Source organism: Mycolicibacterium rhodesiae (genome assembly GCF_002086695.1).
GTDB classification, from domain to species: domain Bacteria; phylum Actinomycetota; class Actinomycetes; order Mycobacteriales; family Mycobacteriaceae; genus Mycobacterium; species Mycobacterium rhodesiae.
In genome coordinates, this window is sequence record NZ_MVIH01000004.1 from 1 (window position 1) to 57032 (window position 57032).

The 57032-nt window shown below is 67.2% G+C and carries 52 protein-coding genes and 2 pseudogenes; 22 read left to right on the forward strand and 32 right to left on the reverse strand.

Features of this window, described 5'->3' with window-relative positions; genetic code table 11:
- Nucleotides 1-187, reverse strand: a pseudogene (locus BST42_RS09760) (DUF6777 domain-containing protein); the annotation flags it as partial.
- Between the two features lie 109 nt (nt 188-296).
- Here BST42_RS09760 and mscL point away from each other — a divergent pair.
- On the forward strand, nt 297-752 hold the full coding sequence (gene mscL / locus BST42_RS09765; protein ID WP_083118406.1) for a large-conductance mechanosensitive channel protein MscL: 456 nt from the start codon (nt 297-299) through the stop codon (nt 750-752).
- Between the two features lie 68 nt (nt 753-820).
- Here the strand turns inward: mscL and mspA are convergent, their stop codons facing one another.
- The 7 genes from mspA to rpmF form a co-directional block, all read right to left on the reverse strand.
- A complete protein-coding gene (gene mspA / locus BST42_RS09770) occupies nt 821-1459 on the reverse strand; it encodes a porin MspA (protein WP_036341019.1) in 639 nt (212 codons plus the stop codon).
- 368 nt (nt 1460-1827) lie between these two features.
- On the reverse strand, nt 1828-1986 hold the full coding sequence (locus tag BST42_RS29585) for a hypothetical protein (protein ID WP_165760823.1): 159 nt from the start codon (nt 1984-1986) through the stop codon (nt 1828-1830).
- 153 nt (nt 1987-2139) lie between these two features.
- Nucleotides 2140-2694, reverse strand: coding sequence for a MogA/MoaB family molybdenum cofactor biosynthesis protein (locus tag BST42_RS09775; RefSeq protein WP_083118827.1), 555 nt, complete (start codon nt 2692-2694; stop codon nt 2140-2142).
- A gap of 23 nt (nt 2695-2717) precedes the next feature.
- Nucleotides 2718-4157 carry a S1C family serine protease gene (locus BST42_RS09780; protein ID WP_083118407.1) on the reverse strand — a complete coding sequence of 480 codons (1440 nt, stop codon included), beginning with the start codon at nt 4155-4157 and terminating at the stop codon, nt 2718-2720.
- A gap of 63 nt (nt 4158-4220) precedes the next feature.
- Nucleotides 4221-5765 carry a HAMP domain-containing sensor histidine kinase gene (locus BST42_RS09785; protein WP_083118408.1) on the reverse strand — a complete coding sequence of 515 codons (1545 nt, stop codon included), beginning with the start codon at nt 5763-5765 and terminating at the stop codon, nt 4221-4223.
- Entirely contained in the window at nt 5765-6451 is a 687-nt protein-coding gene (locus BST42_RS09790; protein ID WP_036346178.1) for a response regulator transcription factor, read from the reverse strand. The genes BST42_RS09785 and BST42_RS09790 overlap by 1 nt, the downstream gene beginning before the upstream one ends.
- An 81-nt stretch (nt 6452-6532) precedes the next feature.
- A complete protein-coding gene (rpmF, locus tag BST42_RS09795; protein WP_005139771.1) occupies nt 6533-6706 on the reverse strand; it encodes a 50S ribosomal protein L32 in 174 nt (57 codons plus the stop codon).
- Nucleotides 6707-6951: 245 nt separating this feature from the next.
- Here rpmF and BST42_RS09800 point away from each other — a divergent pair, with 245 nt between their 5' ends.
- The 7 genes from BST42_RS09800 to BST42_RS09830 all read left to right on the forward strand — a co-directional run bounded on the left by BST42_RS09800 (nt 6952) and on the right by BST42_RS09830 (nt 15970).
- The gene (locus tag BST42_RS09800; protein ID WP_083118828.1) at nt 6952-8634 is read left to right on the forward strand and encodes an acyclic terpene utilization AtuA family protein; all 1683 of its coding nucleotides are present in this window, start codon (nt 6952-6954) and stop codon (nt 8632-8634) included.
- Complete coding sequence (locus tag BST42_RS09805; protein WP_083118409.1) at nt 8631-9788, forward strand: acyl-CoA dehydrogenase family protein; 1158 nt, start codon at nt 8631-8633, stop codon at nt 9786-9788. The genes BST42_RS09800 and BST42_RS09805 overlap by 4 nt, the downstream gene beginning before the upstream one ends.
- The gene (locus BST42_RS09810) at nt 9785-11380 is read left to right on the forward strand and encodes an acyl-CoA carboxylase subunit beta (protein ID WP_083118410.1); all 1596 of its coding nucleotides are present in this window, start codon (nt 9785-9787) and stop codon (nt 11378-11380) included. Before BST42_RS09805 ends, BST42_RS09810 begins: the two co-directional genes overlap by 4 nt.
- Nucleotides 11381-11390: 10 nt before the next feature.
- Entirely contained in the window at nt 11391-13367 is a 1977-nt protein-coding gene (locus BST42_RS09815; RefSeq protein ID WP_083118411.1) for an acetyl/propionyl/methylcrotonyl-CoA carboxylase subunit alpha, read from the forward strand.
- Between the two features lie 5 nt (nt 13368-13372).
- A complete protein-coding gene (locus BST42_RS09820; protein WP_264048384.1) occupies nt 13373-14542 on the forward strand; it encodes an acyl-CoA dehydrogenase family protein in 1170 nt (389 codons plus the stop codon).
- Nucleotides 14542-15309, forward strand: a complete 768-nt coding sequence (locus BST42_RS09825) for an enoyl-CoA hydratase family protein (protein WP_083118413.1) — start codon at nt 14542-14544, stop codon at nt 15307-15309. Before BST42_RS09820 ends, BST42_RS09825 begins: the two co-directional genes overlap by 1 nt.
- Before the next feature lie 64 nt (nt 15310-15373).
- Nucleotides 15374-15970: a DUF1707 SHOCT-like domain-containing protein gene (locus tag BST42_RS09830; protein WP_083118414.1), complete on the forward strand. Its 597-nt coding sequence runs from the start codon at nt 15374-15376 to the stop codon at nt 15968-15970.
- Nucleotides 15971-16033: 63 nt separating this feature from the next.
- On the opposite strand, the gene BST42_RS09835 is transcribed toward BST42_RS09830, so the two are convergent.
- The 5 genes from BST42_RS09835 to purN form a co-directional block, all read right to left on the reverse strand.
- Nucleotides 16034-17239, reverse strand: coding sequence for a hypothetical protein (locus tag BST42_RS09835; protein ID WP_083118415.1), 1206 nt, complete (start codon nt 17237-17239; stop codon nt 16034-16036).
- Between the two features lie 402 nt (nt 17240-17641).
- Nucleotides 17642-19630, reverse strand: coding sequence for a vWA domain-containing protein (locus tag BST42_RS09840; RefSeq protein WP_083118416.1), 1989 nt, complete (start codon nt 19628-19630; stop codon nt 17642-17644).
- Nucleotides 19623-21005 carry a sigma 54-interacting transcriptional regulator gene (locus tag BST42_RS09845; protein WP_083118417.1) on the reverse strand — a complete coding sequence of 461 codons (1383 nt, stop codon included), beginning with the start codon at nt 21003-21005 and terminating at the stop codon, nt 19623-19625. The genes BST42_RS09840 and BST42_RS09845 overlap by 8 nt, the downstream gene beginning before the upstream one ends.
- 84 nt (nt 21006-21089) lie before the next feature.
- Entirely contained in the window at nt 21090-22667 is a 1578-nt protein-coding gene (gene purH, locus BST42_RS09850) for a bifunctional phosphoribosylaminoimidazolecarboxamide formyltransferase/IMP cyclohydrolase (RefSeq protein ID WP_083118418.1), read from the reverse strand.
- Nucleotides 22664-23293, reverse strand: coding sequence for a phosphoribosylglycinamide formyltransferase (purN, locus tag BST42_RS09855; RefSeq protein ID WP_083118419.1), 630 nt, complete (start codon nt 23291-23293; stop codon nt 22664-22666). The genes purH and purN overlap by 4 nt, the downstream gene beginning before the upstream one ends.
- A gap of 84 nt (nt 23294-23377) precedes the next feature.
- Between purN and BST42_RS09860 the strand changes: the two genes are divergently transcribed.
- Nucleotides 23378-23632, forward strand: coding sequence for a metallothionein (locus BST42_RS09860; protein WP_083118420.1), 255 nt, complete (start codon nt 23378-23380; stop codon nt 23630-23632).
- Here BST42_RS09860 and BST42_RS09865 read toward each other — a convergent pair.
- From BST42_RS09865 to sfnG, 3 genes are all read right to left on the reverse strand, one after another.
- Nucleotides 23629-25026, reverse strand: a complete 1398-nt coding sequence (locus BST42_RS09865; RefSeq protein WP_083118421.1) for a cell division protein PerM — start codon at nt 25024-25026, stop codon at nt 23629-23631. The two genes, BST42_RS09860 and BST42_RS09865, sit on opposite strands and share 4 nt — an antisense overlap.
- 49 nt (nt 25027-25075) lie before the next feature.
- Nucleotides 25076-25885, reverse strand: a complete 810-nt coding sequence (locus BST42_RS09870; protein WP_083118830.1) for a DUF5336 domain-containing protein — start codon at nt 25883-25885, stop codon at nt 25076-25078.
- Between the two features lie 169 nt (nt 25886-26054).
- A complete protein-coding gene (gene sfnG / locus BST42_RS09875) occupies nt 26055-27185 on the reverse strand; it encodes a dimethylsulfone monooxygenase SfnG (RefSeq protein ID WP_083118831.1) in 1131 nt (376 codons plus the stop codon).
- Between the two features lie 119 nt (nt 27186-27304).
- Between sfnG and BST42_RS09880 the strand changes: the two genes are divergently transcribed.
- Nucleotides 27305-28156: an LLM class F420-dependent oxidoreductase gene (locus BST42_RS09880; protein WP_083118422.1), complete on the forward strand. Its 852-nt coding sequence runs from the start codon at nt 27305-27307 to the stop codon at nt 28154-28156.
- Here the strand turns inward: BST42_RS09880 and BST42_RS09885 are convergent.
- The 3 genes from BST42_RS09885 to sucC all read right to left on the reverse strand — a co-directional run bounded on the left by BST42_RS09885 (nt 28153) and on the right by sucC (nt 31875).
- Complete coding sequence (locus BST42_RS09885; RefSeq protein WP_083118423.1) at nt 28153-29685, reverse strand: acetyl-CoA acetyltransferase; 1533 nt, start codon at nt 29683-29685, stop codon at nt 28153-28155. The two genes, BST42_RS09880 and BST42_RS09885, sit on opposite strands and share 4 nt — an antisense overlap.
- Nucleotides 29686-29794: 109 nt before the next feature.
- Nucleotides 29795-30697 carry a succinate--CoA ligase subunit alpha gene (gene sucD / locus BST42_RS09890; protein ID WP_083118424.1) on the reverse strand — a complete coding sequence of 301 codons (903 nt, stop codon included), beginning with the start codon at nt 30695-30697 and terminating at the stop codon, nt 29795-29797.
- 14 nt (nt 30698-30711) lie between these two features.
- The gene (gene sucC, locus BST42_RS09895) at nt 30712-31875 is read right to left on the reverse strand and encodes an ADP-forming succinate--CoA ligase subunit beta (RefSeq protein ID WP_083118425.1); all 1164 of its coding nucleotides are present in this window, start codon (nt 31873-31875) and stop codon (nt 30712-30714) included.
- A gap of 261 nt (nt 31876-32136) precedes the next feature.
- Between sucC and BST42_RS09900 the strand changes: the two genes are divergently transcribed.
- Both BST42_RS09900 and BST42_RS09905 read left to right on the forward strand, forming a co-directional pair.
- Nucleotides 32137-33195 (forward strand): M23 family metallopeptidase, encoded by a 1059-nt coding sequence (locus BST42_RS09900; protein ID WP_083118426.1) that lies wholly within the window; start codon nt 32137-32139, stop codon nt 33193-33195.
- A gap of 4 nt (nt 33196-33199) precedes the next feature.
- The gene (locus tag BST42_RS09905) at nt 33200-33808 is read left to right on the forward strand and encodes a CvpA family protein (RefSeq protein WP_083118427.1); all 609 of its coding nucleotides are present in this window, start codon (nt 33200-33202) and stop codon (nt 33806-33808) included.
- Here BST42_RS09905 and BST42_RS09910 read toward each other — a convergent pair.
- Both BST42_RS09910 and pcrA read right to left on the reverse strand, forming a co-directional pair.
- Nucleotides 33779-34642, reverse strand: a complete 864-nt coding sequence (locus BST42_RS09910) for a phosphatase PAP2 family protein (RefSeq protein WP_083118428.1) — start codon at nt 34640-34642, stop codon at nt 33779-33781. The genes BST42_RS09905 and BST42_RS09910 overlap by 30 nt on opposite strands.
- A 16-nt stretch (nt 34643-34658) precedes the next feature.
- A complete protein-coding gene (gene pcrA / locus BST42_RS09915; protein WP_083118429.1) occupies nt 34659-37013 on the reverse strand; it encodes a DNA helicase PcrA in 2355 nt (784 codons plus the stop codon).
- A 210-nt stretch (nt 37014-37223) separates the two neighbouring features.
- Here pcrA and BST42_RS09920 point away from each other — a divergent pair.
- A pseudogene (locus tag BST42_RS09920) lies at nt 37224-37531 on the forward strand (chorismate mutase).
- 9 nt (nt 37532-37540) lie between these two features.
- On the opposite strand, the gene BST42_RS09925 reads toward BST42_RS09920, so the two are convergent.
- On the reverse strand, nt 37541-39565 hold the full coding sequence (locus BST42_RS09925) for a DUF459 domain-containing protein (protein WP_435406019.1): 2025 nt from the start codon (nt 39563-39565) through the stop codon (nt 37541-37543).
- A 126-nt stretch (nt 39566-39691) separates the two neighbouring features.
- Between BST42_RS09925 and BST42_RS09930 the strand changes: the two genes are divergently transcribed.
- Nucleotides 39692-41251 (forward strand): acyl-CoA synthetase, encoded by a 1560-nt coding sequence (locus BST42_RS09930; RefSeq protein ID WP_083118432.1) that lies wholly within the window; start codon nt 39692-39694, stop codon nt 41249-41251.
- A 3-nt stretch (nt 41252-41254) separates the two neighbouring features.
- Here BST42_RS09930 and BST42_RS29590 read toward each other — a convergent pair whose 3' ends face one another.
- Together BST42_RS29590 and BST42_RS09935 are read right to left on the reverse strand one after the other, a co-directional pair.
- Nucleotides 41255-41419: a hypothetical protein gene (locus BST42_RS29590; RefSeq protein WP_165760824.1), complete on the reverse strand. Its 165-nt coding sequence runs from the start codon at nt 41417-41419 to the stop codon at nt 41255-41257.
- A gap of 56 nt (nt 41420-41475) precedes the next feature.
- A complete protein-coding gene (locus BST42_RS09935) occupies nt 41476-42933 on the reverse strand; it encodes an NAD-dependent succinate-semialdehyde dehydrogenase (protein ID WP_083118833.1) in 1458 nt (485 codons plus the stop codon).
- Nucleotides 42934-42984: 51 nt separating this feature from the next.
- Between BST42_RS09935 and pgi the strand changes: the two genes are divergently transcribed.
- Nucleotides 42985-44634, forward strand: coding sequence for a glucose-6-phosphate isomerase (pgi, locus tag BST42_RS09940; protein ID WP_083118433.1), 1650 nt, complete (start codon nt 42985-42987; stop codon nt 44632-44634).
- Here pgi and BST42_RS09945 read toward each other — a convergent pair.
- From BST42_RS09945 to BST42_RS09965, 5 genes are read right to left on the reverse strand one after another with little or no spacing between them, the layout of a single operon-like run.
- Nucleotides 44631-45380, reverse strand: a complete 750-nt coding sequence (locus tag BST42_RS09945; protein WP_083118434.1) for an SDR family oxidoreductase — start codon at nt 45378-45380, stop codon at nt 44631-44633. The genes pgi and BST42_RS09945 overlap by 4 nt on opposite strands.
- A 9-nt stretch (nt 45381-45389) precedes the next feature.
- On the reverse strand, nt 45390-46253 hold the full coding sequence (locus tag BST42_RS09950; protein ID WP_083118435.1) for an Fpg/Nei family DNA glycosylase: 864 nt from the start codon (nt 46251-46253) through the stop codon (nt 45390-45392).
- A gap of 9 nt (nt 46254-46262) precedes the next feature.
- Nucleotides 46263-46655 (reverse strand): phage holin family protein, encoded by a 393-nt coding sequence (locus tag BST42_RS09955; RefSeq protein ID WP_083118436.1) that lies wholly within the window; start codon nt 46653-46655, stop codon nt 46263-46265.
- A gap of 27 nt (nt 46656-46682) precedes the next feature.
- Nucleotides 46683-47417: a precorrin-6A synthase (deacetylating) gene (gene cobF / locus BST42_RS09960; RefSeq protein WP_083118437.1), complete on the reverse strand. Its 735-nt coding sequence runs from the start codon at nt 47415-47417 to the stop codon at nt 46683-46685.
- Nucleotides 47418-47426: 9 nt separating this feature from the next.
- Complete coding sequence (locus BST42_RS09965) at nt 47427-48590, reverse strand: MFS transporter (RefSeq protein WP_083118438.1); 1164 nt, start codon at nt 48588-48590, stop codon at nt 47427-47429.
- 40 nt (nt 48591-48630) lie between these two features.
- Here BST42_RS09965 and BST42_RS09970 point away from each other — a divergent pair, with 40 nt between their 5' ends.
- Nucleotides 48631-49089, forward strand: coding sequence for a DUF2231 domain-containing protein (locus tag BST42_RS09970; protein ID WP_083118439.1), 459 nt, complete (start codon nt 48631-48633; stop codon nt 49087-49089).
- A 12-nt stretch (nt 49090-49101) separates the two neighbouring features.
- On the opposite strand, the gene BST42_RS29005 is transcribed toward BST42_RS09970, so the two are convergent.
- Together BST42_RS29005 and BST42_RS30075 are read right to left on the reverse strand one after the other, a co-directional pair.
- A complete protein-coding gene (locus BST42_RS29005) occupies nt 49102-49590 on the reverse strand; it encodes a helix-turn-helix transcriptional regulator (RefSeq protein WP_237159349.1) in 489 nt (162 codons plus the stop codon).
- Complete coding sequence (locus BST42_RS30075) at nt 49554-50090, reverse strand: hypothetical protein (protein WP_083118440.1); 537 nt, start codon at nt 50088-50090, stop codon at nt 49554-49556. Before BST42_RS30075 ends, BST42_RS29005 begins: the two co-directional genes overlap by 37 nt.
- Before the next feature lie 188 nt (nt 50091-50278).
- Between BST42_RS30075 and BST42_RS09985 the strand changes: the two genes are divergently transcribed.
- On the forward strand, nt 50279-51151 hold the full coding sequence (locus BST42_RS09985; protein WP_083118441.1) for an LLM class flavin-dependent oxidoreductase: 873 nt from the start codon (nt 50279-50281) through the stop codon (nt 51149-51151).
- Here BST42_RS09985 and BST42_RS09990 read toward each other — a convergent pair.
- Nucleotides 51148-51939 carry an enoyl-CoA hydratase/isomerase family protein gene (locus BST42_RS09990; protein WP_207569481.1) on the reverse strand — a complete coding sequence of 264 codons (792 nt, stop codon included), beginning with the start codon at nt 51937-51939 and terminating at the stop codon, nt 51148-51150. The two genes, BST42_RS09985 and BST42_RS09990, sit on opposite strands and share 4 nt — an antisense overlap.
- Nucleotides 51940-51992: 53 nt before the next feature.
- On the opposite strand from BST42_RS09990, the gene BST42_RS09995 reads away from it, so the two are divergent.
- The 5 genes from BST42_RS09995 (at nt 51993) to BST42_RS10015 (ending at nt 56966) form a co-directional block, all read left to right on the forward strand.
- Nucleotides 51993-52421, forward strand: a complete 429-nt coding sequence (locus BST42_RS09995; RefSeq protein WP_083118443.1) for a type II toxin-antitoxin system Rv0910 family toxin — start codon at nt 51993-51995, stop codon at nt 52419-52421.
- A gap of 115 nt (nt 52422-52536) precedes the next feature.
- Nucleotides 52537-54405 carry a propionyl-CoA synthetase gene (locus tag BST42_RS10000; protein WP_083118444.1) on the forward strand — a complete coding sequence of 623 codons (1869 nt, stop codon included), beginning with the start codon at nt 52537-52539 and terminating at the stop codon, nt 54403-54405.
- Between the two features lie 7 nt (nt 54406-54412).
- On the forward strand, nt 54413-55039 hold the full coding sequence (locus BST42_RS10005; protein ID WP_083118445.1) for a VOC family protein: 627 nt from the start codon (nt 54413-54415) through the stop codon (nt 55037-55039).
- Nucleotides 55036-55524, forward strand: a complete 489-nt coding sequence (gene rnhA, locus BST42_RS10010; protein ID WP_083118446.1) for a ribonuclease HI — start codon at nt 55036-55038, stop codon at nt 55522-55524. The genes BST42_RS10005 and rnhA overlap by 4 nt, the downstream gene beginning before the upstream one ends.
- A gap of 80 nt (nt 55525-55604) precedes the next feature.
- A complete protein-coding gene (locus tag BST42_RS10015) occupies nt 55605-56966 on the forward strand; it encodes an HNH endonuclease signature motif containing protein (RefSeq protein WP_083118447.1) in 1362 nt (453 codons plus the stop codon).
- Nucleotides 56967-57032: the final 66 nt, after the last annotated feature.

A 57032-nucleotide genomic window follows, 5' to 3' on the forward strand; every position in this document is an offset into this window, starting at 1 on the left:
GCGGGGTGGTGGGCGACGGAGGAGGAGGCGGCTGGATCGCGTCCATCACCATGTCGGCGATCTCATCCGACGACGAGCTGCTCACCGGGCCGGGCGCCGGCGCGGGACTCGGCGCCGCCGCAGCGATGCCACCGGCCACCGCGAGCGCACCGAACGCAGTCGCGACCCCCAGTGCGCGAGTCCACATGGTCTTCCCCTCCGAGAACGTCTGCAGCCAAGCTAACAGCACTCCATTTCCCCTGCCTGGCAGTACTACCCTTCGAGATCTCGGGGCAGAGAGTGAAAGGGGCAATACCGTGTTGAAGGGATTCAAGGAGTTTCTCTCCCGCGGCAACATCGTCGACCTGTCGGTCGCGGTGGTGATCGGCACCGCGTTCACCGCGCTGGTCACCAAATTCACCGAAAGCATCATCCAGCCACTGATCAGCCGGATCGGCGCGGGGAAGGATACGAGTTACGGCCTCCTGCGTATCGGGATCGGCGGTGGGCAGGCCATCGACCTGAACATCCTGCTGTCGGCGTTGATCAACTTCGTCCTGGTGGCGGCCGTGGTGTATTTCTTCGTCGTCGTGCCCTACAACCGGCTTCGGAAGAAGGGCGAGGTCGAGCAGGCCGGCGATACCGAGTTGAGCCTGTTGACCGAGATTCGCGACCTGCTGGCCGATGCCGGGGGCGCGCCGAAGAAGACCACCGGCCCGGGTACCGGTCCGAGCCCTGACACCGCAGAGATGACGAGCGCCGACAAAGACTGACGACGGGCGAACAAAACAAAACGGCCCCCGGCGTGAGCCGGGGGCCGTTTTGTTGACGTGCCAAGGAGTTAGTTCATGTTCCAGGGTTCGCCGTAGGTGGTGACGCTGTCGCCGGCCTTGGAGATCAGGCGGGCGAAGGGGCGCAGCAGCACGCCGCCGGCCGCGCCGGTGACGGTGCCGTGGGCGTTGGCCACCGCGACCGAACCGTTGGGGCCCGAGACGTCGACGGAGAACGTGGCGACTTCCTGGATACCGGGGCCGTTGCCCAGGTCAGCGGAGATCGACACACCCGGGAACAGGTTCGGGGTGATCACCGAACCGAGCGGGTTGAAGCCCGTCGGGGAGATGTTGGCGTCGTCGAGCAGGATGTTGGGGGTGGTGTAGCTGAAGTTGATGCCCACACCCAGCGACCACGGGAAGCCCACCTGGTAGCCCAGCTCCAAGGTGCCCGCGAACTCATCGGCACCCGGGCCGACCACGCTGTAGACAGCCTTGCCGGAGTGGAACCACTCCCGGGTCAGCCGGTTGCGGTCCAACGGGAACACCCCATTGAGGAAGGTGTCCCACTGCTGCACCGTCATCGTCCGGCCACCGCCGTCGACCAGACTCAGCTCATTATCCAAACCCGCGTGCGAGGTACCTGTCCCGACGAACAACGCCGCGACGGCAGCGATCATCGCCACCAGTACCCGACCGATTACCTTCATGTTCTCCCTAGCTATGTCGACGGCTGACCCAAGGGCTAACCGAGTGTGTTTTCGTGCTCGGGTCACAACATGCTGACACCGCCCACGGCGCACAGCAGTTCAATGAGAGTCCCTCACACACCGCTCTTACGCTCTGCTCATCGTTGACACGAGGAACATAACGGGATGACATCGGGGCGGCAACGCATAGCGTCGCCGTGTGCCGAACCGGTGTTTGCGCGGGGAAGTTTGCTGGAAAGAAAGCCCCGGTTAACCGGGAACTGAATCCGTTGAGCGGAAACGGGCTCGAATCGGGCGCGCATGCGGTCTGAACGGAGCCGCCGGCCAACTTCGCGGGACGCCCCGACCTGCCGATCACCACCTGCTGATCATCCGCCGTGGTGCGGCGGGACGTTGTCCCGCAACCACTCGTCCCGGTCGTCGCGGTCGCGATGTGAGTCCGGGTCGCGCTCGTCGGAGGACTCCTGAGGCAACTCGGAACCGAAAATCTTGTTAACTGCGATTCGGTTCTCGCGCGGACTCCCCATCACAGGAACCGAAGATTGTGATAAAGATCACAATCTTGATATTTGTGCAGTTCACAGGCTGTTAACACAACGCCTCCAACCCCGGTAGTGATGCCCGTAATTGACGTTACGCCGCGGTAATAATCGCCCGTCGGCGCGCCGGGTGGAGCTTGCTTAGATCTCGAGGCTGGACAGCTCGCCGATGACATGTGTCGCCAGCGGGTTCAGCGTCGCCATACCGTCGCGGACCGCGTACCGAGAGCCTGCGATGTTGACGACCAATGTGCTGCCGGAAATCCCGGCCAGACCGCGCGACAGGCCCGCGTCGGTGATTCCCGCGGACAGCCCGGACGCACGCAATGCCTCGGAGATGCCGAGCAGTTCACGGTCGAGGATCGTCCTGGTGGCTTCCGGCGTCACGTCGCGGGGAGTCACACCCGTACCACCCACCGACACCACGAGGTCGACACCGCCGATCACCGCGGTGTTCAGCGCGTTCCGGATCTCGACCTCATCGGCGGATACCGCCACCACGCCGTCGACCACGAAACCCGCCTCGGCGAGCAGTTCGGTGACCAACGGTCCGCTGTGGTCCTCCTCATCGCCGTGGGCCGTGCGGTCGTCGACGACGACGACAAGCGCACGCCCCACCAGCTCCCCTGGCTGTTCCATGGATGTCACCGTATATCTGCCCTGCGACAGCGCGGCAGCCGCACCACTGGCCGTCATGGGATGTTCACCCACCACCCGGATCATTGCGCGGCCTTTCCGAGCGTGACCTGCACCGTGCGGTCCGCCCCCGACGGGTCCTTGTACGTCAGCGTCACCTGATCCCCGGGTGCTCGTGACCGGACCGCGGCGACCAGAGCGTCGGCGCTGCCGATCACCCGGTCGTCGACCTTGGTCACCACGACGCCATTGGGCAGTCCGGCGGCCGCGGCCGCGCCGCCCTTGCTGACATCGACGATCTTCGCTCCGTGTGTCGTGGTGTCATTGCTGACCTGGACACCCAGCGACGCGTGAGTGGCCGTGCCGGTGCTGATCAGTTCGTCGGCGATCCGTTTGGCCTGGTCGACCGGGATTGCGAAGCCCAGTCCGATCGAACCGCTCTGAGCGTCGGGCGAATCGCCGCCCATCGTCGCGATCGCCGAGTTCACTCCCACGAGCTCGCCGCTCATGTTCACCAGCGCACCACCCGAGTTGCCCGGGTTGATCGCGGCATCGGTCTGAATGGCGTCGAGCACCGTGTTCTGGTTGTTGGTGTCGCCACCGGTGGCGACCGGGCGGTTCAACGCGCTGACGATGCCGGTGGTGACCGTGCCCTCCAGGCCGAGCGGTGAACCGACCGCCACCACGTCCTGGCCGACCCGCAGGTTGGCCGACGACCCGAGGCTGATGGGCGTCAGACCGGACACTCCCTGGGCCCGGACGACTGCGATGTCACTGGCCGGGTCGGTACCCACGACGGTGAAGGGTGCGGTGCGACCGTCGGCGAACGTCACCGTGGTGGTCGGCGCACCGCCAGGACCCGCACTGGGACCGCCGGACGGCGGAGTCCCCGGGCCACCCGGCGCGAGCGGGATACCCGGCAGGCCGGGGATGTTCGGCGCGGCCGGCGCCGGACCGCCACCCTTGGCGGCCGCGACGACATGGTTGTTGGTCAGGATGAGCCCGTCGGAGGACAGGATGATGCCCGATCCCTCTTCGGACTGACGGCCGAACTCGGTCTCCAACTTGACGACGCTGGGGACCACCTTGGCCGCAACCTGCTCGACCGATCCCACCGGCAGGCTGGCCGCAGGCACGTTGGCTCCCGCCTTGGGCGAACCTCCGAGCCCCGAGCCGACGGTCTGATGATCTGGATGCGCCAGCAGCACCACACCGCCACCGATTCCAGCCGAGACGATCGCGATCGCCAGCGCGCCTGCCACCAGTGCCCCGGCGCGCGAGCGAGGGCGCGGCGGCATCGGAGCGTAGCCCACCGCTGTCGGCGGATTCCCTTGGCGCGCAGCCTGATACGGGTCATACGGTTGCCGGTATTGCTGCTGGTGCGACTGGGTGGCATAGCGCCAGTCATACGGCTGCTGATAACCGGCGGTCCTCGGCTGGGGTGAATACCCCGGCGCCGCAGGCTGATTCGGCCCGGGGGGCCCGGGCTGCTGCGGCGGCGAATACCTCGAATGGTCGGTCATGTCGTCAGGTCGCTCTTCCTGTTCACAAAATGCTCAAAACTGCTGCCCACAGCTTGCCTTGCACTACTGAGAATCGACTGAGATAACACTCGGTCCAACGTTGGGTTTTTTCTCATGAAATCGGCGATCGCCATTGGTCCTGGCCATTTTGGCCGCGTTTTCGCTTTCGGCTGAATCGTCGGAGTACGCCTCGGGGATGATCGGCAGGCCCGGCAGCAGGACGAAGAACGACGTGCCCGGCGGCTGTCCGCCCGGAACCGTTTCTCCGATGCGGATCATGCCTCCATGTTTGACCACGACCTGTTTGACGATCGCCAGGCCCAGCCCGGAGCCCGGCATCGCCCGCGCCGACGCCGACCGGTAGAACCGCTCGAACACCAGCCCGCGTTCCTGCGGTGGGATTCCGGGCCCGTAATCGGACACCACGAGCTCGGCGTGCGCGGCGTCCACCTGACGGAGCCGGACGCCGACGTGCGCGCCCGACGGGCTCCACTTGGCCGCGTTGTCAAGCAGATTGACCACCGCCCGCGACAATCCGGCCGGATCCCCGTAGACCTGCCATCCGACGACGTCGACGTCGAACTGGACATCGTTGCGGCGCCTGCGCGCCCGCTCCAGACTGCGGTCGACGATATCGCTCAGATCGACCGCCTCGTGGACCAGTCCGCCGGCGTCCTCGCGGGTCAGGTCGACGAGATCGCCTACCAGCGTGGACAATTCCTCGATCTGACCGATCACGTCGGTGCGCAGGTCGGCCATCTCGCTCTCCGGCAGCCGCGGAGCACCCGGCTTCATCGAGGCCATCAGCAGCTCAACGTTGGTTCGCAGTGAGGTCAGCGGCGTGCGCAGCTCGTGTCCGGCATCAGCGACCAGCCTGGCCTGCCGCTCCCGCGATTCGGTCAGCGCACGCAGCATCGTGTTGAACGTCTCGGTGAGCCTGGCGAGTTCGTCGCTACCGAAGACCGGGATGGGACGGAGGTCGTCGGTTCGCGCCACCCGTTCGGCGGCCTCGGTGAGCCGGGCCACCGGGCGCAAACCGGTGCGCGCCACCATCCCGCCGGCGATCGCCGCGACCACCACGCCGATGCCACCCACGGCCAGCAGGACCCATTTCAGCTTGGTCATCACCGCGTTGGTCGGCGCCAGGCTCTTGGAGATCAGCAGCGATCGGTTGTCGGGGAGATGAACCGCGAGCACCCGCTGGTTGCCGACGGTGCGGCGAGACATCAACAACTCGCCGTTGATGACGGATTTCTCCGGCTCCCCGACGGGTAGTTTCTGGCCTTGCTGGTTGGCGGTGTAGGTCGAGCGACCCGGGTTCACCAACATCGCGTTGACGTCGGAGTACGCGGTGCCCTCAATGGCCTTACCGGGGTCGGCGGCCAGGGAACCGCTCGCGATGAGCAGGCTCGCGCGGCTCTGGAGTTGGTTGTCGATGTCGGTGTAGAGCGCGGCGGACACCACGGCATACACCGCGACCGCCATCAGCACCACGACCATGGCCACCATCGACATGGCCAGCAGCATCACCCGCCATCGCAATGACAACGATGACGTCGGCTCTTCCGGCGCCCGCTCAGCCCGCGCGCGCCGCCTCAGTGGTGACATCAGGGCGGTGTCTCACGCAGCACATAGCCCACACCCCGCACGGTGTGGATCAGCCGCGGCTCTCCTTCCGCTTCGGTCTTTCGGCGTAGGTAGCCGACATATACCTCCAGCGCATTGCCCGAGGTCGGGAAGTCGAAACCCCACACCTCCTCGAGAATGCGGCTGCGGGTGAGCACTCGGCGCGGATTCGCGATCAGCATCTCCAGCAACGCGAACTCGGTGCGGGTCAAGCTGATGGCGCGTTTGCCGCGATGCACCTCGCGGGTCACCGGATCCAGCGTCAGATCGCCGAACGTCATCACCGCGGAATCGGACTGCTCCTCGGGGCCGGTCCGGCGCAACAGCGCGCGCATCCGGGCCAGCAACTCTTCGAGGGCGAACGGCTTTGGCAGATAGTCATCGGCCCCGGCGTCCAGGCCGGCCACCCGCTCGGACACCGAGTCGCGTGCGGTCAGAACCAGGATCGGGAGATCGTCGCCCGTACTGCGCAGCTGCCGACAAACTTCGAGACCGTCGAGGCGGGGCATCATCACATCGAGCACAAGCGCATCGGGCCGGTCATTGGCGATCGCGTCGAGAGCTTCGACCCCGTCCTGCGCCAGGTCCACGGAATATCCGTTGAACGACAGCGACCGGCGGAGCGACTCGCGCACAGCGCGATCATCATCAACGACAAGTATTCGCACAGCCACAGTCTCAACCCAACGCCTGAGATAGGCCTGAGAGGCACGCCGCGCGAGCAGGCAATTCGCGACCGGCGAACGGCGTCAGCGCTTGTCGAGATCGATCAGTCCGAGGCGCGCGGCCTTGAGCAACCGGCGGGGAACCTTGTGCTGGCGACCGCCGACGGAAACGTTGACCAGACCGGTGGCCTCGGCCTTCCACTGCGCGCGCCGACTGCGGGTGTTCGCGCGCGACATTCTGCGCTTGGGCACAGCCATGACGTGCTTCTCCTTGATCAGGGGTGTCGCCGCGCAGAGACTCTGACATGCCGGCGGCCAACAATTGCATCTCAGGATAGCCGCTCACCTGCGTCGGCTCCAAAACACCCGGGACGAGTGACCTCAACCCTTGACGGGGAACCGGCGGTCCCAAGTAACCTACCGGTTGGTTGGTCTGGCGGGCAGGAGCGGAGCGACCCGGGATCGGGTGCAATGAAGGGAAGACAGCGCGCGTGGCAGATGCGGTGCGGATCGGTAACTGTTCCGGCTTCTATGGTGACCGCCTCGGCGCTATGCGCGAGATGCTCACCGGCGGCGACCTCGACTACCTGACCGGCGACTACCTGGCCGAGCTCACAATGCTCATCCTGGGCCGGGACAAGATGAAGAATCCGGAGCGTGGCTACGCCAAGACATTCCTGACCCAACTCGAGGAATGCCTCGGACTCGCCCACGAACGCGGGGTCCGCATCGTCGCCAACGCCGGCGGCCTCAACCCGGCCGGGTTGGCCGATGCAGTTCGCGGGCTGGCCGAGCGGCTGGGCATTCCGGCAAAGGTCGCCTACGTCGAAGGCGACGACCTTCTCCCCCGCGCGGCCGACCTCGGTTTGGGTTCACCGCTGACGGCCAACGCCTACCTGGGCGCGTGGGGCATCGTCGACTGCCTGCAGGCCGGGGCAGACATCGTGGTCACCGGCCGGGTCACCGACGCGTCGGTGGTGGTCGGCCCGGCTGCGGCGCACTTCGGCTGGAACCGCGCCGACTATGACCGGCTGGCGGGTGCGGTCGTCGCCGGCCACGTCATCGAATGCGGAGCGCAGGCCACCGGAGGCAACTACTCCTTCTTCACCGAGATCGCCGACCTGGGCCATGCCGGCTTCCCGCTGGCCGAAGTCCACGCCGACGGTTCCTCGGTGATCACCAAACACCCCGGGACCGGCGGGCAGGTCAGCGTCGGCACCGTCACCGCGCAGCTGCTCTACGAGATCGGCGGCACCCGCTACGCCAACCCCGACGTGACCGCCCGGTTCGACACGATCGCGCTGTCCGGCGACGGCCCCGACCGCGTCCGCATCAGCGGCGTGCGCGGTGAGCCGCCGCCCCCGACGCTGAAGGTCTCGCTGAACAGCATCGGCGGGTTCCGCAACGCGGTGACGTTCGTGCTCACCGGGTTGGACATCGAGGCCAAGGCCGCCCTGGTGCGCAGTCAACTGGAGTCGGCCCTGCGCGTGAAGCCCGCGGAGATGGGCTGGACGCTGGCCCGCACCGACCACCCCGACGCCGATACCGAAGAGGCGGCCAGCGCACTGCTGACCTGTGTCGTGCGCGACTCGGATCCCAAGACCGTGGGGCGCCAATTCTCCTCGGCTGCAGTCGAACTCGCGCTGGCCTCTTACCCGGGCTTCACCTCGACAGCACCGCCGGGCGACGGGCAGGTCTACGGCGTGTTCACCGCAGGCTACGTGCCCGCGAGCGAGGTCGAGCAGGTCGCCGTGCGACCGGACGGCAGCCGCGCCGAGATCGAAGCCGCGGCGACGACGGTGGAACTCGCCGACGTCGAGCCGGCCGCGTTGCCCGAACCACTGGCGCCCGGACCGGTGCGTCGCGTGCCGCTGGGCACGATCGCCGGTGCGCGTAGCGGCGACAAGGGCGGCGCCGCCAATGTAGGTGTGTGGGTACGCACCGACGAGCAGTGGCGCTGGCTCGCCCATGCGCTGACCGCCGACATGCTGCGTGAATTACTTCCCGAGACAGCACATCTCGCGATCACTCGGCATCTGCTGCCGAACCTGCGGGCGGTCAATTTCGTCATCGACGGCATCCTCGGACAGGGTGTCGCGTATCAAGCGCGATTCGACCCGCAGGCCAAAGGTCTCGGCGAATGGCTGCGCAGCCGTCACATCGACATCCCGGAAGAGATTCTGTGAACATCTGGAACACCCCCGAACGCCAGCAGCTGCGCAAGACGGTGCGCAGCTTCGCCGAACGCGAGATCCTGCCGCACATCGAGGAGTGGGAGCGTGCCGGGGAACTCCCCCGCGACCTGCACCGGCGCGCCGCAGCCGCCGGCCTGTTGGGCGCCGACCTCCCCGAGTCGGTCGGCGGGGGCGGTGGAGACGCTGCGGACTCACTGATCATCTGCGAGGAATTGCACGAATCCGGCACGCCCGGAGGCGTTTTCGCCTCGCTGTTCACCTGCGGAATCGCGGTTCCGCACATGGCCGCCACCGGTGACGAGCGGTTGATCGAGACATTCGTGCGGCCGACGCTGCGCGGCGAACTGATCGGATCGCTGGCGATCACCGAACCCGGCGGCGGCTCCGATGTCGGCCACCTGCGGACCACAGCCACCCGAGCCGGTGACGAGTTCGTGGTCAACGGTTCCAAGACCTACATCACGTCCGGCGTGCGGGCCGACTACGTCGTCACCGCCGTGCGCACCGGCGGCACCGAATTGCCCGGGGCGGCAGGCGTTTCGCTTCTCGTCGTCGAGAAGGGCACACCGGGCTTCGACGTCACCCGGCGGCTGGACAAGATGGGCTGGCGCTCCTCCGACACCGCCGAGCTGTCCTATACCGACGCCCGCGTTCCTGCGGTCAACCTCGTCGGCGCCGAGCACACCGGCTTCGCGCAGATCGCGCAGGCTTTCGTCTCCGAACGCATCGGCCTGGCGGCTCAGGCATATTCGTCGGCACAGCGCTGCCTGGACCTGACTCTGCAATGGTGCCGGGACCGCGAGACGTTCGGCAGGCCGCTGATCTCCCGGCAGGCCGTGCAGAACACACTGGCCGAGATGGCGCGGCGCATCGACGTGGCACGGGTGTATTCACGCAGTGTCGTGGAACGGCAGATGGCCGGCGAGACCAACTTGATCGCGGAGGTGTGCTTCGCGAAGAACACCGCGGTGGAAACCGGCGAGTGGGTGGCGCACCAAGCGGTTCAGCTCTTCGGAGGGATGGGGTACATGACCGAGTGCGAGGTCGAACGCCAATACCGGGACATGCGAATCCTGGGTATCGGCGGCGGAACAACCGAAATCCTCACCGGCCTGGCCGCCAAGGCACTTGGATACCAGGCATGACCCGGCTCACGAGCACCATCGACCCGACGGCGCCAACCTATGTCGAGGCGGCCGAGGCGATGAGTGCCAAGCTCGCCGAAATCGACGGCGAGCTGGCCAAGGCACTGGCCGGCGGCGGGCCCAAGTACGTCGACCGGCACCACGCCCGCGGCAAGCTGACCGCCCGCGAACGCATCGAACTACTCGTCGACCCCGATTCGCCGTTCCTCGAACTGTGCCCACTGGCCGCATACGGCAGCGACTTTCAGGTTGGCGCCAGCTTGGTGACCGGTATCGGAGTAGTGGAAGGCGTCGAGTGCCTACTGGTCGCCAACGACCCGACCGTCAAGGGCGGCACCAGTAATCCCTGGACGCTGAAGAAGATTCTGCGGGCCAACCAGGTGGCCTTCGAGAACCGGCTGCCGGTGATCTCACTGGTGGAGTCCGGCGGTGCGGATCTGCCCACTCAGAAAGAGATCTTCATCCCGGGTGGCCAGATGTTCCGCGACCTGACCCGGCTGTCCGCGGCGGGCATCCCGACGATCGCGCTGGTGTTCGGCAACTCCACCGCCGGCGGCGCCTACATCCCCGGCATGTCCGATCACGTGGTGATGATCAAGGAACGTTCCAAGGTGTTCCTGGCCGGGCCACCGCTGGTCAAAATGGCCACCGGCGAGGAGTCCGACGACGAGTCCCTCGGCGGCGCCGAAATGCACGCCAGGGTATCGGGTTTGGGCGATTACCTGGCCGTCGACGAAGTCGATGCCATCCGGATCGGCCGGCGCATCGTGGCCCGGCTGAACTGGACCAAACAGGGCCCGGCACCACGCCCGGTCGTCCCGCCGCTCGCCGACCCCGACGAGCTGCTGGGCATCGTGTCTGCCGATCTGCGCATCCCGTTCGATCCTCGTGAGGTGATCGCGCGCATCGTCGACGGCTCGGATTTCGATGAGTTCAAAGCCATGTACGGACCGTCCCTGGTGACCGGGTGGGCGACCCTGCACGGCTACCCGGTGGGCATCCTGGCCAACGCCCGCGGCGTGCTGTTCAGCGAAGAGTCGCAGAAAGCCACCCAGTTCATCCAGCTGGCCAACCGGTCCAACACGCCACTGTTGTTCCTGCACAACACGACCGGTTACATGGTCGGCAAGGCATACGAGGAAGGCGGGATGATCAAGCACGGCTCGATGATGATCAACGCCGTATCCAACTCGCGGGTCCCGCACATCTCCCTGCTGATCGGCGCCTCCTATGGGGCCGGGCACTACGGCATGTGCGGCCGCGCCTACGACCCCCGCTTCCTGTTCGCCTGGCCCAGCGCCAAATCCGCGGTGATGGGCGGTGCCCAGCTGGCCGGCGTGCTGTCCATCGTCAACCGCGCGGCCACCGAAGCCCGCGGTGGCGTCGTTGACGACGCCGCCGATGCTTCTCTGCGCGAAGCCGTCGAAAAACAGATCGAAGCCGAGTCGCTGCCGATGTTCCTGTCCGGCCGCATCTACGACGACGGGGTGATCGATCCGCGTGACACCCGCACCGTCCTGGGAATGTGTTTGTCCGCCATAGCCAATGCGCCGATCGAGGGGACGTCGAACTTCGGCGTCTTCCGGATGTGAGGGCCCACCCATGATCACACGAGTTCTGGTCGCCAACCGCGGCGAGATCGCCCGCCGCGTGTTCGCCACCTGCCGACGGCTCGGCATCGGCACGGTGGCCGTCTACACCGACCCGGACGTCGACGCACCCCACGTCGCCGAGGCTGACGCCCGGGTCCGTCTCGAGGGCAACAACGGTTACCTCGACACCGCCCAAATCATCGCAGCCGCGCAGGCCTCGGGCGCGGACGCGATCCATCCCGGCTACGGATTCCTTTCCGAGAACGCCGATTTCGCGAAGGCCGTCCTCGACGCCGGTCTGGTCTGGATCGGGCCGCCGGTGGCCGCCGTCGCGTCGATGGGCTCGAAAATCGAGGCGAAGAAGATGATGGCCGCCGCCGGCGTGCCGGTTCTCGACGAGCTCGACCCCGCCACCGTCACCGCATCCCAGCTGCCGGTCCTGGTGAAGGCGTCGGCCGGTGGCGGAGGCCGCGGCATGCGGGTGGTGTCCGAACTGGCCGATCTGGCCGGTCAGGTCGAGGCCGCCCAGCGCGAGGCCCAGTCGGCGTTCGGCGACCCGACGGTGTTCTGCGAGCGGTACCTCGCAGGAGGCCACCACGTCGAGGTCCAGGTACTGGCCGACGAGCATGGCACGGTCTGGGCGGTCGGCGAGCGCGAGTGCTCGATTCAGCGTCGGCATCAGAAGATCATCGAGGAGGCCCCCTCCCCGCTGGTCGAATGCGTTGCGGGGATGCGGGAGCGGCTGTTTGACGCCGCCCGGCTGGCCGCCGGCGCGATCGGCTACACCGGTGCCGGGACCGTGGAGTTCCTGGCCGACGACGAGGGCGAGTTCTACTTCCTGGAGATGAACACCCGGCTTCAGGTCGAACATCCGGTCACCGAGCTCACCACCGGTCTCGACCTCGTCGAGCTGCAGCTGGCGGTGGCCGACGGCGAGCGGCTCGGCGCACAGCCCCCGGCCGCACGCGGACACGCCATCGAGGCGCGCATCTATGCCGAGGATCCCGCCAAAAACTGGCAGCCCCAGGCGGGGCGCATTCATCAGTTCGACGTGCCCGGTGTGACAACGGCTTTCGGCCTGGTCGCCGGTACCGGTGTCCGGCTGGACTCCGGCATCGACGGCCAGGCAACGGTGTCGATCCATTACGACCCGATGCTGGCCAAGGTGATCTCGTTCGCCCCCACCCGACAGCGCGCCGCCCAGGTGCTCGCCGCCGCACTGGCCGGTGCGCGACTGCACGGCATCCGCACCAACCGCGACCTGCTCGTCAATGTCCTTCGCCACCAGCATTTCCTGGACGGCGCCACCGACACCGCCTTCTTCGACACCCACGGCCTGGCCGACTTGGCCCGCCCACTGGCCGATGATCGTGCGACGCGGCTCTCGGCAGTCGCCGCCGCGCTGGCCGACAGCGCCCATAATCGCGCCGGCGCACGGGTATTGGGCGAGATCCCCAGCGGCTGGCGCAACGTCGTGTCGGGCAATCAGGTCAAGACCTACTCGGCCGGCGAGCGGGAACACCAGGTCAGCTATCGGTTCACCCGAGACGGGGTGGTGCTGCCCGACGATTCCGCTGTGACTGTGCTGTCGACGCAGCCCGGCCAGGTCGTGCTGGCCGACGACGCGGGGGTCGCCACCGCGTTCAATGTGAGCCGTTACGGTGCCGAGGTATTCGTCGACTCACCGCTGGGCTCGGTCGCGTTGACCGCCGTGCCCAGATTCCCGGAACCGGGCTCGGCCGTCGAGAAGGGCTCGTTGCTGGCACCCATGCCCGGCGCGGTGATTCGGCTCGGCGCGGCACTGGGTGACACGGTCACGCTCGGTCAGCCACTGGTGTGGCTGGAGGCGATGAAGATGGAACACACGATCACCGCACCCGCCGATGGCGTGGTGACCCAACTGGAGGTCAGCGTCGGCCAGCAGGTCGACGTGGGGACCGTCCTTGCGCGGGTGGAGAGCCAGAACGAAACAGAAGGAGAGCTGTGAATTCCTTGAGGACCGACACCGGCTTCATCGAGAGTGCCGAACGCCAGGAGCTTCGCAAGGCGGTCGCCGCGATGGCGGCGAGCTACGGCTCGGACTACTACCTGGCCATGGCCCGCGCCGGCGAGCACACCGACGAATTGTGGGCCGAGGCGGCCAAACTCGGCTTCGTCGGAGTCAACCTTCCCGAGGAGTACGGCGGCGGCGGCGCAGGCATGTACGAGCTGTCCCTGGTGATGGAGGAAATGGCCGCCAACGGTTGCGCCCTGTTGATGCTGGTGGTGTCGCCGGCGATCAACGGCACCATCATCAGCAAGTTCGGCACCGACGACCAGAAGAAGCGTTGGCTGCCCGGCATCGCCGACGGATCCATCACGATGGCGTTCGCCATCACCGAACCCGACGCCGGCTCGAACTCGCACAAGATCACCACCACCGCGCGCCGCGACGGCAGCGATTGGGTCCTGTCCGGGCAAAAGGTCTACATCTCCGGCGTCGACCAGGCGCAGGCCGTGCTGGTCGTCGGCCGCACTGAAGAGGCGAAGACCGGCAACCTCAAGCCGGCGTTGTTCATCGTGCCGACCGACACCCCCGGGTTCACCTTCACCAAGATCGACATGGAGATCGTCAGCCCGGAAAGCCAGTTCCAGGTGTTCATCGACGATGTCCGGCTGCCCGCGGATGCCCTCGTCGGTTCGGAAGACGCCGCGATCGCGCAGCTGTTCGCCGGTCTGAACCCGGAACGGATCATGGGTGCGGCCAACGCGATCGGTGCGGGCCGCCACGTGCTCGGCAAGGCGGCCGAGTACGTCAAGACCCGTCAGGTGTGGAAGACACCGATCGGTGCACATCAGGGCATTGCACATCCATTGGCGCAGAACTACATCGAGATCGAACTGGCCAAGCTGATGATGCAGAAGGCGGCCGCGCTCTACGACGCCGGTGATGACTTCGGTGCAGCAGAGGCGGCCAACATGGCGAAGTACGCCGCGGGCGAGGCGTCCACCAAGGCCGTCGATCAGGCTGTGCAGTCCCTCGGCGGCAACGGGCTCACCAAGGAGTACGGCGTCGCCTCGATGCTCACCGCGTCCCGTCTCGCGCGCATCGCCCCGGTCAGCCGGGAGATGATCCTGAACTTCGTCGCCCAGACGTCGCTCGGCCTGCCCCGGTCGTACTGATGAACCGGCTCGTCACCTACGCCGTCGACGGCCACGTCGCCCGGCTCACGCTCGACTCCCCGCACAACCGCAATGCGCTGTCCACCCGGCTGGTGGAGCAGTTGCACGCCGGACTGCGTGAGGCGGCCGCCGACCCGGCGGTGCGGACCGTGGTGCTGGGTCACACCGGCGGCACGTTCTGTGCCGGTGCCGATCTGAGCGAAGCATCCGACGGGGACCCGTTCGCGGCCACCGCCGCTCGGGGCCGCGAAATGGCGGCGCTGCTGCGGGCGATCGTCGAATCACCGATGCCGGTGGTGGCGGCCATCGACGGTCACGTCCGGGCCGGCGGTCTCGGGCTGGTGGGGGCGTGTGACATCGCGGTCGCAGGCCCGCGTAGCACGTTCGCACTGACCGAGGCGCGCATCGGTGTGGCCCCGGCTGTCATTTCTTTGACCCTGCTGCCGAAGATGACGGCACGCGCGGCGGCCCGCTACTACCTCACAGGTGAGACGTTCACCGCACCGACAGCCGCCGAGATCGGCGTGATCACGCTGGCCGCCGACGACCTGGACACGACGATCGCAGGCATCGTGGCCGACCTCGGCCGCGGCTCGCCGCAGGGGCTGGCGGCATCGAAAGCGCTGACCACGGCCGATGTCCTGGCCCGTTTCGACCGCGATGCCGAAGAGTTGGCGAACGAATCGGCGCGCTTGTTCGTCTCCGAGGAAGCCCACGAAGGGATGCTCGCGTTTCTGCAGAAACGTCCGCCGCGCTGGCTGCGATAACACCGGCGTGAGAGAACAGCGAACACTCTTGCGGTTGCCGGTCAGAGTCGTACCCTCGTAAGCGATGAGCAACTTGACACCGCGGGACGCATCGACGCGGGCTGCTGACACAGACCGCATCCAGGTTGCCCAATTGCTCACCGAGGCCGCCTCTCGTGGGCGCTTGGCGCTCAGCGAATACGAGCAGCGATTGGCGAAGGCCTACGCCGCGCAGACCTATGAGGACCTCGATCGACTCACCGAGGACTTACCGGAGGCCGCCGACGCCTCGAATCGGCGCGGTGCATCGAGTCCAGCGCCCAAGACGCTTCTGCTGGCGATCCTCAGCGGGTTCGAGCGCCGTGGCCGATGGAATGTTCCCGGCCGGATCACGACCTTCACCTTGTTCGGCGGTGGCGTTGTCGACTTGCGCTACGCCGACTTCACGTCAGCGAACGTGGAGATCCACGCGTATTCGATCATGGGCGGCCAGACCATCCTGCTGCCGCCCGAGATCAATGTGGAGGTCCACGGGGTCGGCGTGATGGGTGGCTTCGACCATGACGTCGACGGCCCGGGTACGCCGGGTGCGCCGAAGGTCACCATCCGCGGCTTCTCGTTGTGGGGCGGTGTCGGCGTCAAACGCAAGAACCGCAAGCCCAACGCCCCCGAGTCCCGCTGACCGCTCCGCAAACAACTTCGGCCCCTTCCGAATCGGAAGGGGCCGAAGTTGTTTGTGCGGGTGTTACTTCGAGCTGCCGCTCGAGCCCGAGCTGCTCGACGACGAGCCCGAGGACGAGGACGAGGACGAATCGCTCGACGAGCTGGACTCCGACTTGGTCTTCTTGCCACCGCTGAGCGCATCCGAGATCCGCTTGCCGATCTTGGCGAGCGGGTTCTGCGGCTTGGCCGGCTTGGTGGTGGGCTTGGTCGACGACGTCGGCGCCTTGGGGGCCACGGTGCCGGTCGACTTCGCGGGGGTGGTGGCGCTGTCGTCCGTCGACGTGGTGGTGTCGGTCGACGACGTGGTGTCGGTCGACGTGGTGTCGGTCGAGGTGCCGGCCTCGGTTGTCGAACCGGTGGTCTCGGTCTCGGTCGTCGTGCCGGTGGGCTCGGTCTCGGTCTCGGTCTTGACCTCCGCGGCCACCGTCGACTTGGCGGGGGACTTCGCGGCCGCGGACGATGCCGTGGTGCTGAGGCCGGCCGCGGACTTCACCGCGGTCTCGAGTCCCTTGATGTCGTTCTGAATGGTCGTCGCTGCCGCGCTGACCGCTCCGGCCAGTGCCGCGCCCGAGGGTGCACCGGGCAGGTTGTCCGAGATGGACGTCGCGACGTAGGCCAGGATCGCCGACAGCCCGTTGGTGCTGTAGCTGAAGCCGGCGCCGGTGGTGGGGTTGTAATCCGGGGTCTGCCCGTAGAAGAACAGGCTGGCCAGGATGCCGCCGCCGAGCTTGACCGGGCCGAGATCGAACGTCGGGACCAGCTGCGCGGCCGACGAGACGATCGAGTTGATGACGTTCGGGATGCCGTAGTAGAACGTCGCCTGCGCGGCCTGGAAGATCGGCGAGCTGGTGCCGAAGAGCTCACCGGCGCCCACGTACGGAATCGACGGGAAGCCGACCTCGAAGAAGTAGTTGTCGAGGTCGAAGCCGGGGAGGAACGTCTCGGCGGCGTTGTCGACCAGGTAGTACAAGACACCCGACGCGCCGCTGACGTAGACGTCGCTCACACCCGGGTAGTAGGTGTTGTCGGCCTGGATGTAGCCGCCCCAGCCGAACCAGTAGGCGTCGTTGATGCCCTGGATGGTGATGTCGGTGATCGCCGTCAGCTCGTACTTGGCCGTCGACAGCGGCAGCGGGGTGGAGGCACCCAGCGCGATGTCGTGAGTCGGAAGGTACGCCGGTGCGGCGGCGACGATGGCGGCGGCACTGGCCAGTGCCGCGCCGGTCATCAGGAAAGGCCGAGTCCTTGACGCCATTGCTAATTCCCCTTGTTGGTGCGGTTCGCCAGGGTCGTGACGAACTCGGTGCTTTGCTGATACGAATCTTAGAAGATCCTGATAGATACTAGGGGGCTGTTTGCCCCTCGGCAAGCGGTACCACGGAATTCAGGGACTTAAGTACTTCGCTTTTTTCACACCAATCACGCAGGATGGGCGGGCGTCCGGTAGCCAATTGACGGTGGAGAAACATTCGGGTTACCGATGTGTTGCACGTGTTCGCTAACGCCGTAGGTCCCAGAACCTTGACGTCAATAACAAACTGGTTTGCCACGCCCTTTGCTAACCACACGATCGACAGGGCCGCCGAGCAGGGGTGCCCCGGATTTGCTGAATGCCTGAGAACTTCTCAGCTCAGCGTCGGCGCCGGCGCGACCGCAGGTAGTCGCCCACGACCGCCGCGCCCAGACCGTCGAGGTCGGGAACCACCACCCGACCTTCGACCCGGCGAGCGACCTGATCGATGAATCTGGCCAGGCCGGGGTCGTTTCCGAGCCGGAAGATCGTCACCTGCGCACCGAGTCTGGCGACCTCGTCGAAGCCGCGCACAGTGTGGGCGATCGTCCGCGGATGGGGAGGGTAGTCAAAAAACACCGACGAACCCCGACCGTCGAAATCCTCCAGGTGCGCCGTCGGCTCACCATCGGTGACCACCAGCACCACCGGTTGGGCGTTGGGGTGGCGGCGCAGATGCCGGACCGCCAGCGCCAGCGCATGGTGCAGATTGGTGCCCTGCTCGTAGACGCCCTCGAGCCCGGTCAGCTCGGCCGCGGTCACGGTGCGGGCGTAACGGCCGAAGGCGATGATCTGCAGCGCATCCGAACGGAACCTCGTGCTCACCAAATGATTGAGCGCCAGCGCGGTCTGCTTCATCGGCAGCCACCGGTTCTCCATCACCATCGAGAACGACGTGTCGACCAGCAGCGCCACCGCCGACTGCGTGCGAGTCTCGGTTTCCGACACCTCGACGTCGTCGACACTGATCCGCAGCGGCCCTTCGGTCGGCCCGCCGGCCCGCCGAAGTACCGCGTTGGTCAGGGTGCGGGTGACGTTCCAGGGCTCGGTGTCGCCGAACGCCCATGGCCGGGTGGCACCGGTGAGTTCGCCGGCCGCGCCGGCACGACGGGTGTCACGCTCGCCGTGGCGGCCCGAAAGCTGTTGGGCGACATCGCGAAGCGCGGTCTGCCCGAGTTGACGCATGGCCTTCGGCGAGAGCCGCCACTGCCCGTCGGAGCCGCGGTCCAGGAAGCCCTGGTTCATCAGGGCCCGTTCCAGTTCGGCCAGCGTCCGCGCATCGATGGCGGCCTGATCACCGAGCTGGCGCGCCAACGCGTCGAGGTCGACGTCGTCCATGGTGGCACCGGCATAGCTCTGCGAGAGCTGCTCGGCGAGCTGTTCGAGTTCGGCGATGTCGGCCATCGCCTGGGCACCCTCCCCCATGCCGAGCGGGTTGTCGCCGGAGAATTCCGACGAACCGGTCCAGTCCTCGCCTGGACGCGCTGCCTGCAGGTGGGAGTCGAGCCGATTCAGCGCGTTCATCAGTTGCGGCGAACCGAAAGCCTGCTGCGCCAACGCATCCAGCTCGGCGCGCTGGTCCGGGGTGAGGCTGTTGCGGAAGCGCTGCGCGGCGGCGGCCCGCTGGGCCAGCGAATCGAGTAGTTCCTCGACGTTCTGCGGATTCTCCGGAAAGTACTGGCCGTGCTTGCGCATGAAGTTGTCGAAATCTTGCGCGCTGTCCTCGCCACGAGAGTGCTTGTCCAGCAGGTCGTTCAGGTCGTCGAGCATCTCGTTGACCGCTTGCCGGTCCTCATCGGTGGCGTTCTCCAGCGCCTGCTTCATGCCGGCGAACCGCTGATCGAGCATCTCCCGGCCGAGCAGATCCTTGATCTGCTCGTACTTCTGGCGCGCTTCGGGGCTGCGCCAGTTGTAGTCCGACAGCTCTTGCACGGCCTTGGCCGGCGACGGTGACAGCGACTCTATCTGCAGCTCCTGGAATCGAGCGTCATCGTCCAGTGCGCGCGCCAGCTCTTTGCGCTCGGAGAGCACCGCGTCGTCGAGCAGCTTCTTGATCTCCTGCAGAGTGCCGTCGAGGTTGTTGCGGTTCAACAATTCTCGACGCCGACGGTTCACCTCCGCGGCGAGCCGGTCGGCGCCCGTGGTGTTCTTGGTTCCGCGGCGCAACAGCTCGGACAAGGCACGCCGCGGCGAGGTGCCTTCCATGACGTCCTGCCCGATCTGTTCGAGCGCATCGCGCAGATCCACCGGCGGGGCAAGCGGATCAGGGCCCCCGGTATAGGCCGAATACCGGGAGTCGTGTGAGTGTCCCCGATCCGCTTTAGCCATAGACGGTTTCGCCTTCTCCTGTCACCTTGTCGATCCGCTTGGCGAGATACAGTGCCTCCAGGGCCAATTCGAGCGCCGCGGCGCGTTCGCCTTCGGTTTCGGCATCCAGCCGCTTGGCGATCTCGTCGATCACCGGCAGGTCCGGCAGCGCCGCGAGCACGTCCTTGGCCGCGACCTGCTCACCGGTGGTCACCGCGGAGCCACCCTCGACGGCCGCAACCAGCGTGCCGACGTCGATGCCGCCAAGCACCCGCTGCGCGGTGTCGGCGGTGGCGCGCCGCAGCAGGTGCTCGAGCACCGCCTGTTCGCGCCCTTCCTCGCCGGACTCGAACTCCAGCTTGCCGCGCAGCACGTCGATGATCGTGCCCAGGTCGACCACGCGCGCCACCGGCTCCTCCTCGCCGAGAATCGCGCCGCGGTGGCGAGCCGACGCGGCGACGGTCTCGGCGGCGGCGATCGCGAAGCGCGCCGACACACCGGAGCGCTGGTCGACCGAATTGGACTCGCGCAGATAGCGCGCGAACCGGGCAATGATCTGCATCAGGTAGGTCGGAACCTGCGCGGACAGGTGTGCCTCCTGGGTGATCACGCCGACCTCCGCATCCAGCTCACGCGGATAGTGGGTGCGGATCTCCGCGCCGAAGCGGTCCTTCAGCGGGGTGATGATGCGCCCACGGTTGGTGTAGTCCTCGGGGTTGGCGCTGGCGACCACCAGCACGTCCAGCGGCAGCCGCAGCGTGTAGCCACGCACCTGGATGTCGCGCTCCTCCATGACGTTGAGCATCGAGACCTGGATGCGCTCGGCCAGATCGGGCAGCTCGTTGACCGCGACGATGCCGCGATGCGCCCGCGGGATCAGGCCGTAGGCGATGGTCTCCGGGTCACCGAGACTGCGACCCTCGGCGACCTTGATCGGGTCGATGTCACCGACCAGGTCCGCCACGCTGGTATCGGGGGTGGCCAGCTTCTCGGTATAGCGCTCGCTGCGGTGGCGCCACTCGATGGGCAGATCGTCACCCGACTCCCCTGCCCGCCGGATCGACTCCGGCGTGATCGGCGTGTAGGGATGCTCGCCGAGTTCGGATCCGGCGATCACCGGCGTCCACTCGTCGAGCAGATTCTGCAACGAGCGCAGCAGGCGGGTCTTGCCCTGCCCGCGTTCGCCGAGCAGAACGAAGTCGTGCCCGGCGATCAGCGCTCGTTCCAGCTGCGGCAAGACGGTGTCCTCGAAGCCGAAAATGCCAGGCCAGACATCATCTCCTTCGGCCAGCGCGGTCAGGAGGTTCTCTCGGATCTCCTGCTTGACGCTGCGCTCGCGATGCCCGGTTGCGCGCAGTTCGCCAAGAGTGCGGGGGAGGTTGTCAGCTGAAGTCACCTCTCCACGCTACGACTGCCACGCCACCGGGGCATTACGCGGTCAGCGCAAAGTCATATTTGACCGTGCCGGAATACCCCGCGGTCAGTGCGCGAAGTGCCGGGCCCCGGTGAGGTACAGCGTGATCCCGGCCTTCGCCGCGGCGTCGGTGACCAGCTCGTCGCGCATCGATCCGCCGGGATGCACGACGGCCTTGACCCCGGCCGCCGTCAGCGTCTCCAGGCCGTCCGGGAACGGGAAGAACGCATCGCTGGCGGCGACCGCACCGCGCACCCGCTCACCGCCGCGCTCCACCGCAAGCCGGGCCGCATCGACGCGGTTGACCTGGCCCATGCCCACCCCGACCGTGGCGCCGTCGGCGGCCACCACGATCGCGTTGGACTTCACCGCGCGGCAGGTGCGCCAGGCGAACTGCAGGTCGGCCAGCGTCGCGGCATCGGCCGCGGCACCGGTCGCCAGCGTCCAGTTCGCCGGGTCGTCACCGGAGGCGTCGAGGGCGTCGCGCTCCTGAATCAACAGGCCGCCACTGATCTGGCGCAGCTCGGCTCCGCCGACCGGCGGCTCGGAAGCGACGAGCACGCGAATGTTCTTCTTGCGGGCCAAGATCTCCACCGCACCGGGCTCGTATGCCGGCGCGATGATCACCTCGGTGAAGATCTCCGAGACGAACTCGGCCATCTCGACCGAGACAGCGGTGTTCGCCGCGATCACTCCGCCGAACGCGCTCAGCGGATCGCACTCGTGGGCCTTGCGGTGCGCATCGGCCACCGACACCGACGAGATTGCGATGCCACACGGGTTGGCGTGCTTGATGATGGCCACGCAGATCTGCTCGTGATCGAACGCCGCCCGCCAGGCCGCGTCGGCATCGGTGAAGTTGTTGTAGGACATCTCTTTTCCGTGCAGCTGCTCGGCCTGCGCCAGACCCGGCCAGCCGGACTCGTCGCTATAGAGCGCGGCCTGCTGATGCGGGTTCTCGCCGTAGCGCAGCTGCGACGTGCGCCGCCAGGTGCGTCCGACCCACGCCGGGAGAAGTGTCGCCCCGTCTTCTTCGGGCGCCAGCACCGAGCCCATCCAGCCGGCAACCGCGACGTCGTACTCGGCGGTGTGCCGAAAAGCCAGTGCCGCCAACTTCTGTCGCTCGGCGAGCGTGAAACCGCCGGACCGGACCGCGGCCAGCACTCCGTCGTACCCGAGCGGGTCGACGACGACGGCCACGCTGGCGTGGTTCTTGGCCGAGGCACGCACCATCGACGGACCGCCGATGTCGATCTGCTCGACGCACTCCTCCACTTCGGCGCCCGAGTCCACCGTTTCGGTGAACGGATAAAGGTTGACCACGACGAGATCGAACGGCTCGATCTTCAGCTCGCCGAGAGCCGCGAGGTGTTCCGGCTTGCGGGTGTCGGCGAGCAGGCCGGCGTGGATGTGCGGGTGCAGTGTCTTGACCCGGCCGTCGAGCACCTCGGGGAAGCCGGTGACGAACTCCACCGGAGTTACCGGAATGCCCTTGTCCGCAATGGTTTTGGCGGTCGAGCCGGTGGAGACGATGGCGACACCCGCCTCGTGCAGACCCTGTGCCAGCGGAATCAGTCCGCTCTTGTCGTACACGCTGATCAGCGCGCGCCGGATCGGCCTCTTGCCTACAGTCCCCGCGGTCATCCTATGGTCGCCTTTCTGCCGCTCCAGGTCACACCGCGCTGCGCCAGCGCGGCCAGCACATCCACCAACAGCCGCCGTTCGGTGACCTTGATGCGTTCGTGCAACGTGTCTTCGTCGTCATCGTCGAAAATCTCGATGGGCTCCTGAGCCAGGATCGGGCCGGTGTCCACGCCGGCGTCCACCAGATGCACCGTGCATCCGGTGACCTTGACCCCGTAGGCCAGCGCGTCGGGCACCGCGTGAGCGCCCGGAAACGCCGGAAGCAGCGCCGGATGGGTGTTGACGACGCGGCCCAGGAATCGTGAAAGAAATTCCGGCCCAAGTATTTTCATGAACCCTGCCGAGACGATCAGGTCGGGACGGTGGGCTTCGGTGGCATCGGCGATCGCGGTGTCCCAGTCGGCGCGGCTCGGGTGGTCCTTCAGGCGCACACAGAACGTGGGGATGGACGCGGCCTGCGCTATCTCGACGGCGCGGCAGTCCCGGTCCACCCCGACCGCGGCAACCCGCGCGGGATAGTCGCCGACGGCCGCGTTCAGCAGCGACTGCAGCAACGATCCGGTTCCCGAGGCCAGGACGACGAGTCGGGCCGGCGCACTCGGCGGTATGTGGATCGGATGCTGCACGGCGATGAGCCTAACGGAGCGTGTTTGTGCCTACCGGCCGCCGGGCACCCGAGGTTCACCGACGAGTTTTGAGGAGCATCGCCAATGTCGATCTGCGACACGTGCGGAAACGATTACGACAAGGCGTTCACCGTCACCTTCTCCGACGGGCGAACCGCGACCTTCGACAGTGTTGAATGCGCGGCGGTAGAGCTGGCCCCGGCGTGCGCCCACTGCGGATGCCGGATCCTGGGCCACGGCATCGAGACCGAGGACGCGATGTTCTGTTGCGCGCACTGCGCCCGCAAGTCGAGCAACGCCGACGTCAACGACCGCTGGCCGGTGCCGGCCGGCGCCTAGCGTTCGGCGGGCCCGGATTCGATGTCGTCATCGACGACCATCAGGTCCTCGACGTCTTCGAGATCGGGTGCCGGCCGGACCGGCTGAGGCGGCGAGGCCGGTTCCGGCTCGGGTTCCGGTTCGGCCTCGGTGGCCGGGTCCGGCTCGGCCGCCATATCCGGGATCGGCGTGGTGAGCGCCTCGTCGTCGTCGGCGGCGAACTCGTCGTCGAACAGCGGTTCGTCGACCGGTGCCGCCGGAGCGGGCGGCTTCACCCGTCTCGGACGGCGCCGTACACCGCCGGTCAGGACCACGGTCAGCGCGCCGATGGCGAAGAACCAGAAGAACACCGCCGGACCGAAGGTGGCCTGGTCCACCCCGACGTCGCCGAAATTGCCGAGCTGCCCGCCGCCGGCGTAACCCAGGACGGCCATCGTGGCCGCCGCCAGCAGCGACGCGACCGCCACTTTCGCCAAAGCCGTCGGCCAGGGCAGCGGTCTGCGCGCGCACTGCTGCCCGACCGCCACCCCGGACGCGGCACCGACGATCAGCAGCGCCACCCAGACCGGACCGAGCGGTGGCGTCGGAACCGCGGCCAGGATCGGTACCGCCGGGATATCACCGCCGAAGACGGTGAACGAGCTGAACGTGGCGAACCCGATGTGGGCGCTCGAGCCGACCGCCATCGCCGAGGTCCCGACGATCACGTTGGGCACATACAGGGCGGACAGCAACGTGAGGCTGAGTTGCCCGAAGAGCGAATCGGTGACCGCGTACAGCTCGTGCATGGTGCCCCAGTGCACGACCAGCGACACCGCGGTGACCGCGCCGGACAATCCCAGCAGCGCCAACAGGCCCGCCATCGCAGCCCGCACGGTGTCGCCGAGCCACAGCGGCAACCGCAGGGCCGTCAGGGCACGCCACCCCACCTGAGAGCCGACACCGATCACCGCTCCGAGTCCGTGCACGGCCAGCACTCCGGAGAATGCGCGCAGCGCGCTCGGGGTCTGCAGCTCGGTGATCACCGACGAGGCATCGTGGATGACGGCCAGCGCGATCGCGGCGAACAGCAGCGGGCCGCCGACGGCCGACGCGACGATCCAGCGGGTCACGAACCAGGAGGCGTGCGGCGAGGTCGCGTGAGCGCAGGTCCGTGCGGTGCCCGCGACCATCAGCAGCACGGGCAGCAGCGGCAACACCGCAAGCTGGTGGCCTGCGATCGAGATGGGCACCTGGTGCACGGCCAGCCACATGCTGGCGATCGCACCCAAGGTGCCCGTCATGTCGCTGTTGGCGATGACGAGCTGCAGCAGAGTCACCGCGGCGATCACCACAAGCGCGACCACCGACGGGCCGAACGCAACCCGGACCAGGTCACGCGCTTGGCGCGCGCCGACTGGCCGCTTGTCCTCCATCCGTGTCACTCGACGCGCCGGTCAGGCGTGGTGCGCGAAGAGCGCCCGGTTAGGACGGGCTCTGACCCGACGGCGACGATGACGGCGCCTGGGGCTGCTGCTGTTCCGGCTGTCCGGCGGGCTGCTGCTGGCCCGAGCCGCTCGACGGCGGCGGGCTGAAGCTCGGGAAACCGGTCGGCGGGGTGGGCGGACCGCTCTGCGCGCCGCCGAAGTTCGACGGACCGGACGGGTATCCGCCGCCGTACTGGGACGGGTAGTTCGGCCGCGGCGGGAGTCCCTGCGGAGGGCCCTGCGGACCGGGCTGGCCGTAGTAACCGCCGGGAGGCGGGCCGTACTGACCGAACTGTTCGTAGCGGGGCCGGGGCGCGGGCGCGGTGATGATGCCGGCCTCCAGCAGCAGGGCCGCCACCGCGGCGATGGCCTGGAGCAGGGTGAAGGCGAGCAGCAGCCACAGCCCCCAGCCGACGGAGAAGCCGGTCGGCTTGCTGATGACCTGCGCGATCGCCATCAGCACCGCGATCACCGATGCGGTGGCGATGACGCCGCCGTAGTCCCGGGCCTTGGGCAGCAGGGCGGCCGCCGCGAGCAGCGCGGCGACCAGCGTCGCGACCACCGGGTAGCCGCCGCCACCGCCGGTCAGCTCGGCGCCGCCGAAGGGACCGAGATCGGCGTGGACCGTCAGGATCGGCCCGAAGCTGGCCAGGTACGCCGCCAGCCCGAGCACGATGGCTGCGACGTTCAGGTACTGCGGCAGCTTGCTCGGTCCGGCCTCGGCCGGCGCGAACGACGACGTGGGCGCACCGTAAGGACCGGTCGGCTGCGACGGTTGGTAGCCCGGATTCGTGGGCGGGTAAGTCATGGCCTCTCCTTCAGCCTTGTCACGCCGCGCATCCCCCGCGGCGCTGCGTCGGTTGTGGCTCGCGAACGGACCCGCAGGTCGGCGTTCCCACACCACGCTATCGCACAGCGCCGTGGCCGCCACGACCATCGGCGTGTCACACAGACAGTTGGCAACCCGCCGGCACCCGTCAGGCGGAGGCCTGAAACGGCGGTGCGATCGAATCGCGCTCGGCTGCTTCGATTTCGCGCACCAGCGGCAGCACCCGCGTGCCGAAGTACTCGATCTCCTCCTGAAAATGCAGGAAGCCACCGAGGATGAGGTCCACACCGCGCCTGCGGTAGGCCGAGATCCGCTCGGCGATCTGTTCGGGGGTTCCGATCAACTGGGTGCGGAAGCCGTCGTTGTATTGAACGAGGTCTTCGTAGGTCGAGTCGGCCCACATCCCGCGTTTGTCGGCGGTGGAGGCGCCGGCCTGCTGCACGGCGGCGCGGAACCCGTCGACCGCCGGCTTGTCGGCCTTGGCGACGATCTCCCGAAGGACTTCCTTCGCCTCCCTTTCCGTGTCCCTGGCGATGATGAAGCCGTTGAGCCCGAATTTGACCTCCCGGTTGGCGTCGCGGGCGTGGTCGCGAACCTCGACGAGTTGCTCGGTGACGCCGTCGAAGTCCTTGCCGTTGGAGAAGTACCAGTCGGCGTAGCGACCCCCGTTGCGGCGCGCGGCGGTGGAGTTGCCGCCCTGAAAGATCTCCGGGTTGGGCCGTTGCGGTGTGTTGAGCGGCTTGGGCTTCAGCGTGAAGTCGTGGATGCGGTAGAAGTCACCGCGGAAATCCACCTCGTCTTCGGTCCAGATCTTGCGCAGCACCTGCAGGAATTCGGCGGTCCGCCGGTAGCGCTCGTCGTGCTCGAGCCAGGGCTCACCCAGGTGGGTGAATTCATCTTTGAACCAGCCGGACACGACGTTGACGGCGAAGCGGCCACCGGACAGATGGTCGGCGGTCGCGCCGAGCTTGGCCAGCACCCCGGGTTGCCACAGGCCGGGGTGGACGGCGGCGATGAGCTTGAGCCGCTCGGTGGCCAGCAACAGCGCCAGCGAGAAGCTGATCGATTCGTGCTGGAATTCGGCGCCGTAGCTGGCCTCGTAGCGGACCTGCGACAGTGCGTACTCGAAGCCGTTGTTCTCGGCGGTCCGTGCGAGCTTGACGTTGTACTCGTAGTTCCAGTCGGTGCGTTGCTCGATGGTGCTGGTCACAAGGCCACCACTGACGTTGGGCACCCAGTAGGCGAATTTCACGTTCTCGGCGATGCGTTCGGTCGTCATGGTGTGCATGGTTGCGACGACCGTCGGCGAGGTCACCCCTTTTACTCGCCGAGAGTGCAGATGTCGCCCACTGAGACGCCGCCTTGCCCGGGGTTGGGCAACTCGTTCTAATGCAGCCCATGGATTACGGGCTCGTTCTGTTCACCAGTGACCGCGGCATCGCCCCGGCGGCGGCAGCCAAACTCGCCGATGACCACGGATTCACGACGTTCTACGTGCCCGAGCACACGCACATTCCGGTCAAGCGTGAGGCCGCCCACCCCACCACCGGTGACGAGTCGCTGCCCGATGACCGCTACATGCGCACCCTTGATCCGTGGGTGAGCCTGGGCACCGCGTGCGCGGTGACCTCGAAGGTGCGGCTGTCCACCGCGGTCGCACTGCCCGTCGAGCATGATCCGATCACCCTCGCGAAATCGATTGCCACCCTTGACCATCTGTCCGGCGGCCGGGTCAGCCTCGGCGTCGGCTTCGGCTGGAACACCGACGAACTGGCCGACCACGGCGTGCCGGCCGGGCGCCGCCGCACATGTCTGCGCGAGTATCTGGAGGCGATGCGGGCGCTCTGGACGCAGGAAGAGGCCGAATATGACGGCGAATTCGTCAAGTTCGGCCCGAGCTGGGCATGGCCCAAGCCGGTTCAGTCGCACATCCCGGTGCTCGTCGGCGCCGCAGGCACCGAGAAGAACTTCAAGTGGATCGCCCGCAGCGCCGATGGCTGGATCACCACGCCGCGTGACTTCGACATCGACGAGCCGGTGAAGCTGCTCCACGACACCTGGGCGGCCGCTGGTCGCGACGGCGCCCCGCAGATCGTCGCGCTCGACTTCAAACCGGTGCCCGAGAAGTTGGCGCACTGGCGCGACATTGGCGTCACCGAGGTGCTGTTCGGACTGCCGGACAAGCCGGCGGACGAAGTGGCCGCCTACGTGGAGCGGTTGGCAGGCAAGCTCAGCGCACTGGAGCTCTAAGCCAACGTCGCGCGGTTTTTGCCGTCCTCGCCCGCGGTGACGTTGATCGCGGCGCCCAGCGGGTCGCCGTCGCTCATCAGCGCGATTAGGGCCGGGTCGGTGGTGATGGCCATGAAGCGGCTGAGGTCGGCGTCGAGGCGGCCGATGATGACCCCGGTGCGCTCAGGCCAGTCGTAGCGCACCGAGTACGTCTCGATCACGCCGCTGCCGTTGGCGTTGCGGGTGACCGGCACCTTCGGCAGGGCAGCGATGTCCGCCTGCAGTTCCGTGCTGCGGTCCGGCGCCCAATCAACGGGCGTGGTGGAGTAGACGCCCACCGAGTATTTGCTCATCACCCCGCCGTTGGCGCCAACCAGACCGAAAGCGCCTGGCCTGTCACGCATCGCGGCGACGGTCTCGGCGATGCCGTGCAGTGAATAGCTGTTGCCCGGTCCGCCGAAGTACGGCAGGCCGCCGGTGAGGGTGAGCCCGCGCGGGTCGTCGGCGGCCAGCTCGAAGTCGTCGCACACCGCGAAAACCGGGAATGGGAAGCAGCTGTAAAGATCGAAGGTGGCCACGTCGTCCATGCCGATGCCCGCTACCCGAAGCGCTTCTGTCACAGCCTGTTTCGACGAGTAACTGACACCGACGTCGGCCCGGTCCAGCAGGTCCTGCTCACGCTGATCCGCGTGACCGTGCAGGTACACCCACTTCTCCTCGGACACACCGAGTTCGCGGGCGGCCGACACCGACATCAGCAGTGCGGCGGCGCCCTGGTTCACCGTGTCGCGGGCCACCATCAGCCGGGGATACGGATCGCAGATCATCCGGTTCTCCGCGGTGACCGTGGCGATCTCGTCCACCGAGCGCTCGACCGGCGACGACGAAAACGGGTTCTTGGCAGCGACTTTCGAGAAAGGCGCGAACAACTCGGCCATTTTGCGCCGATAGGAGTCGACATCGAGGCCAAGCCGGGCACGCCGCGCGTTGTCCAGCAAGCCGTACTGCACCGGCGCACCGGTCAGCCCGTGGTTGGCGGTGTACTCGCTCATGTACTGCTCGAAGCCGTACCCGCGGTCCTCGAGCTGGCCGCCCACGGTCTCGCTGTGATCGGGCTTGTCGTCTTTGCCCGAGAAGGTCTTCAGCGTCGAACCGTTCTCCGAGCCCAGGATCAACGCCACCTCGATGTCACCGGCCGCGATGGCGCCGGCGAACTCGGTGACCAGCTTCTGCGGGCCGTTGCCGCCGATCGACTCCAGCACGGCGCGCTTCGGGTCGGCGCCGACGCGACGGGCGACCGAGCGGATGTAATTGTCCGAGCAACCCAATGGCGCGCTCGCATACGGCGTGCAGATCTCGAACTGCCGCAGCCCCGCGAACACCTCAATGGACTTGGCGACCGCAGCGACGTCCGCCCCGGTGTCGGCCAGCGCCGCGCTAACCGCCTCGGTGGCCAGCTCGACCGCCGACATGCCGCGGTAGTCCGGGTCGTCGATGCGCTCGGTGAACTGCCCGACGCCGACGATGACGGGGGTGCGCGGATCGACCATAGTTCGACAGGCTAACCGAAAACTAGAACGTGTTCCAAACACAAACGAGAGTGCGGCCAGATCGCGAAGCCCAGCTCATCCGCGATCTGACCGCACACTCGATGGCGAATTACAGCCCCGCCAGGATCTCCCTGGCCAGGTTGGCGGTCTCCGACGGCGTCTTGCCGACCTTGACCCCGGCGGCCTCGAGGGCCTCCTTCTTGCCCTGCGCGGTGCCTGCGCCGTCCGACACGATCGCGCCGGCGTGGCCCATCGTCTTGCCCTCCGGGGCGGTGAACCCGGCGACGTACCCGACGACCGGCTTGGAGACGTTGGCCTTGATGTAGGCGCCGGCCTTCTCCTCGGCGTCGCCGCCGATCTCGCCGATCATCACGATGATCTTGGTCTCGGGGTCCTTCTCGAACGCCTCGATGGCGTCGATGTGGGTGGTGCCGATGACCGGGTCGCCGCCGATGCCGATGGCGGTCGAGAAGCCGAGGTCGCGCAGCTCGTACATCATCTGGTAGGTCAGCGTTCCGGACTTGGACACCAGGCCGATCGGGCCCTTGCCGGTGATGTTGTTCGGCGTGATGCCGACCAGCGACTCACCCGGGGTGATGATGCCTGGGCAGTTCGGCCCGATGATGCGGGTCTTCTCACCCTTTTCGACGTTGTAGGCCCACGCATATGCGCTGTCCTGCACCGGGATTCCCTCGGTGATGACCACCAGCAGCGGGATCTCGGCGTCGATCGCCTCGATGATGGCGTCCTTGGAGAACGCCGGCGGCACGAACGCGATCGACACGTCGGCGCCGGTCTCCTTCATGGCCTCGGCCACCGAACCGAACACCGGCAATTCGATGTCATTGCCATCTTTGTCCTTATGGGACACCGTCGTACCGGCCTTGCGCGCGTTCACGCCGCCGACCACCTGGGTGCCGGCCTTGAGCATCAGCGCGGTGTGCTTGGTGCCCTCGCCGCCGGTGATGCCCTGGACGATGACCTTGTTGTCTTTGTTCAGAAAAATAGACATTGGTTCTGAGTCCCTTACTTGTTGGCCAGCTCGGCGGCTTTGTCGGCGCCGGAGTCCATGGTCTCGGCCTGGATCACCAGCGGGTGGTTGGCCTCGGCCAGGATGCGCCGGCCCTCTTCGACGTTGTTGCCGTCGAGGCGAACGACGAGCGGCTTGTTGGCCTCGTCGCCCAGGATCTGCAGCGCCTTGACGATGCCGTTGGCCACCGCGTCGCACGCGGTGATGCCGCCGAACACGTTGACGAACACGCTCTTGACCTGGCTGTCGCCCAGGATCACGTCGAGGCCGTTGGCCATCACCTCGGCCGAGGCGCCACCGCCGATGTCGAGGAAGTTGGCGGGCTTCACGCCGCCGTGCTTCTCACCGGCGTAGGCGACGACGTCCAGGGTCGACATGACCAGACCCGCGCCGTTGCCGATGATGCCGACCTCGCCGTCGAGCTTGACGTAGTTGAGGTCGTTCTCCTTCGCCTTCAGCTCGAGCGGATCGGTGGCGTCCTTGTCCTCGAACTCGGCGTGGCCGGGCTGGCGGAAATCGGCGTTCGCGTCGAGGGTGACCTTGCCGTCCAGGGCCAGGATCTGATCGTCGGGGGTACGCACCAGCGGGTTGACCTCGACCAGGGTGGCGTCCTCGCCGGTGAAGACCTCCCACAGCTTCTGGATGGTCACCGCTGCGGCGTCGAGCACCTCGGCGGGCAGGTGGCCCTTCTCGGCGATCTCGCGCGCGAAGGCCAGATCGACACCCTTGACGGCGTCGACGGGCACCTTGGCCAGCCGGTCCGGCTTGGTGGCGGCGACCTCTTCGATCTCCATGCCGCCCTCAACCGAGCACATGGCCAGGTAGGTGCGGTTGGAACGATCGAGCAGGAAGGAGATGTAGTACTCCTCGGCGATGTCGCTGGCCTCGGCGACCAGCAGCTTCTTCACGACGTGGCCCTTGATGTCCAGGCCGAGGATGTTCTTGGCGTGGGTGTAGGCGTCCTCAGGGGTCGCGGCGTACTTGACGCCACCAGCCTTTCCGCGGCCGCCTACCTTCACCTGGGCCTTGACCATGACGGGCTTGCCGATTTCCTCGGCGATGGCCTTGGCGTCCTCCGGCGAGTCGGTGACCCGGCCCGGGGTGGTGGGAACGTTGTGCTTGGCGAACAGTTCTTTCGCCTGATATTCGAAAAGATCCATGAGCTCACTGTCTGGTCGGCGCTGACTGTTGTGTTGACGAACTTGTGTTAAGGAAGTCGCTCCGGGGGGAACTGTATCTAGACCGTCCGAGGACTCCGTCCTCGCGTACCGCTCATGTGGTACATCTCACCGCGGAGTTGAAGTGATTCAACTCACAATCCTCCGTGGAATAACGCCTTGGGTTGCGACCCGTGTCTGATCTTCGTTAACGTCGTCGGGGTCTGAGATAACGCTTTGGTCACGACTAAGGGACATCGAGTTTTGACGCAGCATCGGCCGGCACCGACCTCCATCGGAGCTTCTTCGGCCTCGCAGCCTTTGACCAGGACTTTCGATCGCCAAGCGCCAGCCAAGCGAGCCCTGGATCCGGAGCGGCTCGACGTCACCGACATCATCCCGTTCAACGAATTCGGCGATCTCTGCGATATCGATTTCCGCGAAAGCACCGCTTTCGCCAGCCTTCAGGTGGCGCGCTGCCCCGAACTCGATGATCTGCACGACGCCGACGACGCCCGGCCGCTGCGACTGGCGGTGCCCACCGAGTTCGCCGCGCCGCGCGATGACCGCGCCGAGGTACCGCGCTTCATCAACAACGACAACACCGACGTGCTGCCCCGCACCCCGCAGCACCGCAGGCAGCCGACCGGCGCCGTCAAGGGCCGCGTGATGATCGCGGCGATGGCCGCGGGCGCCGCCGCCGCCGCGGCCTACACCGCGGTCAAGCCCGCCACCGACACCACCACCCAGACCGTGCTGGCCGCCGACAAGACCCCGATGGACGGCTCGGTCACCACGCCGCGCGGCGTGCAGCTGATCGCGGTGAAGCCGATCGCCGACGCGGCCGTGCACGGCGAGGAGCTGGCCAATGGGCAGGCCTTCGCCCAGGAACGCGCCGAGCGCGAAGCTCGGCTGCAACGGCCGCTGTTCGTCATGCCGACCAAGGGCGTGTTCACCTCTGGCTTCGGTTATCGCTGGGGCGCGCTGCACGGCGGCGTCGACCTGGCGGCACCCATCGGGACGCCCATCGTCGCCGCCTCGGACGGTGTCGTCGTCGACGCCGGGCCGACGGCCGGGTACGGCGCCTGGGTGAAGATCCGCCATTCCGACGGCACGGTCACCCTCTACGGCCACGTAAACACCTGGACGGTCCAGATCGGCCAGCGAGTGTTCGCCGGCGATCAGATCGCGACCGTGGGCAACCGGGGCAATTCGACCGGCCCGCATCTGCATTTCGAGGTTCTGCTGGGCGGCACCAACCGAACCGATCCGGTGCCGTGGCTGGCGAAACGGGGACTCTCGGTCGGCCCCTACGTCGGCTGACCCGGTGTCTGAGCCGAACGACCCGCACACCCGCATCATCCGGCGCCAGCCGTCCGGACCGATACCCCGACCCGAGGAACCGCGCACCGGCATCATCCGGCGCGCACCCACCGGGCCGATCCCCGCGATGCCCGATGATCGCACCACCAACATTCCTCGTCCGCCTGCCGACGAGGCACCGACCGGATTGATCCGCCGCGCCACCCCGGTGTCGGTGCCCGCCCGGCCGGGCGCGGTCGACATCTCCACCGGGCGGACCGCGATCGCGGCCGGCGCGGTGAGCATCATCAGCGGATGGGCCACCGGCGTCGTGGCCACCGACCTGATCACCGGGTGGTGGGGCACCGATCGGCTGTTCTGCGTGGCGGTCGGATTCCTGACCCTGCTGTTCGCGGTCACCAGCATCGCCGGGGTGATCGCGTTACTGCTGCGCCGCTCAGTCGGCCGCTACCTGATCGCGTTCGGCGCCGTCATCGCGCTGCTGACGTTCGGCAGTGTGTTCGTCGCCGGAGCGCGAATCCCGTTGGCGGTGTACTTGATTCCGGTGTTACCGCTGGCCAGTCTGGTCCTGGCGCTGCACCCGTCAACCCGGCGCTGGTGCCGGCTGCGCTGAGCGCCTTCGGCTCTCCCACCACGCCCCGACGACGATCACGCCGATCGCCCACGCCGCACCGAGGAAGGCCCCGGCGACGACGTCGCTGACGTAGTGCACGCCCAGATAGACCCGGGAGAACCCGACCATCCCGGCGGCGGCTGATGCGCTCGCCCACAGCGCCACCCGGGCCGTCCACCCCCGGATGACCCAGCCGGCCATCCAGGCGAGCAGCACCGCGACGGCGACACCACCGGTGGCGTGACCGGAGGGGAACGAGAATCCGTCTTCGACGATCACGGCAGTCCACGACGGCGGACGACTGCGCCCGACCATCCACTTGGCCACCACCAGCACCACCCCGACGCCGAGCAGCCCGGACAACCCGAGCACCGCCGGCAACCAGGACCGGATCCGCCAGCAGACCCACGTGCTCACGATGACGGTGATCACCACCAATGACACCGGATCAGCAACGTGGGTAAGCACTTTCAACACCGCGGTCAGCCCCGCCTCACGGTGGCCGGCAACCCACTGGCTGACTGGCCGATCGACATACGAGTCGATCTCGCCCTCCAGGACGTCGTCGAGCAACTCGGTGAAGCCGGCCGCCAACAACGCGACCACCACGATGCCCGACATCAGCCCCAAGACCGCGGTCACGTCCACTGACAGCCACTGCGCCACCCTGGTCGCCGACCCGCCGAGGTGCCGGACCGCCCACGACCGTACCGTCACCGCTACACGGGTCTCCCGCACGCGAGCGATCGCCGCCAGGAAGAAACCCTGATGACGCGCGACCCAGATGCACACCAGGCTCCAGAGGAGCAGCGCGGCCACCACGAAGGCAGTCACGATCGCACGGCCGCGGTCAGAGCTTCTGGATGGGTGCGTGGTTGTGCATCAGCTTCACCCGGCCTGCACTCCCGAAGTCGATCAGGGACATCGCGGACTCCCCCATGCCGGACACCTCCTCGACGCGGCCGAGACCGTACTTGTCGTGGTTCACCCGGTCACCGGGTGCGAGGACCACCAGCGCACGCTTACCGCCCCCGACAGGGCGCGTCGGCGACGGTCGCGGAGTGCCGGCCAACCCACCCGCTCCAGGAGAAAATCGGCCCGGCGCGCTGTAGGACGGTGTGGGATCGGTACGACGCCAGTCCAGGAGATGTTCCGGAATCTCGCGCAGGAACCGGGATTCGGGGTTCAGCATCGGCTGGCCCCACGAGGAGCGCACCTTCGCGCGGCTGAGGTAAAGCCGTTGGCGCGCACGGGTAATGCCCACATACGCCAGGCGGCGTTCTTCGGAGAGCTCGGCCGGATCCCCCAGTGCCCGCATGTGCGGGAACATGCCGTCCTCCCAGCCGGTGACGAAGACGACCGGGAACTCCAGGCCTTTGGCGGTGTGCAAGGTCATCATCGTGACCACCCCGGAGCCGTGCTCGGGCAACTCGTCGGAGTCGGCGACCAGCGACACCCGTTCCAGGAACTCGGCGAGGATGCCGGTCTGCGGCACGTCCTCATCGGCATCGGTGCCGGCGTCCCCCTCCTCCGCCGCCAGCGCGGCGGCGTTGGCCCGATCGATGCTGAATTCGTGTGCGACGCTGACCAATTCGTTGAGGTTGTCCAGCCGGGCCAGATCCTGTGGGTCACTGGAGGATTCCAGCTCGTTGCGGTAGCCGGTGCGGTCCAGCACCGCCTCGACCAAGTCCCCGAGCTCGTCGTCGAGCTTGCCGCGCAGGTCGTCGAGGAGGTTGACGAAGCTCGCGATCGCCTTCTCCGAGCGGGTGTTCAGCATCGGCACCTTGCCTGCGGCCGCGGCGGTCAGCGCGTCGGCGAAGGTGCTGCCGGTGTTCTCGGCGTAGACCGCCACGCAGGCCTCGGCGCGGTCGCCGATACCGCGGCGCGGGGTGTTGAGGATGCGCCGCAGGCTGACGGCGTCACCGGGGTTGTCCAGCACCCGCAGGTAGGCGACGATGTCGCGAATCTCCTTGCGCTCATAGAATCGGACGCCCCCGACGACCTTGTACGGGATGCCGGCCCGGATGAACACCTCTTCCAGCGAGCGCGACGAGTTGTTGGTGCGGTAGAACACCGCGAAGTCGTTGTACGAGAACCCGCCGCGATCGGCGAGCGCGTCGATCTCGCTCGCGACGAATCTGGCCTCGTCGTGCTCGTTGTCGGCGACGTAGCCGACGATCAGCTCGCCGTCACCCTCGTCGGTCCACAGCCGCTTCTCACGGCGGTTGGCGTTGCGGGAGATGACGGAGTTGGCCGCGGTCAGGATGTTCTGGGTGGACCGATAGTTCTGCTCGAGCAGGATGGTGGTGGCGTTGGGAAAGTCGCGCTCGAAGTCCTCGATGTTGCGGATCGTCGCTCCGCGGAACGCGTAGATCGACTGGTCGGCGTCGCCGACCACGCACAGTTCACTGGGCGGCACAGTGTCGGTATCGGGCGCGCTGACGCCGACGAGCTCGCGCACCAGCACGTACTGCGCATGGTTGGTGTCCTGGTATTCGTCGACCAGGACGTGCCGGAACCGCCTGCGGTAGTACTGGGCGATCTGCGGGAAGTTCTGCAGCACGGCGACGGTCTCGCCGATCAGGTCGTCGAAGTCCAGCGCGTTGGCCGCGCGCAGCCGACGCTGGTATTCGCCGTAGACGCTGGCCACGGTGCGGGCCAGGTCGTCGGACCCGGGCTCGAGCGCGGCGACCGCATCCTCCGGCACGATCAGTTCGTTCTTCAGGTTGGAGATCGCATTGGCCAGCAGTCGCGGCGTGTACCGCTTGGTGTCCAGGCCCATGTCCTTGGCGATCATCAGCAGCAGGCGCCGCGAATCGTCGGCGTCGTAGATCGAGAAGTTCGAATTCAGCCCCGGCAGCAGCGAGGCCTGGTTGCGCAGGATCCGCACGCACGAAGAGTGGAAGGTGGAAATCCACATGTTCCTGGCCCGGGGACCAACGAGCCCGACCACCCGCTCGCGCATCTCGGCGGCGGCCTTGTTGGTGAAGGTGATCGCCAGCACCTGGCCCGGCCCGACATCGCGGGCAGCCAGCAGGTACGCGATCCGCCGGGTGAGGACCGCGGTCTTGCCCGACCCGGCGCCGGCCACGATCAACAACGGAGACCCCTCGTGCAGCACCGCCTGCCGCTGCTGGGGGTTGAGGCCCTCGAGGAGTTCGGCCGCGTCGGCCGGGGGTTTGAAATCTGTCACGTGCACACTCATGTCCGGCCCAACTTACCGCTGTATGGCGACAGTTTTTTTGCGAAGCCGGGCTTCGGAGTGGCACACTCGACAACGTGCTTTCTCCGCAGCGTCGATTTTTCTACGGGTACCGGTCCGCGGTGCCCGTGGGTATCTAGCTGCTCAACCCGAGAGCCCCGCGGTCCGCATCGGCGACCCGGGGCTCGTCTCTTGTGTGAGGCCCGGGATCGAATGAGACCAGACCCACACACGAGGAGAACGAAGCGATGACTCTGGAAATGGTTCCTGAAGCCGAGAACAACATCGACAGCCTGCGCGGCGAGATCGACCGTCTCGACGCCGAGATCCTCGCGGCGGTCAAGCGCCGCACCGAGGTGTCCCAGGCGATCGGCCGGGCCCGGATGGCCTCCGGTGGCACCCGACTGGTGCACAGTCGTGAGATGAAGGTCATCGAGCGCTACAGCGAGCTGGGCCAGGACGGCAAGGATCTGGCGATGCTGCTGCTGCGCATGGGCCGCGGCCGGCTCGGGCACTCCTAGCGCACGGCGTCAGCGCACGGCGTCCAATAGCCAGGGCGTCATCCACTTGACCGCGTTCGGCGTGGGGTGCACCCCGTCTATGCGGACCTGAACACCGTTGATCTTGTTGGTGTAGCCACCGTTCGGCGCGAGCTTCTTGTTCAGATCGAGCACGGTCACGTTCTTGCGACCGGCTACCACCCTGCGCAGCAACGCATTCCACTGGTCGACCCGGCTGGGCTGATCCTCGGGGTAGAGGTTGCCGTTCGTCTGCTCACCGTGCCGGCTGTACGGCTCGGTCGTCACCACCACCAGCGCCCCGGTGGAGCCGAGGATGTCCAGCGCGTGCCGCAGCTCGCTTTCCAGATACTTGTCGAAATCGGGCTGGCCGATGTGGGCCCATTTGCCATTCCATTTGCGGTCCACCACCTCCCAGCGCCCGATCATCATCAACACCACATCGGGCCGGTCGTGGCCGATCCGCTGCGCCCAGCGTTCCGGCCAGGCGTCGCACTCGGGCTTTTGTTCCAGGCTCTGCCCGGAGTAGCGGTACGGCCCCCCTCGGACCAGGCCGCAGCCGATCGTCGTGCGGTCCAGGAAGCTGATGCCGGGCGTGGGCGGCAGATAGCGCATCATCGTCCACCCGATGGAGTCACCGAAGACCGACACGGTGTGCGGGCGCGGCCCGGTCTGCAGCGGCGCAGCTAGGCGCACGGTCTCCACCGGAGAGACCAGCGCGGCCTGGGTGATGTCGGGGCTCGACGCATCGATCCGGGTTCCCACCGGCACGACGACGACCGCGACGGCGACGGCCGTGGCCATCGTTGCAGCGGCGAGCCGAAGCTGGGGAACGTGCACGGGTCGCCAGCGCCGGACGGGGCGTTCGATGAGCCACCACGACCCGACCGCAGCAAGCAGCGTGATCGCGCAGCGGGCGGCGAACAACGGGTAGCCGGTCCAGCCGGTGCGCTCCCCGGTGAGCACCAGGAACACCGGCCAGTGCCAGAGGTACACGCCGTAGGAGACGACGCCGAGCGCCACCAGCGGCGGGGTGGCCAGCACCCACGCCACCGGACCGTTCTGTTCGAGCGCGACGCCCGCGATCACCGCGACGGCGGCCACGGCGACGACGATCAGCAGACCGTTGCGGAATTCGGCGGCGCTGCCGGTCGCGACGTGTGTGATCGCGGCCAGTACGGCCACCCCGGCCACCGGGACTGCCCCGGCCAGCCACCGGCCCCACCGCGACCTGATCAGCGGCCAGCCCGCCATCATCGCCGGCCAGTCCCGCACCAGCAGTGCGGCCGCGGCGGCGCCGATCAGCAGCGCCTGCGCGCGGGTGTCGGTGCCGAAGTAGACGCGGTTGAGCGAGTCATCGTCGGCCATCAGGATCGCCTCGGTGGCCGACGCCGCCGTTCCGGCGAGGGCAAGGACCAGCACAGCCCAGCGGACCACGGTGATGGTCGGGGTCTTCTTGCGCCGCCGGGCGGTAACCGCCAGCAGTACCGCCACCGCCGCGATCAGCACCGGCCAGATCAGGTAGTACTGCTCCTCGACGCCGAGTGACCAGGTGTGTTGCAGCGGCGAGGGCGGAGCACCCTGGCTGAAGTAGTCGGTCTGGTGCGACACGAACGCCCAGTTAGCCATCCACAGGAACGCGGCGACCGCATCGTTGCGCAGGCCGCTGACCGCGTCGGGCGGGAACAGCAGTCGCGCGGCGATGACCGCCAGCACCATCACCAGCAGGGCGGGCAGTAGCCTGCGGGCGCGTCGCACCCAGAACGCGCCGAGGTCGAGTTTTCCGGTGCGGCCGATCTCGTCCAGCAGCAGCGAGGTGATCAGGAATCCGCTGAGCACGAAGAAGACGTCGACGCCGATGAATCCGCCTGCGACACCGGGGATTCCGCTGTGTCCGATCAGAACCAGAGCGACGGCGACGCCACGGATCCCGTTCAGCGCAGGAATTCCCTCACCGCGTGGCCGTGGCCTGCGCAGTTGGCTCGGTTGCGAGACGGGATCAACCCAGGGACTTTGCGCAAAGAAGCGCGCCGTCACACCCATGTCCTCCTAGTTCTTCAGTGCTGAGAAATCTAGTTCGCCGCCGCGGCTGATCAGCGCAGGCGCGCGGTCGTTTACGTCAATTCCTTGCCGTGCCCGGCATACACTTCGGCCGGGGTGACTATGACCAGCGGCATGTATCTGACGCAGGGCGTGCATCGGGCGCTGCGCGCCGCGCCGCACGAGACGATGACGATCTGCGCCGGGCGCGTCCGTACCGTCGCCGAGGTGGCCGATCGAGTGGCCCGGCTGGCCGGCGCATTTCAGGCGCTCGGCGTCGGCGCGGGTGATCGCATCGGCATCCTGTCGCTGAATTCGGATCGCTACTCGGAGTATCTGCTCGCGACGCCGTGGGCAGGCGCGGTGGTCAACCCGATCAACATCCGCTGGAGTGCCGCGGAGATCGCGTACAGCCTGCGCGACTCCGACACCCGCACACTGTTGATCGATGACACGTTCCTGCCATTGCTTTCCGAATTACGTTCGCAATCCAGTGATTTGGTGAACGTCATCCATTGCGGCGACGGCGCTGCGCCGGATGGACTGCTCAGCTACGAGGAACTGGTGGCAGCCGGTGACCCGGTGCCCGACGCGCACCGCTGCGGCGCCGATCTGGCGGGCCTGTTCTACACCGGCGGCACCAGCGGTCACCCGAAGGGCGTCATGCTGACCCACGACAACCTGATGACCTCGGCGCTGGGGTGCTTGGCGTCGGGTTTGTTCCTGACCTCGGGCGGCCCGCTGCTGCATGCCGCGCCGATGTTCCACCTCGCGGATCTGGCGATCTGGCTGGCCCAGGTGTGCCGGGGTGGCACCCACGTCTTCATCCCGGCGTTCCGGTCCGACTGGGTGCTCGAGGCCGTCCAGGCGCACCGGATCACCGACCTGCTGCTGGTGCCGACGATGGTGCAGATGCTGGTCGACGATCCCGCGGTCGGCGACCACGACACGTCCAGCCTGCAGGCGGTGCTCTACGGCGGATCGCCGATCTCGGCGGCGCTGCTGGAGCGGGCCGCGGTGCGGTTGCCCACCGCGTCGTTCGTGCAGGCCTACGGCATGACCGAGGTCTCCCCCGTCGCCACGCTGCTGGCGCCGCAGGACCACCACGACCCGATCCTGCGCCGGTCCGGTGGGCGCGCCGCACCACACTCGGAGGTCCGCATCGTCGGCGAGGACGGCACCGAGTTGCCTGCCGGTGAAATCGGCGAGATCACGGTGCGCGGCGGCCACGTGATGGCCGGGTACTGGGGCAAGCCCGAGGAGACCGCCCCCGCGCTGCGGGGCGGCTGGATGCACACCGGCGACGCCGGCTACCTCGACGAACGCGGCTACGTGTTCGTCGTCGACCGCATCAAGGACATGATCGTGTCCGGCGGGGAGAACGTGTACTCCGTCGAGGTGGAGAACGCGCTGGCACGCCACCCTGCGGTCGCGACCTGCGCGGTCATCGGCGTCCCGGACGAACGATGGGGTGAGCGGGTACACGCCGTGGTGGTGCTGGCCGCGGGACAGCAGGCCGAGCCTGACGAACTGCGGGAGTTCTGCAAGACGCTCATCGGCGGCTACAAGATCCCCCGCAGCTTCGAGGTCGTCGACGCACTGCCGGTGTCGGCGGCAGGCAAGGTCCTCAAACGAGAACTGCGAGCCAAATTTTGGAGCGGGTCCGACCGCTCGGTCAGCTGAGCGTCAGCAGCGCGTCAGGTCCCGGTCGACGATCTTCGGGCGCTGCGGAGCCTCGGGCAGCAGCTGATCAAGGGCCAGCATCAGGCCGGCGACCGCGCCGGACAGCTGCGCGGTGACGAGCTCAGACACCCCTCGACGCGCGGGAGCCTGCGAACTGCTGATCTTCATGGCGCTTGGTTACCCCACGCTTGCAATTGCAAGCGTGAAGCGCACCACAGTTAGCACTACTTGGTCAGCGCGATGTACTTGGTGTCCAGATACTCGTCGATGCCTTCGATGCCACCCTCGCGGCCGAAGCCGGATTCCTTGACGCCACCGAACGGCGCGGCCGGGTCGGAGATCACGCCCCGGTTCACCCCGACCATGCCGGATTCGATCGCCTCGGCGACTCGCAGCGCGCGGTCCAGCGACTCGGTGTAGATGTAGGCCGCCAGCCCGTACTCGGTGTTGTTGGCAGCCGCGATGCCGTCTTCCTCGGTGTCGAAGCCGATGATCGGCGCGACGGGCCCGAACACCTCCTCGGTGAGGATTCGCGCGGTGGGCGGGATGTCGGTGAGGACGGTCGCCGGGTAGAAGTTCCCCGGGCCGCCGGGGGCCTCGCCACCGAGCGCGACCTTCGCCCCTTTGTCGACGGCATCGTTGACCAGTTCCTGAACCTTGTTCAGCTGCTTGGTGTTGATCAGCGGACCCAGCTTGCTCGACGGGTCCAGCCCGTTGCCCAGGGTGACCTCGCCCATCCGCTTGACGAACTTGTCGGTGAACTCCTCGATCACCGCATTCGCGACGTGGATGCGGTTGGCCGCGGTGCACGCCTCGCCGCCATTGCGCATCTTGGCCAGCATCGCGCCGTCGACCGCGGCATCGACGTCGGCGTCGTCGAAGACCACGAACGGCGCGTTGCCGCCCAGTTCCATCGAGGTGCGCAGCAGCTTGTCGGCCGACTGCGCGACCAACGCCTTGCCGACGCCGGTGGAGCCGGTGAACGTCAGCTTGCGCAGCCGGCCGTCGTCGATGAGTGCCTTGGTGACCTCACCGGGCCTGCTCGTGGGCAGCACGGACAGCACACCCTTGGGCAGACCCGCGTCGGCCATCAGCTTGGCCAGCAGCAGCATGGTCAGTGGGGTCTCCTGGGCCGGCTTGATGATCATGGTGCAGCCCGCCGCGAACGCAGGCCCGATCTTGCGGGTTCCCATGGCCAGCGGGAAGTTCCACGGCGTGATCGCGTAACACGGGCCGACGGGCTGCTTGGTGACGATGATCCGCCCTGTGCCGGCCGGCGACGGGGTGTAGCGGCCGCCGATGCGCACCGCCTCCTCGGCGAACCAGCGGAAGAACTCGGCGCCGTACTTGACCTCACCCATGCTCTCGGCGACGACCTTGCCCATCTCCAGAGTCATCAGCGCGGCCAGATCGTCGGCGCGGTCGATGATCGTCTCGAACACCGAACGCAGGATCTCGCCGCGATCCCGGGGTGGGGTGGCCGCCCACTGCGACTGCACCGCGCACGCCGCGTCGAGCGCGGCGACGGCGTCCTCGGCGCCGGCGTCGGCCACCGTCGCGATGACTTCGTCGTTCGACGGGTCGAAGACCTCGAAGGTGGACGACCCCGGCCGCTCTTCTCCACCGATCCACAGTCCGGTGGGGACCGAGGCCAACAGCCGTTCAATGTCTGGAGAACTCATACCCTCCATCATCTACTCCCTTGGACACTTCTCCGCACTAGGGTCGAAGGAATGACTGGAGACATTTCCGCTACGCCGCAATGGAACGCGCTGAGTCGCCACCACGACCAGATCGCCGGGAAACACCTCCGCGAGTTTTTCGACGAAGATCCCGCCCGCGGCCGCGAGCTCACCCTGACCGTCGGTGACCTGTACATCGACTACAGCAAGCACCGCGTCACCCGGGAGACGCTGTCGCTGCTGGTCGATCTCGCCCGCGCTGCCGACCTCGAGAAGCACCGCGACGCCATGCTGTCCGGCCAGCACATCAACACCTCCGAAGACCGTGCGGTGCTGCACACCGCGCTGCGCCTGCCGCGCGACGCCACGCTGGAGGTCGATGGTCAGAACGTGGTCGCCGACGTGCACGAGGTGCTCGACGCGATGGGCGATTTCACCGACCGGCTGCGCAGCGGCGAGTGGACCGGCGCCACCGGCGAGCGGATCAAGACCGTCGTCAATATCGGCATCGGCGGCTCGGATCTGGGCCCGGTGATGGTGTATCAGGCCTTGCGGCACTATGCCGACGCCGGCATCTCGGCACGGTTCGTCTCCAACGTCGACCCGGCCGATCTGGTCGCCAAGCTCGACGGACTCGACCCTGCCACAACGCTTTTCATCATCGCCTCCAAGACGTTCTCGACACTGGAGACACTGACCAATGCCACCGCCGCGCGCCGCTGGCTCACCGACGCCCTCGGTGACGCCGCGGTGTCGAAGCACTTCGTCGCGGTGTCGACGAACAAGAAGCTGGTGGACAGCTTCGGCATCAACACCGCCAACATGTTCGGCTTCTGGGACTGGGTGGGCGGCCGCTACTCGGTGGACTCCGCGATCGGGCTTTCGGTGATGGCGGTGATCGGCAAGGAGGCCTTCGCCGACTTCCTCTCCGGTTTCCACCTCGTCGACCGCCACTTCGCCACTGCCCCTTTGGAATCGAACGCGCCGGTGCTGCTCGGGCTGATCGGCCTGTGGTACTCCGATTTCTTCGGCGCCGAGACCCGTGCGGTACTGCCGTACTCCAACGATCTGTCCCGCTTCGCGGCGTATCTGCAGCAGCTGACGATGGAGTCCAACGGCAAATCGGTGAAGGCCGACGGCTCCCCGGTGACAACCCCGACCGGCGAGATCTTCTGGGGCGAACCGGGAACCAACGGCCAGCATGCGTTCTACCAGCTTCTGCACCAGGGCACCAGGTTGGTGCCCGCGGACTTCATCGGGTTCTCCCAGCCCATCGACGACCTGCCGACCGCCGACGGATCGGGCAGTATGCACGACCTGTTGATGAGCAACTTCTTCGCCCAGACCCAGGTGCTGGCGTTCGGCAAGACCGCCGAGGAGATCGCCGCCGAGGGCACCCCGGCCAATGTCGTTCCGCACAAGGTGATGCCGGGCAACCGGCCGAGCACGTCGATCCTGGCCGACCGGCTGACGCCGTCGGTGGTGGGCCAACTGATCGCCCTCTACGAGCATCAGGTGTTCACCGAAGGCGTGATCTGGGGTATCGACTCGTTCGACCAGTGGGGCGTCGAGCTGGGCAAGACCCAGGCGAAGGCGCTGCTCGGGGTGATCACCAGCGACGGCTCGCCGGCCAAGCAGACCGACAGTTCCACCGACGAGCTGGTGCGCCGGTACCGCGAGGAGCGCGGCCGGACCCGCTAGGCGAACAGCTTGGCGAACCGGGTCGGCACGACCTTCATCAGCGCCACCAGCGGAATCCACGGCCATCCGGGGACGATCGCCCGGCCGGCTTCCCGCTCGATGGCCGCCACGATCTGGCGTACGCCGGTGTCGGTGTCGACCATCAGCATGGTGGTCTTCGACTTCGCGGTCATCTCCGACTCGATGTAACCGGGTTCGATGACGGTGACTTTGATTGGGCCAGAGGCATATTCGGCCCGCAAGGACTCGCCGAGTGAGCTCAGCCCGGCCTTGCTCGCAGCGTAGGCGGCCTTCACGCCGGGAACCCCGCGGTTGCCCATCACGCTCGACATCAGCACCAGATGTCCCGAACCCGTCGCCGTGAACATCGCCAACGCCGCTTCGATCTGCACCAGCGCCGAGACCAGGTTGGTCTCGATGGTGGCCTTGTTGGCCCACAACTTGCCGGAGCCGAGCAGGGCGCCCTTGCCGATCCCGGCGTTGACGATGACCCGGTCGATGCCGCCGAGTTGGTCGGAGAGCTCGGCGAACACCGTCGGCACCCGGTCGTGGTCGTTGACGTCCAGGGCGGCGACGGCGACGGTGATGTTCGGGTGGCGCTGGCCCAGTTCGGCCTTGAGCTCGTCGAGGCGGTCCAGGCGGCGGGCGCACAATGCCAGATCGCGACCCTTGGCCGCGAATGCGCGGGCCATCCCGGCCCCGAGTCCGGAGCTCGCACCGGTGATGAGGATCTTCTGTCTGGCCACAGGGTCAGGTTATTTGAGCAGCTTCGACATCCGTCTATCGGCCAGCACCTTGCCTCCGGTCTGACACGTCGGACAGTACTGAAATGACTTGTCGACGAAGGACACCTCGCGCACGGTGTCACCGCACACCGGGCACGGTAAACCGGTGCGGGCATGCACCCGCAGTCCAGATCGCTTCTCCCCCTTGAGAGTTGCGGCCTGCTGCCCCACCGAACGCTGCACGGCGTCGGTCAGCACGGTGATCATCGCGTCGTGCAGGGCGGCGAGTTGCGCGGCGGTGAGCTTGTTGGCGGTCGCGAACGGCGACAGTTTGGCGACGTGCAGTATCTCGTCGCTGTAGGCGTTGCCGATCCCGGCGATCACCTTCTGGTCGGCGATCACCGTCTTGATCCGCCCGGTGTGCGGTTTGAGAATGTCCGCCAGCTGGTCGGGGCCGATCTCCAGCGCGTCGGGACCCAGCGTTGCGATGCCGGGCACCTTGGCCGGGTCGTCGACGATCCACACCGCCAGTCGCTTCTGGGTGCCGGCCTCGGTCAGGTCGAAACCGGGGGCCTCGCCGGGCGTTCCGAGGTGCACCCGCAGGCCGATGGGGCCCTTTCCCGGCTTGAGCGGCCCGGCCGCGAGCTTGTCGCTCCACTTCAGCCAGCCTGCCCTGGACAGATGGGTGATCAGCCAGAGCCCACCGGCTTGCATACCGAGGTACTTGCCCCAGCGGGCCGCACCGGTCACGGGTTGTCCGTGCAGCGCCGTCGGCGGTGGATCGAACGTCTTGAGCACCGACAGCGCCGCGATGTCGACGCGCCCGACCGTCCGGCCGACCGCGTGCCGGCGCAGATGGTCGGCGAGGGCCTCGACTTCGGGCAGTTCGGGCATACGTTCAGGTTAGCGGCGGTCGGCGTCACGCAACGGCAGCGAGAACAGCCATCCCACGATCGACAGCACGATCGCCGCCCAGATGGCGGTCCACCAGAACTGGTCGATCTGCAGTCCCCAGTGCGTGGTGTGGTCGGTGATCCAGGCCGTGATCCACAACATCAGCGCATTGATCACGATGTGGAAGAGCCCCAGAGTGAGGATGTACAGCGGTATCGACAAGATCTGGACGACGGGTTTGATGATCGCGTTCACCACGCCGAAGACGATCGCGACGACCAGAATGATGCCGGCCCGCTGCAGCGTGGTGTCACCACCCACGAAGCTGATACCGGGCACGATCAGCGTCACGACCCACAGCGCCAGCCCGGTCACCGCGGCGCGGAGGAGGAACTGTCCCATGCGGGAATCCTCCCAGAATGCGCCCGCCTAGGCCCGCAAGAGGTAGATGTCCATGATCCAGCCGTGTTGCGCGCGGGCAGCGGCGCGCAGCGCGGCGATGCGCTCGCCGACTTCGCCGACGGTGCCCGACACCAACATTTCGTCTCCGGTACCGAGGTAGGCGCCCCACCAGATCCGGGTCTGCGGTGGGCAGCCGAGAAATGCGCAGTCGCCGTCGAGCATCACCACCGCCGAGCCGGTCAGGCCGGTCTTGCGCAGCTGCCGCCCGGTGGTGATCAACACGGGTTCGCCCACGTCGTTGAGCGGGATCCGATGCCGCGCGGTCAGCGCCTGGATCGCGGTGATACCGGGGATGACGTCGTAGTGGAATTCGATGTGCCGGGCTACCTCGTCGAGGATCCGCAGGGTGCTGTCGTAGAGCGACGGGTCCCCCCACGCCAGGAAGGCACCGACGCCGTCGGGGCCGAGTTCGGTTTCGATGGCCCGGGCCCACAGCTCGGCGCGGGCGGAATGCCAGTCGGCGACAGCCCGGGTGTAGTCGCCCTCGGCCGCGCGTTTCGGGTCGGGCAGTTCGACGAAGCGGTAGCCCGGTTCGTCGATGAACCTGGCGCAGATCTCGCGCCGGAGGGCGACGAGGTCGCTCTTGGCCTCGCCCTTGTCCATCGCGAAGAACACGTCGGTGTGGTTGAGCGCGCGGATCGCCTGCGATGTCACGTAGTCGGGGTCGCCGGCTCCGATACCGATGACGTGGATGGTGCGCACCGGGGCAGCCTAACGAAAGCGCCGCAGCGCAAGCGGAACCAGCAGCACAACCGCAAAACATGCGCCGACCGCGCCCGAGATCAGTAAGGGCAGCCGGCCGTCGCCGCCCCACAGGAACCCGGCCCACAGCCCCGCGGCCAGCACCGCGAAACCGGTGGCGCCCTGAAACACTCCCTGCGCACCGGCCTGCTGGTCACCGCCGACGAGCGAGGAGATCCAGGCCTTACCGACGCCGTCGGTGCATGCGGTGAACATGCCGTACGACGCGATCAGCAGCCACGCCGCAATGGAATCGGTGGTCAACCCGAGCCCGATGTAGCCGACGGCGAAAAACACCAGCCCGAAGCCGAACACCGCCGACCGTGGCAACCGGTCGGCCAGTACACCCGCCGGGAAACTGCCCAACGCATACACCAGGTTGTAGCCGACATAGGCAAGGATTACCTGCACGACGCCGAAGCCGATCTCGTTGAGCCGCAACAGCAGTAACGCGTCGGGGAAGTTCACCACGCCGAAGCCGACCAGCAGCGCGGTCACCCGCCAGTACCTGCGTGGCAGTTCCCGTACCCCGGCGAACACCGGCCGCCGCGGGGCCCTGGGCTCCGCGCGCCGGGGCTCGCGGACCAGCACGACCAACAGCACGGACAGCGCCGCAGGAACGATCGCGATGTACAGCAACGGCGCAATGCGGTGATCCAGCAGCTCGTAGCCCGCCAGACCGAGCAGTGGCCCGACCACCGCACCCAAGGTGTCCATCGCACGATGGAAGCCGAACACCCTGCCGCGCAACGGTTTATCGATTCCTTCCACCAAGAGCGCATCGCGCGGCGCGCCCCGGATCCCCTTGCCGAGGCGGTCGACCACGCGGCCGGCGAGCACACCGGGCCAGGCGCCGGCGACGGCGATGATCACCTTGCCCAGTGCGGCCATCCCGTATCCCGTTGCGATCAAAGGCCGTTTGGCGAACCGGTCGCCGAGCGGTCCCACCGCGAGCTTGGTCATCGACGCCGCGCCCTCCGCGGCACCCTCGATGGCGCCCACGACCGACGGCGGCGCGCCCAGCACCACGGTCAGATAAATCGGAAGCAGCGGATAGAGCAGTTCACTCGCGGCGTCCTGCAGAAACGACACCGCCGAGAGCACCCGCACATTGCGGGTCAGCCACGCAGTCATTACGGCCGATTATGTACCACCGGCGCAGTAGTATTCGCCCGTGTCGACGTTCAACGGCCTGCCCGCTCACGTCCTGTTTGTTCATTTCATCGTGGCCCTCGCACCGCTGACCGCGGTCTTGGCCATTCTCTGCGCGGTGTGGCCCGCGGCCCGACAGCGTCTGGTGTGGCTGGTGCTCGCCTTGTCGTTGATCGTCACGGTCTTGACTCCGTTGACCACGGAGGCCGGGGAGTGGCTCGAAGACCAGGTCGGACGGTCGCCGATGGTGCACACCCACGCCGAGCTGGGCGACACGATGATCTTCTTCTCGCTGGCGCTATTGGTCGGGGCGGTGCTGTTGGCGGTCGTGCACGTGAGCGCCGCCCGCGGACGCTCGCTGTCAACGGTCTTCGCGGCCGTCATCACCGTGTTCGTGGTGGTGGTCGGTATCGCGACGATCGTTCAGGTCTACCGCATCGGCGACTCGGGAGCGCAAGCCACCTGGAGCCAAAAAGCCTGACCCGCAACCGCTTCAGCCGTGCAGGGTGACGCTGGGTGATTCCCCGAACTCGGCGCGGTAGACCTGGCTGAACCGCCCGGTATGGGCGAAGCCCCATCGGGTGGCGATAGCCGAGACGGTGTCGTGGGCCGGGTCCGCGGCCAGAAGATCCCGGTGCGCGCGGTCCAGGCGGACGCGGCGCAGATACGCCATCGGGGTGGTGTCGAGGTGCCGCCGGAACATGTACTGCACGGCTCTGGGTGTGACGTTGATGGCGGAGGCGATATCGGACATCGAGATGTCCCGTACGCAGTTGGCCTGGATGAAGTCGATCGCCTGGCGCACAAGCGGTGCCGAGACCTGCGGGTGCTCGACGTGTTTGGCGTCGGCGAAGGTGTTCGGGAAGACATGCAACAGCGTCGATGCGAGCAAGGAGACGGCACCGCCGACCACCAGCGTGGCGTCCTCCGGGCACAGGACACTGGTCAGAGTCGCGTCACATAGTCGACCGTCGTTTCCCACTGCGCCGCCGCCGCATCCGACCGAGGCCGGTTGGAGATGAAGCGGACCCCGGGTGCACCGTCGGTCGCGTGATCGCCGGTGATCCGCTGCAGTGCCTCCGGCGACAGTGCTGTCAATGACACCTCGGCGTCTTCGGTGTTCGCCGAGCATGGACGTCCGGGGCGCACCGCGAGCGCCACGTCACCCGCGGCGCATCGCTCGGCGCGGGCGGTGGCACCGATCTGGACCGTGCCCGCCTTCACCTCGGCGACGAGATAGCAGGGCCATTGGTCGGTCTGGAAGTGCAGAGCACCCGGGAACTCGGCCTCGGTGACGCTGACGTGGTCGATCTGCAGCCGGGCTATCCGAATCGGACGACCGGGATCGAGGCCGTCGACACGGCCGTGGGCGCCCCACGCGCTCGAGATGAACGCGGCGGCCGCGTCGGGGTCGGCCGTGGTACAGGTGGTGTGCTGCGGGGGCGCAACGATACGAGCGGTGATCGTTCTTCCTGACTTCACATGAACGCTTGAGCCACCAAGACGGGAACCGCAGTTCGCGTGGTGCACGCGTTGGATGACCATGAATGAGCGTGGGCTCAGCTCGTGGAGTCGACACTACTCCCGGCACGCGCGGAATCGATGACGTTGACTTCCCGGCCATCAGGATCTTGCACCGCGACAGGTAGAACACGTTCTACTATCGCCCCATGCGATTCACCTACGCCGAGGCGATGATCGATCCGTCTTTCTACATCCCGCTCGCCAAGGCCGTCGAGGCCGCCGGGTACGACGGGATGACGATTCCGGACAGCGTCGCCTATCCGTACGAGTCGGACTCCACCTATCCGTACACCCCCGACGGCAACCGGGAGTTCCTGGACGGCAAGCCGTTCATCGAGACGTTCTTGCTGACCGCGGCGCTGGGCGCGGTCACCGAACGGCTCAAGTTCAACTTCTTCGTGCTCAAACTGCCGATCCGCCCGCCCGCCCTGGTGGCCAAGCAGGCCGGCTCGTTGGCCGCGCTGATCGGAAACCGCGTCGGACTCGGAGTCGGGACCAGCCCGTGGCCGGAGGACTACGAACTGATGGGGGTGCCGTTCGCCAGGCGGGGCAAGCGGATGGACGAGTGCATCGAGATCATTCGCGGCCTCACCAGCGGTGACTACTTCGAATTCCACGGCGAGTTCTACGACATCCCCAAGACGAAGATGACCCCGGCACCGTCTGAACCGCTACCCATCCTGATCGGCGGGCATGCCGACGCGGCGCTGCGCCGGGCGGCCCGCAACGACGGCTGGATGCACGGTGGCGGCACCGATGATCTCGACGACCTGCTGGTCAAGCTCAACCGGTACCGGGAGGAAGAAGGCACGACCGACCGGCCTTTCGAAATCCACGTGATCTCCCTCGACGCGTTCACCGTCGATGGCGTCAAACGCTTGGAGGACAAGGGAATCACCGACGTGATGGTCGGGTTCCGGCTGCCCTACATCAAGGGACCCGATCTCGAGCCGCTGGACGACAAGATCCGCAATCTCGAGATGTTCGCCGAGCGCGTGATCGCAAAAGTCAACGGCTAGAGAGCATCCCAGTTCGGCGCCCGCTTCTCGCGGTGCGCCATCGCAGCCTCGCGCGGGTTGTTGGTGAACCCGGTCAGGATTTGCGTCCGGTTCTCGATCTCCTTGGCGTGCCGCAGACTTGGCGCGTCGAGGGCCGCGTTCAGACCGGTCTTGGTCTGCCAGACGCCGAAGGCGTTGTTGGCGGCGATGGTGCGGGCCATCGCCAGAGCCGCGCCTACGAGCGCCTCCTCGGCGACCACCTCGTGCGCCAGCCCGATCCGGTAGGCCTCATCGGCATCGATGATCCGTCCGGTGAGCATCATCTCCCGGGCCGCACCCGCGCCGACGATCTTCGGCAGCAGGTAACTGGTGCCCATGTCCAGCGACGAAAACCCGGCCTTGATGAACACCGAACCGAACCGCGCGGTCTGCGACGCGATCCGGATGTCGCAGTGCAGCGCATAGGCCAATCCCCCACCCACGGCCACTCCGTTGACCGCCGCGACCACGGGGATGGGCAGCTCGTAGAGCCGGGTCAGCTGATCGGCCAACCGCACCTGGGCGTCGTAGGTCGTCTTGAATTCGGCGGCGGCCGGCTCGGTCCACGGCTTCCCGGTACCGCTGAGGTCGGCGCCCGCGCAGAATCCCCGGCCCGCCCCGGTCAGGATCGCAACCCGGTACTTCCACGAACTCAGCTGGTCCAGGGCGTCGTCCACCCCGTCCATCAGTTCACCGTCGATCGCGTTCAGCAGATTCGGCCGGTTCAACGTGACCTGAGCAATTCCGTCTTCGAGCTCTTCGAATTCCACCGCAGCCATGTGCTGCACGTTAGCGGTGGCGCAGGAGCGGGTACAGGGCGCCCATGGCGACTGTTGACGTATCCGTGCCTTCCGACGTGACGCCGCAGCAGGCCTGGAAGCTGGCCTCGGACCTGAACCGCTTCGACCAGTGGATGACGATCTTCGCGGGCTGGCGCGGGTCGGTCCCGGAACAGATCGGCGAGGGCACCGAAGTCTCGTCATTGATCAAGGTCAAGGGGTTCCGCAACACCATCCACTGGCGGGTGACCAAGTACGACGAGCCGCGCACGATCGAGCTGCGTGGCACCGGCTGGCCTGCCGTGCGGATCTGCATCACCATGAACGTGGCCGAAATCGATCAGCGAACCTGCTTTCACCTGATCGCCGACATCTCCGGCGGGGTGCTCAACGGAGCGGTCGGGCGTCTGGTGGCGCGCGTGCTGGAGTCTGATGTGCGCAAATCGGTGTCGAATCTGGCCGCGCTGGCCTGACGGCGTGCCGCTCGGCGCAGATGCCGGTGCATTCGGCGACAAACGACTGATAGGTGACGGCTGCGTCACATGATCGCGCTACCGTGCTTACACCCAATGACGGGAGGAAGCCGGGATGGGCGGGTATCGCCAGTTGTTCGACGCCAGCGTGGCTGATGCGGGAGAGTTCTGGGCGCGGGCCGCGGACGCGGTCGCGTGGACTCGTGCGCCGCAGCGCATTCTCGATGACAGCAACCCGCCGTTCTACCGGTGGTTCCCCGACGCCGAGCTGAACACGTGCGCCAATGCCCTCGACCGGCATATCGAGGAACGCGGCGACCAGGCCGCACTGATCTACGATTCGCCTGTCACCGGCAACCAGCGGGTCTACACCTACCGCGAATTGCTCGATGAGACAGCACGCTTCGCCGGTGCACTGCGCAACCTCGGGGTCGGCAAGGGCGACCGCGTGGTGCTGTACATGCCGATGATCCCCGAAGCGGTGATCGCGATGCTGGCCTGCGCTCGTCTGGGTGCGGTGCACTCGGTGGTGTTCGGCGGGTTCGCCGCGCACGAGCTGGCCACCCGCATCGACGACGCGCAGCCGACCGTCGTCGTCTCGGCGTCGTGCGGCATCGAACCGACCCGGGTGGTGGAGTACAAGCCGATGCTCGACCACGCGCTGGAGTTGGCGTCGCACAAGCCTGACGCCTGCGTGATCGTGCAGCGGGACAAGCACGCCTGCGATCTGGTCGGCGGCCGCGACGTCGACTGGTCCGATGCGATGGCGGCGGCTGCCCCCGCCGATCCCGTGCCGGTGGCGGCCACCGATCCGCTGTACGTGCTCTACACGTCCGGCACCACAGGCAAGCCCAAGGGCATCGTCCGCGACAACGGCGGCCATGCCGTCGCGCTGCTGTGGAGCATGCGGCACATCTACGACATCGACCCCGGCGACGTGTTCTGGGCGGCCTCCGACGTCGGGTGGGTGGTGGGCCACTCCTACATCGTGTACGGGCCGCTGCTGGCCGGCGCCACCACGGTGCTCTACGAGGGAAAGCCCATCGGCACACCGGATCCCGGCGCGTTCTGGCGAGTGGTGTCCGAGCACGGGGTGAAAGCGTTGTTCACCGCACCGACCGCGATCCGCGCGATCCGCAAGGAGGATCCGCAGGCCTCGCATGCCGATCGCTACGACCTGTCGTGCCTGAAATATCTGTTCCAGGCCGGTGAGCGGCTGGACCCGGACACCTACGCCTGGGCATCGGCGAAACTCGGTGTGCCCGTGGTCGATCACTGGTGGCAGACCGAGACGGGCTGGGCGATCGCCGCCAATCCCATGGGAGTGGAACACCTTCCACTCAAGGCGGGTTCACCCACGGTACCGATGCCGGGCTACGACGTTCAGATCCTGCGGATGGACGGCAGCCGGTGTGAGCCGAACGAAGAGGGCGCCATCTGCATCAGTCTGCCGCTCCCGCCGGGAACGCTGCCGACACTGTGGGGTGACGACGCGCGGTACGAGGCGTCGTATCTGTGCGAGCACCCGGGTTACTACCTGACCGGCGACGGTGGGTACCTCGACGAGGACGGCTACCTGTTCGTGATGGGCCGCATCGACGACGTGATAAACGTTGCGGGACACCGGCTTTCGACCGGATCTATCGAAGCGGTGCTGGCCGGGCATCCCGCGGTGGCCGAATGCGCGGTGATCGGGGTGGCCGACGAGATCAAGGGTCAGGTGCCGCGCGGCTTCGTGGTGCTGAAGGCGGGCGCGTCGGCCGAGGGGCTGGCCGATGAGCTGGTGGCCGCGGTCCGCGAGGAGATCGGTGCGGTGGCGTGCTTCCGGTTGGTCGATGTGGTTCCGGCACTGCCGAAGACGCGCTCGGGCAAGATCCTGCGCAAGACGATGCGGGGTATCGCGCACGGCAAGGACGAGCCAGTGCCGTCGACCATCGAAGACCCGGCCGTGCTGGACACCTTGCGCCCGATCCTGCAGGGGTAGGGCGGCGGTGACCGTCACCATCGACGAGATTCACGTCGGCGATCCCGCCTCCGCGTGGCGCGATGCCGGGTTCACCGTGGATACGGATTCGGTTGCCCGAATCGGTGACGTGCGGGTGCGCCTGGGTGGGCGGGGATCCGGCATCGTCGAATGGTCTTTACGCGGGCTGCCGGCGGACGGTCACATCGACGGGATCCCGACGACGTCGTCGGTGACCGATACCCCCGAGCCGGCGGTGCACCCCAACGGCGTGACCGAGATCGATCACGTCGTGCTGTTGTCTCCCAACCTTTCCCGGACCGTCTCGTCACTGTCCGCCATCGGGCTCAAACCACGCCGAGAGCGCGACGCCGAACTCGGCGGTCAGCCGATGCGGCAGATCTTCTTCCGGCTGGGGCCGGTGATCCTCGAGGTCGTCGGCTCCCCCGGTGCGACCGGCGGCGGACCATCCTCGTTGTGGGGCATCACATACGTCGTCACAGACATCGACGCGACGGCGGCGTTCTTCGGAGATCACGCGCTGCGGGTGAAAGATGCCGTGCAGCCGGGGCGTCGGATCACCACCGTGAAGCATCGCGATCTGGGCATGTCGGTGCGCACGGCGATGATCTCGCCGCCTATTCTCGGCGCATGAGCTCGGAGGTCAGCGAGACGGTTGTCATCCACACCGACGGGGGCTGCCGGCCCAATCCCGGCCCCGGTGGCTGGGGGGCGGTGCTGCGCATGCGCGAACACGTCCGCGAGATGTGCGGCGGCGAGGCCGGTGCGACGAGCAACAACCGGATGGAGCTGACCGCGCCGATCATGGCGCTGGAGGCCCTGACCCGACCGGTGTCGGTGCACCTCTATACCGACAGCACGTATGTCCGCAACGGCATCACGAAGTGGGTTCTCGGCTGGGAGCGCAACGGCTGGATGACGTCGGCGAAGCAGCCGGTGAAGAACGTCGACCTCTGGCAGCGCCTGCAGCTCGCCTGTTCGCAGCACCGAGTCGAATGGTTCTGGGTGAAGGGCCATTCGGGCGTCGCCGACAACGAGCTGGCGGACCAGTTGGCGACGCGGGGATTGGAAGAGGCGGTCGCTGCGGCGGCGCTCGCGGCGGCGGCGCTCGCGATCTAGTTATCCACACATTCGGCTTCATCCACAGATGAGGTTTGAACCCTCGTTTCTTGTCGGCGCGCCGGAGTAGTCTTTCGAACATGAGTTCGATCGATGTGGTATTGGAGGCGCTCGACGATGCAGTCGAGGCCTTGGCCGCGGTCGATCTCGAGATGCTCGATCCACCGGAGCGGTTTGCGGTGCTGGAGCGGTTGGAGACTGCGCGTCGGCGTCAGGTGGCGGTGTCGCATAGGCTCGTCGCCCGGCTGGAGCGGTTCGAAGGCTGCCCGCCGGTCCCCATCACACTGGCCGATGTGCTGCGGATCAGCACCCGGGAAGCCAAGCGTCGCATCCGCGACGCCGAGCAGTTGGCGCCGCGGCGAGCGTTGACCGGCGAGCCGCTGCCGCCCGTACTGCCCGAGACATCGGCGGCATGGCATGCCGGACTGCTGGATGGCGAGCATCTGCGGGTGATTCAGAAGTTCTTCCGCGATCTGCCCGAGCATGTCCCGCCGGATCAGGTGGACAAGGCCGAACAGACACTGGCGCAGAAGGCTACGGCGTTGCGGCCCGATCAGCTGGAGAACGTCGCCCACCGCTTGGCGCTGCACCTCAATCCCGACGGAACGTTCTCGGATGAGGACCGTGCCCGCAAGCGCGGCTTTGTCTGGTGCGGCGGTCAAGGTGTGGACGGGATGAGCGTCGGCCGGCTGATCGCCGACCCTGAGCTGCGATCCGAGCTCGACGCCTGGCTGGCTAAATTCGCCGCCCCCGGAATGTGCAATCCCGCAGACGACAACCCCACGATCGCACCGTCTGACGAGGTCGTCCAGCGGGACTCACGCAGCTACGCCCAGCGCCAACACGATGCACTCAAAGCCCTGGTCCGCGGGCAGCTCGGCGACCCGAAGCTCGGGCAGCACAACGGGTTACCGGTAACCGTGATCGCGACGGCCACCCTGCAAGACCTTCAAGACAAGACCGGGCACACAGTCACCGCCGGCGGAACGCTGCTTCCGATCCCCGACCTCATCCGGATGGCCAGCCACGCCTACCACTACCTCGCCCTGTTCGACGGCGTCGATGGCCGCGCGCTGTGGCTGGGCCGCACCAAACGCATCGCCACCGCAGACCAGCGAATCATCCTGCACGCCAAGCACCGTGGCTGCAGCAGACCCGGCTGCGACGCCCCCGGCTACCACAGCGGAGTGCACCACGCCGCCAAGGACTGGGCCAAAGGCGGCCTGACCGACATCGATGACCTCACCCTGGCCTGCCCACCAGACAACCAACTCGTCGAAACCGGCGGCTGGACCACCCGCCAACTCCCCGACGGCACCACCGAATGGATACCGCCGCCGGGGTTACCCATGCTGCGCGGCGGCACCAACGACTACCACCACCCGGAACGACTGCTGGGGAACGACCGGCCACCCGACGGCGCGGACGACGACGCGGCCTGACCCGGCACCGCCGCGCTCCTCATCTTCGGACCGCACTCGTGATGATGAGCGCCGTGGCGAAGGCGC

Coding starts and splice junctions, on each gene's coding strand:
- BST42_RS09860 (WP_083118420.1), top strand. CDS start 23,378: ATGTCGATCTGCGACACGTGCGGAAACGATTACGACAAGGCGTTCACC.
- pcrA (WP_083118429.1), bottom strand. CDS start 37,013: ATGAGTGTGCACGTGACAGATTTCAAACCCCCGGCCGACGCGGCCGAA.
- BST42_RS09880 (WP_083118422.1), top strand. CDS start 27,305: ATGGATTACGGGCTCGTTCTGTTCACCAGTGACCGCGGCATCGCCCCG.
- BST42_RS09965 (WP_083118438.1), bottom strand. CDS start 48,590: ATGACTGCGTGGCTGACCCGCAATGTGCGGGTGCTCTCGGCGGTGTCG.
- pgi (WP_083118433.1), top strand. CDS start 42,985: ATGACTGGAGACATTTCCGCTACGCCGCAATGGAACGCGCTGAGTCGC.
- BST42_RS29590 (WP_165760824.1), bottom strand. CDS start 41,419: ATGAAGATCAGCAGTTCGCAGGCTCCCGCGCGTCGAGGGGTGTCTGAG.
- rpmF (WP_005139771.1), bottom strand. CDS start 6,706: ATGGCTGTGCCCAAGCGCAGAATGTCGCGCGCGAACACCCGCAGTCGG.
- BST42_RS09935 (WP_083118833.1), bottom strand. CDS start 42,933: ATGAGTTCTCCAGACATTGAACGGCTGTTGGCCTCGGTCCCCACCGGA.
- mspA (WP_036341019.1), bottom strand. CDS start 1,459: ATGAAGGTAATCGGTCGGGTACTGGTGGCGATGATCGCTGCCGTCGCG.
- BST42_RS09930 (WP_083118432.1), top strand. CDS start 39,692: ATGACCAGCGGCATGTATCTGACGCAGGGCGTGCATCGGGCGCTGCGC.
- purH (WP_083118418.1), bottom strand. CDS start 22,667: ATGACCGCGGGGACTGTAGGCAAGAGGCCGATCCGGCGCGCGCTGATC.
- sfnG (WP_083118831.1), bottom strand. CDS start 27,185: ATGACGACCGAACGCATCGCCGAGAACGTGAAATTCGCCTACTGGGTG.
- BST42_RS10015 (WP_083118447.1), top strand. CDS start 55,605: ATGAGTTCGATCGATGTGGTATTGGAGGCGCTCGACGATGCAGTCGAG.
- BST42_RS10000 (WP_083118444.1), top strand. CDS start 52,537: ATGGGCGGGTATCGCCAGTTGTTCGACGCCAGCGTGGCTGATGCGGGA.
- BST42_RS09870 (WP_083118830.1), bottom strand. CDS start 25,885: ATGACTTACCCGCCCACGAATCCGGGCTACCAACCGTCGCAGCCGACC.
- BST42_RS09835 (WP_083118415.1), bottom strand. CDS start 17,239: ATGACCGGCGCGGCACTGGCCAGTGCCGCCGCCATCGTCGCCGCCGCA.
- BST42_RS09985 (WP_083118441.1), top strand. CDS start 50,279: ATGCGATTCACCTACGCCGAGGCGATGATCGATCCGTCTTTCTACATC.
- BST42_RS09950 (WP_083118435.1), bottom strand. CDS start 46,253: ATGCCCGAACTGCCCGAAGTCGAGGCCCTCGCCGACCATCTGCGCCGG.
- BST42_RS09780 (WP_083118407.1), bottom strand. CDS start 4,157: ATGACCGACCATTCGAGGTATTCGCCGCCGCAGCAGCCCGGGCCCCCC.
- BST42_RS09840 (WP_083118416.1), bottom strand. CDS start 19,630: ATGGCTAAAGCGGATCGGGGACACTCACACGACTCCCGGTATTCGGCC.
- BST42_RS09865 (WP_083118421.1), bottom strand. CDS start 25,026: ATGGAGGACAAGCGGCCAGTCGGCGCGCGCCAAGCGCGTGACCTGGTC.
- BST42_RS09775 (WP_083118827.1), bottom strand. CDS start 2,694: ATGACGGCCAGTGGTGCGGCTGCCGCGCTGTCGCAGGGCAGATATACG.
- BST42_RS09785 (WP_083118408.1), bottom strand. CDS start 5,765: ATGTCACCACTGAGGCGGCGCGCGCGGGCTGAGCGGGCGCCGGAAGAG.
- BST42_RS29585 (WP_165760823.1), bottom strand. CDS start 1,986: ATGGGGAGTCCGCGCGAGAACCGAATCGCAGTTAACAAGATTTTCGGT.
- BST42_RS09825 (WP_083118413.1), top strand. CDS start 14,542: ATGAACCGGCTCGTCACCTACGCCGTCGACGGCCACGTCGCCCGGCTC.
- BST42_RS09955 (WP_083118436.1), bottom strand. CDS start 46,655: ATGGGACAGTTCCTCCTCCGCGCCGCGGTGACCGGGCTGGCGCTGTGG.
- sucD (WP_083118424.1), bottom strand. CDS start 30,697: ATGTCTATTTTTCTGAACAAAGACAACAAGGTCATCGTCCAGGGCATC.
- BST42_RS09830 (WP_083118414.1), top strand. CDS start 15,374: ATGAGCAACTTGACACCGCGGGACGCATCGACGCGGGCTGCTGACACA.
- sucC (WP_083118425.1), bottom strand. CDS start 31,875: ATGGATCTTTTCGAATATCAGGCGAAAGAACTGTTCGCCAAGCACAAC.
- BST42_RS09995 (WP_083118443.1), top strand. CDS start 51,993: ATGGCGACTGTTGACGTATCCGTGCCTTCCGACGTGACGCCGCAGCAG.
- rnhA (WP_083118446.1), top strand. CDS start 55,036: ATGAGCTCGGAGGTCAGCGAGACGGTTGTCATCCACACCGACGGGGGC.
- BST42_RS09810 (WP_083118410.1), top strand. CDS start 9,785: ATGACCCGGCTCACGAGCACCATCGACCCGACGGCGCCAACCTATGTC.
- BST42_RS09885 (WP_083118423.1), bottom strand. CDS start 29,685: ATGGTCGATCCGCGCACCCCCGTCATCGTCGGCGTCGGGCAGTTCACC.
- BST42_RS09815 (WP_083118411.1), top strand. CDS start 11,391: ATGATCACACGAGTTCTGGTCGCCAACCGCGGCGAGATCGCCCGCCGC.